Source organism: Dactylosporangium sp. CA-152071, assembly GCF_050936335.1.
Lineage (GTDB): Bacteria > Actinomycetota > Actinomycetes > Mycobacteriales > Micromonosporaceae > Dactylosporangium > Dactylosporangium maewongense.
The window spans coordinates 6361442-6417121 of the sequence record NZ_JBNJMZ010000001.1 but is presented as its reverse complement, the minus strand read 5'-3'; the positions used below and the strand labels follow the sequence as shown (position 1 = coordinate 6417121).

Sequence of the window (55680 nt, the reverse complement as noted above, 5' to 3'; positions counted from 1 at the left end):
TGTCCTACGGTCCTGGACCACACGGTGTTGATCGCGGCGGGCAACCGAGGGCCGCTACAGGCGGCCATCAGCACATCCTCGGCACCGCGGTTCTTCAGCTCGGTGCACACTCTGGCCGACCAGACTAGCGAGTGATCGGCACCCGCCAAAATATCACGGATACCAATCACTCGCTGTCATTCAATCAACCTTGAGCACCACTCGCGTGGGAGCGCAGCTGCAAGGGGAATTCATCGCACTTTGTGGTTTCTCCCTCGATGGAAAATCTGCAGGAGCGACCAGGCTACGACCGCTCCGAGTGGCACCGCGCTGATCACAATCGCGACCTTCCGCGACACGCCGACGATGCCGAGAACGCAGCCGAGAACGAATTCTACTACGAGGGTCACGGCGACAACGAGGTAAACCTTCGCAGGGATTGCGCCGGCTAATTGAGGCTTGCTCATCCGATCGCCTCCTAAATCAGGTCAGCACGAGAACCAGTCTCTGCAAGCGGGCCACCATCCGTTCCGTTTCCACAACCGACCGACACCGTAGCCTGTACCGGCCACGACACCGATCGTTACACCGATGGCTGCCCCGACCGCCCCTCCCGCGACACAGCCAGGGATGCCGGCCGGAATTCCTCCGACGATACAGCCGACGGCGGTACCGATCCCGAAGCCAGCAGTGGCAAAGACTGCAATCTCATTAAGGACATACTCGAGATCATCCTGAGAAGGAGGACTTTTCTTCTGAGTTGGTCCGTAGTAAAAGCAGCCGATGAAGCTGCAGCCGCTCGACGATCCGCCCGAACCGGCAAGGGCAGCAGTGTTCATGGCAGGGGGCTGCTGGTTCTGTGCGCGGAACTGGGCCTCTCTGTTCTCGTAGGCCTGACAGGCAGCAGCCGTCATACCGGCGCAGTTCTGTTCGTGGACGGTCTTGCCGGGCTTCGACTTAAGCGGTTTGCCGCGGTAGCAGTTGCCGTTGCCGCCGCAAATCTTCTTGTTCTGGGCTGAGTGTTTCTTGTCCACGCCGCTGCCCCAGAAGGGGTTGCCGTGCGAGTAGTCCTCTTTGGTGCCGCCGAGGCCCTGGCCGCAGTCTTCCGGGCCGGAACAGGTCCGTAGACCGGTCGGGTCGCTGTTGGTGACGGGGTTCGCCGCGGCATACGCGTATCCGTTGACCTGTAGCGGGTCGTTGTAGTCGGTGATCGGGTCGTCGGAGATGAATCGGCCGGTCAGCGGTTCGTACTCGCGGGCGCCCAGGTGAGTGAGGCCGGTCGCGTCCCGGGTGCCGCCGACGAAGCCCTTGGTGTTGGGCCAGGTCGGATCGGTGCCGCGCGGGTTGCCGAACGGGTCGGTCTTGCGCCGGGAGACGGTCTGGCTGACCGCGTCGATGGCGAGTTGTCCGCTGCCGTGGTGGTCCGCGGCGACCCAGGTCAGTCCGGCCGGGGTGCGGCTGGCGACGCCGTAGTAGCGGGTGCAGGTGACCGTGCTGCCGACCTTGCGCAGCTCGTACCCGGGCAGGTACACCGTCGCCCCAGCAGGGTCCTTCGCGACGAGGCGGGTGCCGTTGGAGTCGTAGATGTAGCTGCTGGCGCCGGTGCTGTCGGTGACGGTGGCGAGGTGGCCTTCGTTGTCCCAGGTCAGGGTCTGGCCGGGCTTGCCGGTGATGTTGCGGGTCTGCATGTTGCCGGCGGCATCGTAGGTGTAGCTGTCGGTGCCGGTGCTGCCGCCGGTGGCGGTCACGCTGGTGAGCGTGTGCCGCTTGCCCGACGTTGGGTAGGTGTAGGTGCGGGTGGTGTCGGTGCCGCCGCCGATGGCGTGGCGGAGCTCCTGGGTGCGGTTGCCGCTGTTGTAGTTGCTGGTGCCGGTGGCGTACTGGTAGCTGGTCCAGTACGCGTCGGGTCCGCCGATCACCGCTGCGGAGGGACTGGCCTGGCAGGTCACTGCGGTCGTGGTCCACGCTTCGGTCAGTTCGCGCAGCGCGTCGTAGCCGAAGCACTGGTTGGACACGACCGACCCAGCGAGGGTTTCGGTGATGTTCTTGACGTTGCCGACGGCGTCGTAGCCGTAGCCTTCGGCGAGGCGCTCTATCCACGTGTTCGGGCTCGCGGAATTCTCGGTCTCGGTCTTGGCGCTGGTGAGCCAGCCAGTCGCGTCGTCGATGACGGTGGTCTGCCGGACCCGCTTCGAACCTGAGCCGTAGATCTGCTGGTACGGGTCGCCGAAGGCGTAGTAGGTCGTGCCGGCGATGTACGTCTCCAGCCCGCTCAACGTCAACGTTTTGCCGGTGTCGTCGTAGGTGCTGGTCAACGTCTCAGCGGGCAGACTGCCGGCCGCCGGGTAGGTGATCGTGGCCGCGGACCCGTCGACCGTGTAGGTCATCGAGGTGGTGTACGAGCCGCTCGGCAGCCACGGCATGCTGAGGCTGGCTGGGATCACCGTGGTGATACCCAGCGGCCGGTAGCCGTCGTCGTAGCCGGTGACGGTGCTGGTGAAGCTGTCCGTGTCGACATACCGGGTGGACGAGGTCAGCTGCCCCTTGGCCACGGAGTCATACGTCCACGAAACCCGCTTGAACCCGGTCGTTCCGATGCCGTCATACAGCCCGGTGGTGCGGCCGAGGGCGTCGTAGGCAGTTGTGAGGCTGATGTTGCGGGCGTCGGTCGTGGTGACCGGGCGGCCGTCTAGGTCGAACGCGACCGTGTTGGTGGTGCCCCGGTCCGGGTCGGTGCTCTGGTCGACCCAGCCGCGCAGGTTGTAGCGGGTGGTCCAGGTGTTGCTCGACTGGTCCTGCACCTGGGTCAGCCGACTGAGCCGGTCGTAGGTGTACGTGGTCGCGTGATAGGTGCCGGTGGCCGTGCCGCTCAAGTACTGGCGCAGTTCTGTCGTCAATCCTCGCGCGTTCGAGAATGACGTGGTCGCGTTGCCACCGTCGGGCGGAAGGACGGTGGTGCGGTCACCGTCGTAGGTGGTGGCCGTCTGCCATTTGAACGTCGGGTTGGTGGTGCCGGCGCCATAGAGGGCGTCGATGGTTTTGCGGCCTGACGTGTCGTAGCTGTACTGATGCTGGCTGAGCGCTGTGTTGTCGGCAACCACCGCGAGCGCATCGGCGGGTCCGCTGGTGTTGTAGGCGACCGAGGACTTGGCGACCAGGCCGCGACCGTTGTATTTGGTGTCGGTGATGATGCGGCCGCCGTTGGCGGTCGGCGCCGGCGACTGGGCCTGGCGTGCTCGCAGCAGCCCGTCGTAGAACTCGTAGCTGCTGATGATGTTGCCGTTCGGGCCGAGCCGCTTGGTCTGCACGGAACTGGCGGGGTTCGGGTATTCCCGGACGTTGTAGATGTATTCGAGACTCGGCGCCAGGTTCGTCGCCCGACCCGGCATCCACACCTGGGTGAGCCGGCCCAGCGGGTCGTAGGCGAGAGTGGTGGTCTTGTTGTTGGCGTCGGTCGTGGTGAGCTGCTGGTTGCGGACACCGTCGACCGTCGTGGTGGACACGTGCCCGAGTGGGTTCGTCGTCGTGGTGCCGGTGACGGCCCCTCCGTACGCCGGGGTGAACCGGATCATCGTTTTGCCGTCGGACGCATCGAAGCTGTCCTGCAGGCGCCCATTGTCGTCGAACTCGGCCCGGCTGGTCTGCTTCCACACCGGTGTGCCGCCGGTGAACGAGTCCAACGCCAGGGTCTTGCTCGCCAGGCCGCGGGTGCCGATGACACCGACCGAAGTGTTGCCGTCGTACAGCGTCTGGTTACCGCCTAGATGGTTCGCAGGTGCCGGGTTGGCAGTACAGTCTGTTTTCAGTTCCTGCGCCTTGTAGTCGATCAGCCAGTTGGTGGTGTTGCGCGCGTAGGTGGTCAACGTGCATACGTTGTCGGTGGCAATGCCCGTGTCACCCAGGTTCTGCTCCGAGGTCGGCTGACCGTAGGTGGTGTCGAAGGTGGTCTGCACGTCGGTGCGCCGCCACGTCGAGGTGGCCGCGATCCAGGTGCGACTTTGCGTCCGTGAGGTCCGCAGGAACTTGGCGGTCTGGATGTTTGGTGCGGCCCACGCGGGGGTCATGGTGCGGGAGGCGGTCTGCTGCTGCCACGGGTCGTTCAATGTGGCTGACAGCAGCTGCGCGCCGACGGCCGGGCCGTCGTAGTGGCGTTCCTCGCGCAGGAATCCGGCCAGGCGGTCGTCGTCGGTGAGCGCTCCGCCTTCGGACGCGGTGATGGTCGCGGTCCGGGTGTAGAGGCCGGCGTCGGTGCGGTCCTTGTCCATGCCGCGCATGTACAGGTACTCGGTGTAGCCGCGGGTGGCAGTGGACGGGCCGTTGGTGACCTGGACGGTGGAGTAGCCGCGCCAGTTTGACCAGGTTCGGTTGGAGACCTTCGAGCCCCACACGCTGTCGTTGTGGTGCCACAACACCGGCGTCGACGAGCCTGCCGTGCTGTACGCGTAGTTGTACACGACGTCGGGGTTGCCGCCAACGAGATCCCTTTCCAGGATCTGTGACACGCGGTACTTGTTCCACCACGACCAACCGGGTTGTGCCAGCGGCGGCGCGTAGTACTGCGGGAAGCAACGCTTGTCGTTGTTGTCCGGGTCTGGCGGCGCGGCGATCGAGCAGTCCGTCTGGTCGTAGGCGATCACGATTTGGCCACCGGTGCCGTTGTTGACCAAGGTCACCCGGTACTTGTTCGTCTGCGGCACACCGGCGGAGACGTTGAAGTCCATTCGGTTCGCGTACGCGGTCCCGCCGAACGTGATCGTGGGCAGCGCCTTGGTACCGCCGACCTTCCCGGTACGCGTGACGCTAGCCAACCACAACGACGGGCTCGTGCCGTCTCCGGTCGACGGATACTGATGCGTCAGCGTCCACTCGTCGACGTCCTGGTAGGCGGTGCTGCCCCTGACCTTCGTCGTCACACCGGTCAGGCGCTTGGTGGTCCAGAACGACGGCGCGATGTTGTTGTTGCACGGCGCCGCGGAGCACTTCAGGTCCCACGGCGTGTCGGGCCAGTTCGCCGTCACCGGGTTCGATCCCGACCAGCACGAAGCCAGGCACCGATCCCCCACCGAGAACACCATCTGCATCGGCGCCGGCGTCGACAGCGACTGATTCTTCCGGGTGCCGTAGTCGATCCGGTTCAGGTACCCAGCCCGGTCATACGCCGCGGTCGCGCCGGGGTTGGCAAACAGGCCGGTGGCGTTGTCCTCCTTCGTGTACCAGTACGACATCGTGTTGCCGTGCGGGTCCTCCACGTAGTCCAGGTTCCACCGCCACGTCTGATAGCACCACGACGCACCGAACGAACCGCTGTTGAAACACGGCTCGTCGCCGCGGTTGGCGAACACCGGAACCCGCAACGCCGAGTTCGTCTCGGTGTTGCCCGCTACCCATCCTGGGATCCGGTTCAGGCCGAAGTAGTACTGGGTGCCGTCCGTCGTCGTGAGCTTCCAGTGCTCACCGTCGTTGTCGCCGTTCGTGGCCCCGGTCAGCAGCTCGAACTTCGAACCGTCGTCGCTGGCCAACCGCCACTTGCCGGTCGCGTCGTCGAGCACCAGTTCGCCGGAGTGGCCGCCAAACACGACGGTGGCGTTCTGCGACCGCCAGCACGAGTCCGACGTGGCGTTGGAGAAGAACGGCGCGTAGCTCGCCGCGGTCTTGCTCGTGTTCAGCCACGCCCGCAGCGTGTCCCCTTCACGGCCGATGATGTCCGTGACACCGTCACCGTCGAAGTCACCCGCCGTGAGCAGGTTGACGGAGTACCAGACGTTGCTGTTGAACACGCTCGCCGCCTTCGACGGCGCACCGGCCGTCGACGTGTTCTTGTGGAAGTACATGTCGGAGCCGTACACCGTCATGATGTCCGGCTTGCTGTCACCGTCGTAGTCCTTCAACGGCAGGAACGTGCCCCAGATCGCCCAGCCAGTCCCCCAGACCGTCGCCGCACCGAGGCTCAGCGTGCCCGTCGCGCCGTTGCCGGGCCACAGGTACAACGCGTCGCCGGACCGGCCGAGAATGTCACGCTTGCCGTTGCCGTCGAAGTCGCCCTCCATGAACGAGTTGACGGACCCCCACCCGGCGCTCAGCAGCGACGACGACACCGAGAAGCTCCCCGGCGTCGACGTGTTTTTGTGAAACCACATCTGCCCCGACGAGTTGACCGCCAGGATGTCGACCTTGCCGTCGTTGTCGTAGTCCGCCATCGGCAGGAACGTGCTGTACCCCGACCAACCCGACCACACCACCGGCGCCGCCGTCGAGAACGTCCCCGGCGTGCTCGTCCCCCGCCAGATGTACAGACTGCCACCAGCCCGACCGACCAGATCCACCTTGCCGTCGGCGTCGAAATCCCCAGCCATGAACGTGTCCACAGTGTTCCAGCCGTTGCTCACGAACTGCGCCGCCGCCGTCGCCGCACCCGCATGAGACGTGTTCCGCCAGAACCACATGTCCGTCCCGGCCACCGCCAACGCGTCGACCTTGCCGTCACCGTCATAGTCCAACGTCGGCAACATCTTGCCGTACCCCGACCAACCCGACGACACATCGATCCGGTTGTTGTAGTCATCCACACACGACCGGAACGACCGCTCAATGTACCCCGGCTCGTAACCCCAACCCTCACCGATCCACGACGTCTGCGCCCCATTCGCATTCGTCCGGCCGTCAACAGCACTCGACGAATACCCCAACGACACATCCGGCACCGGCCCGCCCAGCGCTGGCGGCGCTGCTAGCGGGTACGTCCAGGAGAACTCACCGGACTGCGTCCCCGACTGCCACGACGCCGACTCCGCCAACGGCGTGTGCGAAAAGTCCGGCCCGTCCGCCGACGACGACAACGCCGTCACCGCGAGCACCGTCGGCGACGACGCCACCAACGAGCCCGAACGCGACGCCTCCGCCAGATCCGCCTTCGACGCCGTCACCGCACCCACCGACACGTCCGCCGACAACCGGCCAGTCGCCTTGTCGTTGCGGGTCACCAACGCCGACGCGCGACGGCACGCATCCACCGTCGGGGTGCTCAACGCACACTCCGGAAGCTGCACCAAGCTCAGCCGAGACGACCAGTCGGCGCCGAACGCGTCCCGGAACCCCGAGTAGTCCACCTCCACCGACGCCGAACCGACCGCCGCCGCGTCATCCGCCCACGACATCCGCAGCAGCACGCCCTGCACACCAACCGCCGACGCCGCCGCCCGGTCGAACACCTCGACCTTCAACCGCGACGGCGTGGAACCAGTAGCTTTCGCCTGCGCCGACCGACCCGCCCACACCGGGGATCCACCCGCCCGCGCACGCGCACCCAACGGCGGTGCAGCAATGTCCACCACGGACGAGCCAGCCGCAGGCCACGTCACCGACCGCGGAGACCACGCCGCCGCCGTATCCGTCGGCGAAACCGTCTTCGCCTTCACACCCTGCGCCGACACCGTCGCCGACTTCTGCGCCGGCACGGCCGGCCCGGACGGCGCCGGCGCCGCACGCGCCGGCAACGCCACCAGCAACGCACCAACCAAGACGCCGGTCACCGCAGCAACAGTGACCCGCCGACCAGCAGCCGACGCCGACATGAAGCCTCCCCGTGCGCCGATCCCGCCAGCCGGGCATCGACGAACAGCAAACTACTTGCCGAGACGATCACTGCACAAGGGGTAACATCAACCAATCACTCTGCGCCACATTCACCGACGCGAGCGCACCCCGCACCCTCGACGCGACGTGCATCGCAACCTGATTGGGTCCGTCGCGTTGAGCGTTGCCCTGTCGGGCAGGCTTGGACAGTGAAGCTCTCGAACCGTCGGCGTCCGGTCCTGCCCACCGCGGCCGGCGTTCGCAGGGTTCCGGTTCGCACCCGACGTCATCATGGTCGCCGTCCGGCTGTACCTGCGGTACAACCTCTCCTACCGCGACGTCGAGGAACTCCTGCTCGAGCGGGGTGTCGAGGTCGACCACGTCACCGACGCGGCGCCGACGTACCCGACCGTCCTCGACGAGCTGGTCCCCTCGGCATGGCACCACGTCAAACGGCACGCCAACAACCGGGTAGAAGCAGATCAAGCGAGTAGCCGGGGGGAATCTCACCCCCCGGCCCTCTCAGCCCTGATCCACCGATGGGGTTTCGGTGCTCGGCTGGTCGGTAACGGTATACCCGCCGCCACAGGCTCAAACGTCGAGCAGACCACAAGTCGGCCGATGATCCGCTGCGGCAGTCCCGTGCACCGCACGTGGTGCGGGCGGATGGTAGGTGTCCTTTGCCAGTTGAGTTGAGGCAGCGGTGGGCTTCCGAACCGGGCTGCCTCATTGAAGTGGCAGGCGGCGCGATTCGGTTTGCCGTTGAAGATGCCGACCGAATCGGTGGTCGGTGGCGTGCGACCGGCGGGTGGGGATCAGGCCGGTGGCAGCAGCGCGAGGTCGGCGGCCATCCGTTCGGCAACCCCGACATCGACGTCCGGTCCGTGATCGAATGACCAGACACCGGCCTGCAGGTTCTGCACGGTCTGGGCCAGGCCACGACGGGCGCGGACCACGGCCTCGTCGCTGAGAAGCACCGAGACCCGGCCCTCGCCGACTTCGACGTGTTCCAGAGCGGCACCGATCAGCGTCAGCCCGTCGCCGGCGTTGTCGAGCACGCCGACCGCCTCCCACTTGCCCCGTTCACCGCCCGCGATGGTGTGATGGTTAAGGCTGACACACCGCACCGCTTGGCCGAGGGAAGCAACCAGCCGGCCCACACTGTCCAGATCCAAGATCGCTGGCGGGGTGTCGGCCAGCTCCCGTGCGCCCTGTTCGCCCGCCTGCCGCAACGCTGCCACGAATGCTGCGGGGTCGATGGTGGACAGATAGGACCGCACGACCGTGTCCTCGCGCACCCGCAGCGTGGCGGCCATGTCCCGAACCCGGCCGGCGACCATGTCCTCCACGGCGGCGCGGGACACGTCGATGCCGTGTGTGGCGCACTCGGCCAGGATCTGTTCGACGAGTTGCCGGAACGGTGCACGCTGCCGCACAGTGGCATTCCCCTTCACAGATGGCCGGCCACCGGGGTCGCACGGCGGGGTGGGCCGGGCGAGTGTATCGCTGGCCCGGACAGTCGGCGTGCCACGCACGTCGTGACGCGCCGCAGCCCGTCCGACCCGTACGCATCGTGCGCGCCGCGTGCCGCTGATCCCACCGATGAGCCGGTCGCCGAGGTGTCGGCCTGCGGCTTGGCGGACGTTGCCGTGCTGACGGATGGTGACGGGGTCAGCGTAGGCGCCGGGTGAGCGCACGTGGTAGCAAGGATGCACACCGCGTTCGCCCTGCGGCAACCCGTTACCCTGCTACCGGCCCGTTTGCCGTTGCATCGCCGGACAGCGACGCGACGGTCGCGGCGACCTGGGCGCGGCACACGACGCGTCGGCGCACCTGCCGGTGGTGATCGGCGGCAGGAGAGGCGTGGTGAGGTGCAGTGACGACGTATGCGTGCGACACCCGGTCCGGGTCGCTGCTGGCGGTGTGGGCGGCCGGCGTCGGGCCTTGACCCCTGATCTTGGACACGGGTTTATGCGGCTTGGGTCAGCGTAGCCGGTGCCGGTTGGGTGCTGTTCTCGTACTTGATCGGGGATTGTTGTCCGAGCCGGGAGTGGCGGCGGACGGTGTTGTAGCGGTGCAGCCAGCGGAACGCGGTGAGCCGGGCCTCGCGCTCGTCGGTGAAGGCGCGGCGGCCTTGCAGGGTTTCGCGTTTGAAGGTCGCGTTGAACGACTCGGCGAGGGCGTTGTCGGCGCTGCTGCCGACCTTGCTCATAGATTGGCGGACTCCGGCAGCAGCGCAGGCAGCAGCGAAGCCTTTCGATGTGTATTGGGCGCCGTGATCGGAGTGGAAGATCGCCCCGTCGAGGTCTCCGCGGGTGCGCTGCGCCGCTGCGAGGGCGTCGATGACCAGGTCGGTGCGCATATGGTCGGCGATCGCCCAGCCGGTCAGCCGGCGGGAGTGCAGGTCGATCACGGTGGCCAGGTAGAGGAAGCCGCGCTCGCCGACGGGCAGATACGTGATGTCACCGACGTAGCGCTGGTTGACCGCCGCAGCGGTGAAGTCGCGCCGGATCAGATCTGGGGCCTTCACCGCGGCCGGGTCCGCGATGGTGGTCTGCACCCGCAGGCGCAGCCGCAGGCCCCGGATGCGGTAGCGGCGCATAACCCGGGCGACCTTCTTGTGGTTGACCAGCACGCCGGCATCGTGCAGCTCGGCGGTGACCCTTGGCGCGCCGTAGGTGCCGTCGTGCGCGGCCCGCACCGCCCGGATCCGCACCGCCAGGGCCGCGTCCGCGGCGTCACGAGCGGCCCGATCCGCAGCCGTGGCCTTCCAGTAGTAGAAGCTCGAGCGGGCAACCCCGACGAGCCGGCACAACCGCTTCACGCCGTAGCGCTGCTGGTGGTCGGCGACGAACTGGAAGCGGTTCACCAGCGCGTCTCCCCGGCGAAATACCGGGCCGCCTTCCGCAGGATGTCGCGCTCTTCCTCCAGCTCACGGACCCGCCGCCGCAACGCGGCGTTCTCCTGCTCGACCGTGCCGGCGCTCTGCGGCCTCGCCGACGCCGCCGGACGGTCAGCGCCGCCGCGCCGCTGGTCATCGAGCCGAACCCAGCTACGCAGCGTCTCGCGGTTGACGCCCAGGTCATCGGCGATCTGCGCGATCGTCGCGCCCGGCCGGGATCGGTACAACGCCACCGCGTCAGCCTTGAACTCGACCGGATAGTGCTTGTTCACCATGGTGTTCCAGGACTCCTGATCTCCCCGGACCTCAAGGCCCGTGGTTCAAGTGTCCAAGATCAGGGGGTAACTCCCGTCTTGCCCTCGACCGCGGTCTGCGCAACCACCGCCCCGGTGTGGTGGTCGACCGCTGCGAGGAGGTGGATCTGTGACCCGGCCGGGCCGGACCCGCACAGGGTCTTGCCGTCCGCGGCGTAGGCACGCCGCCGCGACGGCTGGCCGGCGGGTGGGGTGTGCAGGCCCACCAGCCACCGGCTGACGGCAGTGTCGAACGCGTCACTGTCGAGACTGGCCAGCACCCGGCCGATCGTGGTGGCGTCCGGCACGCGGTGGATGCCGGTGAATGGGTCACGGACCAGGCCCAACGCGGCGAGGATCGCGGCTGGTACATCGGCGACCCACTCGCCGATCGCGGCGACCGAGCGGGCACTGGCCAGCACGGCGGCGACGGCGACCGCGAGCAGGCTCGGCAGCGGGTGTATCACACCGCGTGGATCGCGTGGTCGGGCACCCTGGCCAGCGCTTGCAGCAGCGCCCGTGTCTGCATGGGGTCGATCGACACGCCCTGGGTGCGTACGGTGAGGCGATCAATCAGCGATGATGCCGCCACGAGCGCGGTCCTTCTTCTGATCATCCAGCGTAGACAACTGCATGATCACCACGGGGCCGCGCTCGCCGCGTGAGGCCGCCGCAACGGGCGCGGCTATCCCCAACCCGGCGAACCAGTCAAATCCCTACCTTGCAAAGGCCCTGCGGTACAGCCTGACGCCGGATGCTTGAACAAGCGACATGCGTGGCTGCCGCCACACGACCCGCGGCATGTCCGGATGTTCGATGGCGGCCGGCCTCACAGGTCGAGGACGGCTCGGATCTTGGCAAGCTCCTGCTGGCTGTCCGTGGCCATGAAGGTGTACAGGGCGGTCTCGCCCCGGACCGCGATCATGATGCGGGCGGGGCCGGTGAACCGGTACACCGCGTCGCATGGTTGGTTGCCGGCCCAGGCATATGTCGTGGGAAGTTCGAGGTAGCGCTGTCGCAGCGTATCGAGTGCCTGTCTTGGCAAGCGATCGTCGTCCGTGAAGAAGGAGTCCTTGCCGAACGCCTGGGCCGTCCAGACTGACGTCAGAACATAGTTGGAAAAGTGGTCGGCGTACAGCTTCTCGAACGGATCATGACGGTCGGGGTCGATGATCCAGACTGGTGGGTCTTCGTCGACGGTGATCGGCGGTGCTTCTGGTAGGTCAAAGAGCGGTTCGCCGTCGTACCGTGGCGGTCGGAGCCGCACCACCCAGCGCCAGCAGCACTGCGAGTCGGTCTCGGTGACGAGCCGGCCGCCGTCAAGGTAGTCGAGGCCGTCGATCGGGTCACCGAGTCTGGCGGCGCTGACCAGGATGTTGTCGCTGTGGCGCGCGAGCCATTCCACTGCTCCCTGTATCGAGTACCACTCCCGCACAGCGAGCGGCACATGAAGACCCCACTCGCGTTCCAGCGCGTCGATCCAGCCCGACACGACAGGGTCCACCGACGGCCTGAGACCGTTTGTCCGGTATGCGTCAGCATGCCACCACACGGGCGGAGACCTCCTCGAAACAGGTCGCCATGCTTTCACATCGAATGCGCGCACATCGGCACGACAGGAAGCTTCGGTCACTACGATCCAATGACGGTCCGTGACGAGCGCTGGCCGACCCCACCGCGACTGCGCACCAACGGCGGCAGCGGGGTGCAGTGATGGTTGCGTGGGCCGCGGCGAGTCGACCTACTCGGTCGGAGTATGCAGTCGACCGTTTCCTCCACAATGGGTGGCGTGAAGCTGCGCCGGCGCAAGAAGCTGCAGCAGTACCTGATGGAGGCGGCGGGTTGGGCCGATGCCAAGCAGGTGGCTGCTCTGTTGCGGGCTGGCGCCGATCCGAACATGCCCGACCGCTGCGGGAGTACGCCGCTGTACCGGGCCAGCGTGCAGGACATGGCGGACAACGTCCGAGTGTTGCTGGCGGCCGGGGCGGATCCGAACCTGGAAAGCGGTACGGGCGAGGAAGGGCTACCGCTGTGCGGTGCTGCTTGCTGGGGGCACGCCGCCACGGTGCGGGAGCTGTTGGCCGGCGGCGCTGACCCGAACTTGCGGGAGGACGACGGGCGCGGGCACACCGCCGCTGAGTGGGCCGACATCGGCGGGCATCGCAGCACCGTCGAACTCCTGCGCGCCGGCGGCATGACACCCTCGCCGCGACCTACGGAGCACGCCGCAGGATAGGCGTACGGACGGTGACGGCCGCCGCTGGCCCGCTGTGCCGCGCCAGCGGCATGAGCGGACGCCCCCGAGGTTGTCTTCGGGCGTGGGCCTGGGCGACCGGCCCGCGCTGCGCGTGCCGGCGGCGGTCATGAAATCCATACCAGGATCGGCTCGTGGTCGGCTGTGGCGGCGCGGAGCAGCGCGACGAGTCTCGTGGAGGCGTCCTCCAGGTACGACAGAGCCCAGTCTTCGTCCCAGATCGCCGGATAGATGTCGGCTGCGATGAGGTCTGCGGGAGCGTAGTGCTGGGCGAGCGCTGTGAACGGGATGTTGGTGAGGAAGTGGGCTGCTTGCGCCACGTCATCAGCGGTGAACAGGCGGGACGAGTCGTAGGCCATGCATCATCGGTGATCGGTTCACCGCCGCCGATGATGTCGATGGGCGGGTCCAGCTTGGCCAGGAGGTACTGCAGACCGGCCCATGCTGTGTCGGTGTCCATGCCGCGGGACGATGTGTCCTCATCCTCGTTGCGCGTGCCGAGGTCGCTTGCGTACTCGTGGGCGTCGCTTGGCTCCTCGGTAAGCAGTCGACGGAGCTCGACGAGTTCACGCGGCCGCAACCGAGCGTACTGGGTGATCATGCTCATGAACGAGGATCCTGCATCTGTCCCAGGGCTTCGGTGGAACCAGCGCCTCCGCCGGCTTGTTCGAGCACGGGTGCCCCTCTGGTGAAGGGCTGCGCGTCAGCAGCACGATCAGTGGGCTGCCCTCGTCGAGACAGGAAACCTCAGTCACGGTCCGCCGTTGACGGTCTGTGATGAGCGCCGGCCGGTCCAGGGCGCGAACGGCGGCACGACCGGACACCTGATCGGGGCACGCCGCAGTGCCTCGGGCGAGCCGGGCGACCACGGAGTCAGGAGCCCATGGGCCGGAAAAGGAACGCCGAGCGGATCGCTACCGGCGGGGAGTCCAGGCCACCAATGTCGGTAAAGGCCGCAAGCCTGGCCAATGCGGCCTCTGCGGTGCTGACATCACTGACCGACACCCTGATGCCGTTGAAACGGAGCCACGCGTCGGCGGTAATCGGGTCGATCCCGAGACCGTCGAGGTCGCCGGTCAGTGTGGCTCGGACATAGATGTCTCGGTCGCGTTGTTCGAGGATTTCCAGGTCGATCAGGTCGTACTGATGATGTTCGAAGAAGTAGACGCTGGACTCGGCGGGTTCACCGAGGGTCTTGACTGTCTGGCCGGTCATGATGCGCCAACTGGCTGCGGGCAACGGCAGCCAATCGACGTCCAAGAAGATGTCACTGCTGTCGTGCTCTCGGTGCACCTCGGCGAACGGGAACCGGAAACTCCAGGTCAGTGCGGTCGGCAGACCGATGTTCGGGTTGTCGAAGAGCAGGCCGGCCCACGTTCCACCGGGCACCGGCACGAGATCTTGAGAGGTCAGGCCGTCGTCGGTCACCGCGGCACTATTACACGGACGCAGGGCGGCCAGTACCGGAGATGCTGGACCGTAGCTCGTGCTGATGTCCACGCCGACGGACAGTCGGCTATGGCACATTCAAGATCGGGTGCGCGCACATCGGCAGGACCGGAAACCCGACCTCGCCGCTCCAATCACAGACTGTGAGGCCGGTCGGCGACCGCTGCGCACCCGCAGCGCGGCAGATGTGCGCACCGGTTCGTCGGTTGTTCCGGCGCCGACTCCGTGGTCTGCGTTGCGTGGCATCATGGCGGAGTGTCGAGTCCAGTGGAGATCGTCGACTACGACCATGGCTGAGTGGCAGCCTTTGTTGACCTGGGCGCCACGCTTCGCGACGCTCTCGGCGACGTAGCGGTTCGTATCGACCATATTGGCTCGACCGCGGTACCCGGCCTGGCCGCCAAGCCGGTTATCGACGTCCAGGTGTCGGTGCGATCACTCGAACCGGTCGATACGTTCCGAGAAGCGTTGGAGCGGCTCGGGTACATCTACCGGGCCGACAACCCGGAGCGGACGAAGCGCTACTTCAGGGAACCGCCGGGACATCGCCGGACGCATATCCACGTACGTCAGCTCGGAAGCTTCTCCCAGCAGGTCCCGCTGCTCTTCCGCGACTATCTGCGGTCACATCTCCCGGTGGCCGCCGAGTACGCCGACGTGAAGCGCCGATGTGCAGCGCTGTTCCGCCACGACCGGCAGGGCTATGTCGAGGCGAAGGACTCGTTTGTGTGGGAGGTCATCCGTAATGCCGACGCCTGGGCCCAGCGCATCGGCTGGACACCCGGACCGAGCGACGCCTGACAGCGCGTTACCACGATGAGCAGCGCTCCTGGATGCGCGCTCATCGGCAAGAGCGACCGCAGACCACCGCCTGCCATCTCGTCACACGGCCTGACCGGGTCGGCAACCTTGCGCGCATGATCGGCGGCAGAAGCAGCGCAGGCGCGTCTCTGTCAGCCGTGCCAGTAACCTGCCGCCACGAGCATCGCCTGCACAGCGGCAGCGGCGTCGGGAGTGCACTGGACGATGAGGTGGCAGTCCGGATCGGCCGGCAGGCGCAGGGCGGTCTCCGGCGTCGTGACAACGTGTGCCCCGTCGCGGTCGAACCCTGCTGGAACCCGGTTCGGGCTCACCCAGAGCCACGCTTGCTCGCCCAGTCGGGCGCGCAGCTCCCGATAGCCGTGGTTCCAATCGCCCTGGTCCTCGATCTCGTGGCCGCTCACCTCGGCAAGGATCTGGCCGAACGTGTCGAGGCTGATGTCGGCCATCACCCGCATGGCCGTCGTTTCGACCTCGTCCACAAGTCCATCCAGGAACGCGTCGAACGAACCGGCAACCGCCACCTGCTCCTCGGCGTCGACGTCGACGTAGGTGACGGCTGGTTCGGCGCGCGGACCTGCCGTGCGGTAGTCCCAACACAAATCCCAGTGCCCCTCGCCGTCGAACGGCACCAGCAGGCCCGGCTCCGGCGGCACCCACATCTCATCATCCGCATCCGGCGCCTGCCACCACGCACGGCCGGCCGTCACGCCGGGGAAGTTCGGGCCGAGCCCATCCAGCCGCCGGTGCGGCAGCCCGGGCCAGGTCGCCCGCAGATAGCCCCCGTTCTGCGTCTCCAGCATCGCCAGATACGTAGCCGGCAACGTCACCCCAAGCTGCCGCTCCGCAGCACGCACCGCCGCCGACGTGAGCCGAGGCTGCACGTATGGGAGGAACGCCGGCACCTCCCACAACATCGCCGGCTGCCGCACCGTCAACCACTCCTCTGTCACAGCCCAGACACCACCGAAGACCGACACGATAGCCGCAGCTGTCGGCGAGAAACCAGAAACGCCCATGACGCCGGGTAGGCCAGACGCATTGCTGCGCCTGCCCGTTACCGCAAATGGTCGGCAAGACGTGGAACACCGACAGCCCAGCCGAGATCGAACGGCGCCTGCCGCGGCTCCACCAACTGTTCCCGCGCGAACGCTACCTGCGGCCCTAAGCGTGCGCGAGCACGACCGGCGACCCCTCACAGAACGCGAGACCTGCGGCAGATGCGGGCGCGATCCCGACCGGACTGCAAGCCGCGGGACGGATCGCTTCAGATCATGCGCTCGTCCACGATCTCTACGGTCAGATGGGGCCAAGCAGCGAGGGTCAGCCGAACCAGCTCCGGGGCTGACACCAGTCCTGCCGTACTGAGCGCTGCGTCGGCGAGGAAATGCACGGTCGTCCCTGTCGTGTCATTGACGGGAACGGGGAGCAGGTCGGTGACGGGCATGCCGTGTTCGTAGCGTTGGGTCCATGCCCCGTTGCGACAGTGATTGGTGTGGATGAGCCACGCACTGAGTGCCGCGACGACCGACATGCCCCGCCGGGGGCGGTCGTCGGGGAGCCGTTGGGCGTCGGGGAAGTCGAAGTACCGGAGATCCTTGGTCGCCATGACAGGCTTCTTGATCGGCCGGCCCTTCTCGTCGTAGCGGGTATCGGTTCCTCGCCCGTTGTCCGCAACGGACACCGAGCCGTCACTGTGCAGGGTGACAATGCACCGTCCTGCGGCCGTGGTCTCGGCTTCGTCAGCCGTATACGCGATCACCTCAAGGATCAGGTGCACCATGCCGCCGGGAGCAAACCTCGCTGGATGCTGGCGAACCTCGGCCAGGTGCTCGGCATCCACGGTGCTTTCCCAATCATGCGTTGTGTTGCGCCACGGCATCCTTGAGTCGTCCACTCACGAATTGTCCCGGCCAGTCGACCTCACCAACATCCCCGCCCGGGGGCGCACTGTCATCGGCAGATGAGTGCACCGGCTCCGCCGCAGGACACCGGGCGGCGTAGCCGGCGAGGCGGCGTAGCCGCCGGGCAACACCGGGCGGGCACCCGGCCCCCAGCCTGACGCAGGCCCGGCCACCGAGATCGAACCGCGTCTGCCACCCCACCCTGATGGGTCTTCAACAGCCCCGAAATCCACAACCGGTCAGATGCCGCCCACCGGCCGTCACCCGCCGGATCCCTTTTCGGAACGGTGGACCAGGCGGCACAGACCCGCGCCGACCAGCCCGGACCGGTCTGGACGCTTCCGAAACAGCCGATCACTTTCGGAACACTTTGAGTCCACAGTGGACGAATGACGAGAGGCGGTTGATCCACGTTTCCGCAGGTCAACCGCCTCTTGATGGTGCGCGCCCGAAGGGACTCGAACCCCTAACCTTCTGATCCGTAGTCCGCGCGCAGTCGAGTCCAGCTCACAGCCTTGATCAGAGTCGACACGACGGCCCGATTACGTCACAATCACGTAGATCGTCCATCCACTGTGGATCGACTCGCAGCCTGGCAGATCACGACGCGCCGATCACGGCAGACATCCCATGTTTCTGCCTCGTAGCGCCCTCAAAGCGGATGATCGTATGGCGGCATCCCGTCGGCGAACGTGCCGTAGGGAGCACCGCCGGAGGTGTAACCCGCAACGAAGAACGACCTGCCGTCCAGCACGATCCACCACTCGTCGTGGACCGGGAGGGTGGCGCGCCCGCCGGTACGGCAGGGGGTCGTTGGTGGGCGCTGAGCCCACTGCCGCGCCGAGTCAGGCAACGCGACCCCGAGCGCGGTCAGGTCGTCATAGGCCGTGTACTTGTCGACGCCGTACCGCTTGGCGTAGTGCTTCACCGTGACCGCCGCCCCGGAGCGGATCCACGCCTGTGCCGAGTCCCAGCGTTGCCGCTGGCGCATTCGGTGCCGACGCGATTGCATACCCAGATGCTACCGGCCACCGGTGTCCGCCCAACCACACGCTGGACAACGCCGGATCGCATGTCCTGCTCACCCCGACAGTCACCAGCCTGCCGAGCGCTATCGGCCAGATGCGCGCGTCGCCCAGTGTGGCGTCGGTACGTCGGGGCACCGCGAATTTTCGGCGGTCGGCGATCAGTCCGCAGGACCGCCGACGCCGAACATGTCCTCGAGCACCGCTGCGTGCTCGGCGTCGGTCGCGCCCCGCCACACACCAGTCGTCGGATCTTGGACCAGCCACGGCTGGTGCAAGGTGCCCTCCGCCCATTTCAAGAACCAGTCAACGACTGTCATGTGCTGCGGGAACGTGCATGACACGCCGTCCGGGGCCGGATTCGGGTCGCGGCCCCACACCTGGCCGTCGACGAGGTCCAGTTCACTGCTGATACCGCAGCCCCAGTAGCACAGGGTGAGGACACCGTCTCGGCGCCCGCTCCGCGCGTTGGTGCTGCCTGACTGGTGCAGGTCGCGGAGGCCGAGGAGACCGTAGCCAGGGCCGAAACCGCCGTTGCCGACTTCCACGTAGAGCCGGCGCAGCAGCGACGGCAGTGGCTGTCCGATCAGGTCCTCCGCCTCCGCGACCGCGGCAGGCGGTGCCGATCGCAGTGGCGCCAGCGGGCCAGCTGACAGGCCGTCGAAGTACGGACCAGCGGCGATCCGTCGGACTACCGCCTCGAAGGCAAGATCCTCCCTTGACGACACGCCCGCAGCGTAACCGCACGGCACAGCACCACCAAGAGGTGCTTGGTCATCGGCACGTCCACGAGCTGGCGTCCCTCTTGCCATGATCGGTGCGAGCACATCGCGGCTAAATGCGGGCGTCAGCAGGCGTATAGGTGGCGCTTCGGACGTGGGGTACGGCGCGACATGGGTTCTGTCGCTGGGTGCCGGATAATGCCGGTCATGTCGCCTTGGACGCTGACTGCGATCGAGCGCGCTTTCCGCGACGCGTGGGGCGCCGACACCTGCATGCCTGAGGAACTCAAGGCATGGAGCTCGCAGAATCCCGCTCGCGGCCAGTGCGGGCCGACCTCGCTCGTGCTGTGCGAGCTCATCGGCGGCGACTTGATGCGGGCCGACGTGCACCGCGACGGTGTCCGTATCGGGGGCCATTACTGGAACCGGTTGCCGAGCGGGATCGAGATCGATCTGACCCGCCAACAGTTCGGCGCGGACGAGGTGGTCGGCGCCGGTTGGGCGGTGCCACCACCCGCTGACATGCGCCCTGGCCGCTGCGTTGACCAGTGGGAGCTACTACGGGAGCGCGTGTTCGCGGCGCTCGGCGTCGTTCCGATCGATGCGACTACGCCTTCGTCCAGCTGACCGAACCAGTCGTTGAAGCGCCACGTCGCTGAACCCGGCGAAGCCTCGACAACGATGGCGCGAGCACCCTGGCCGAACTTCGCACCGCCACTTCCAGTAGGGCCCTCCGCGCTCGCTCGGCGGCAGATCCGGATGCCTCGCGAACCGCTCGAACGCCGTGTGATCATCGTTTGATGGTCATGGAGCCGATCCCCAGCTACGAGGAGCTGATCTGGCTATTCGAGGCTGAGCCGGTCTATCGGTACGCGGAGGACGAGCGTACGGCCGGCTATGAGTTCGGTTGGCGCGAGCTGTGGCCCTATACCGCCGTGACGTTCCAGACCGCGCGGGCCGGCTACGACATCGAGATGTACATCGAGCCCGGATACGAGGTCGTCCGGCTCCGGCTGCGTGTTGCGCCCGGCGGCGCTGAGCTGCTCGACCTGGATCTTCGGGGCGTCCGCAGCGTCGGGGTCGAGCGCATCCATGGTCGCGAACTGCTCCGTCTGGACTTTCCGGACGACTCGCCGGCATCAACCTTGTGGCTGCGCATGAAGCCGGACGTGGCGGTGCTTTGGTCGTACGACCTCACCAACTGACGCGCCCGCGCGTTATCCGCGGCTACTTGCGTGCGCGAATGCCAGCGCGGCGCTGGCTCAGTTGGCATCAGGTGGCAGCTGCGCACGGTCAGGCTTGTCGGCAGCCGTACTCGGCCGTGCCGCGAAGGCCTTCTCGCGCGCGGCCAGCCGATCGCCCGTCATCCATACCACGACCGCGGCGACGAAAAAGAACCCCATGGCGAACGATGCGAATACGGTCTGTCCCTCCTCGACGGCCCGAAGGTACGTCTCCCGCGGGACCGGCGTCAGGGAGCCGTGGTTGTTCAACACGTACTGCCCTTGCGCGATCTCCGGAGCGCCGGGCGGCAGGGCAGGAGCGCTTGGAGTTCGTGCGATCAGCACCAGGACCACCACAATGAGGGCAACCGCCCCGGCGAACATGACCCGTGTCACGAACGATCGGCGCCGCGCCGAGCCGGCGCCGGCTCCTACCGGTCGGCGTCTCCAGTAGCCTCTGTTGAAGATCATTGCTGTTGCTTGGAGCAGGAAACAAGCGAGAAAAGCGCTGAGCCACACCGGCGTCGGCACCGGATGGAAGCCAGGTCGCAGGATCCAGACCGCAACGCCGGCCGAATACATCGAACCGGCGAGCGCGACCCGCAGCAGCACGGTGTACGCACGCCAGGGCAGGAAGCTCTCGCTCACCCGACCATCATGACCATGGTCCGCTGCCCGGCACATCCACGCATCGGCACGAGCGAGCGCCGCGCTGCGGCTCGACGCACCGGACTCGCCGCTACGAGCCGGACGATCGCCGAGTCGACCGCCGCGCGAGACCTGCGGCAAAGTAGTGCACGTGATGTTGAGGCGAGCGACTTCCCTGAGGAGGACTACGAGCGGAAGTTGGCCCAACCGTTTCCAGCCCGGCGACCTCTGCACGACCGACCGTCGCGGCCTCGTGTACGCCGGTGCGGTTCAGCCGATGAACATGATCAGGCCGGTGCAGGTCGTCGTCCACCCTGGGCGATCTTCAAGCCGCAACGGCAGCTCGAAGACCCGGTTCCCGTCCGGGTCGGTCACGACGCCCCGTCCCCCATCGCTTGCGGGCCTAAGTTGGCCGTGGAAGTCGTCCGGCGGGATCATGCCGAAGCCGCCCGGCTTGGTCCGAAAGTCGAAGTCCGCCGGGATGCCGACGAACCGGAACACGTAGACGCCGGGGCCGGTCAGGTCGACCGGCTCGGAGGCGAGCGCCCAATCGGTACCGTTCGCCGGATTCTGGTAGTACGGCGACGCTCTGCGCGTCATCTCGGTCTTCTGGGTGATGATCTGCTGGACCTTCTGCAGCGGGTCGACGGTGGTGCAGGGCGCGACGGACGGCGCCTTGTCCAGCGGTACGACGTGCGCCCGTGGCCGGGCGTCCAGCTGTGTCACGGCGACGGCCACCGCCACGGTCATCACCGCCGTGGCTGCGGCCGCGCCGGCCAAGGCCGCGCGCCGCCGTCCCTGCAGCCGGCGGCCCGCGGCGACTGCGTCCTCGACGTCATACGGAGCCGGCGGCATGGTCGCCTTGGCGTCCCGGAGGAGCTCAGACAGGTCGGATCTCATGATGTACCTCCGCATCCTCATCGGCCACGAGCTCGACGCCCAGGATCTGGCGGAGCCCGTCGAGCCCGCGTGACGTGTACCCCTTGACCGTTCCCTCAGGGCATGCCAGCACCTCGGCGGTCTGCTGAACGCTCAGGCCCTCCAGATACCGCAGCACCAGCACCGCCCGATGCCGCGGCGGCAGCTTCAGCAGCGCCGCCCGGATCCGAAGCCGCTCGTCGACGACGCTGGTGCCGTCGTCCGGGCCGGGCGGATCGGGCATGGCGTGGCCGACCGACTCCTCCCGCCGCCACCACGGCCGCCGGGTCTCGTCGATCGCCGCGCGTACCACGGCGGTACGGGCATAGGCGAGCGGGTTGTCGATGTGCCGCCACCGCACGTAGAGCCGGGCGAGAACGGTGAGAACCGCGTCCTCGCCGGTCTGCCAGTCGCCGCACGCCAGGTACGCCAGCCCGCGCAGCGGCTCCATCTGCACCCTGACGAAGTCCCGAAACTCCGCCTCGTCGTCGCTCACACCAACTAGACGGACGCACCCGGGTCCGCGGTTACAACCTGCCGTTGATGCTCACGGTGATACGCATAGGACCAACCCGTCGTCCTGCAACATCGCCGCCGGCTCAAACAGACTGACATCGGCACGAGCGCGCGCCCGATCCCGTAGAGCGGCTCGCCGAAGCGACGCACGGAGGGTGACCGGCGCCGGCGAGCCACTGCGCACGCTCGGCGGCAAATGAGTGCGTCGTCGGACGGTCGACCGGATAGCCTGCGTGGCCGTGGACAACCAGCCGGCTCCGGCATCGCTACTGCGCGAAACCTGGCCGATCTTCACGGCCGAGCTCGCAATGGCCCTTGACGCACACGGCGACGACCGGCTGGCCTTACAGGTCGATCGGCTGCGCATCGTCGCCGTCTGCGCGTGCGGAGACAAACTTCTGCCAGAGCTTCTACACCGCTCCGAAGCCAGCCGGCGCCTACGGCCCGGGCCACCGCAACGTCTGCCTCGAACCGCCGTGGCCGGGCTACCTCATCCTCGACGTGCTGCACGACGACATCGTGCACATCGAGGTCCTCTACCGAACGCCACTGAACTGACCGGCGTCACCGACCGTGCGGTCGCTGGCGGATCATCGAGCACACGCGATGCGCAGCCTGCGGCAGATGTGCGCGCTTGATCTTGCAGCACGCGTATGTCTGGGTGACCATGGCAGCCATGAGCTGTGTCCAGGCCGAGCCCGTCGCCACGCCGGGCGTGGCATAAGGATGCGTCGCATCAGGCTGTCGTGGCTGAGTCGCCGACCCGCCGGAGCCAGGCAAGACCGTCGGTGGGCGGAGCTCGCGTGGACACTCGCGGACGTTGGTTTCTGGAGCGACCTGCCAGCCGCTGCGGCGGACGACCAGCGGCGCGAGGTGGCGGCAGGAGGCTATCCCTTCAACTGTGCCGTCCTGACGATGTGACCTTTCGTGCCGACGGCGAGGACCTTGCGGAGGGTGGCGTCGAGGACCTGCTCCGCGAGATGGCTCCGGCGCTGCGGCACTTCGGTGTCACACTACGGATCCGCACGGTATGCGGTAGTGGCGACGAGGAGAGTTACGTCCTGGGCATCAACGACCGTCGGTGCCCGGTCCTGGACGCCGACGATTGGCGTTACAACTCGCCGTGGCTCGAGGCGACCGTTCGCCCCCTCGCCGTCGTGAATGACCTGCTCGCAGCGGCGGGCACGCCGGTTCGTGTCTTCACGCTCTACGCGGGCGAAAACGACGGTCTGGCACTACTGCTGGACCCGGCGATCGTTGACGCCGTACGACGCAGCGGCCTGGTCGATGACCGCAACACTCCCGAACTTCCGACACCCAACCGCGACCACTGATACTCCACGCTCTCAGCGGGCCCTCCGCTATGGACTTTCAACGATGCCTCTACTCGCCACGCGGCCAGCGGCAGATGCGTGCGTTCCCGCGCTAGAGACCATTCGGGGTCAGGGTTTGGGTTGCTCCTTCTTTGTGGGTGATCGCTTTGGCCTGTGGCGGCGGTGTGCTGGGGGTATGCGGTACGGCGATGGCGGTGGTCTGAACTCGGCTGCGCGGGAGCGGCGGGAGTTGGTGCGTCGTCGGGCCGGGGAGCTGTTCGCGGAGGGTGTCACGGCGTTGGGTGTGGCTGCCGTGTTGGAGGTCTCGGCGAACAGCGCGTACCGGTGGCGGCGGGCGTGGGCGGCCGGTGGGGTCGAGGCGCTGGCGTCGAAGGGCCCGCCGGGGCCGGACCCGGTGCTGTCCGAGGCGCAGCTGGTCCGGTTACGGCAACAGCTGGAGCTGGGGCCGGCCGCTGCCGGGTACGGCGAGGATCAGCGGTGGACTTTGCAGCGGATCGCGGCGTTGATCGCCACGATGTTCCATCAGCGGGTCAGCATCGCCACGGCGTGGCAGGTGATGCGTCGCCTGGGCTACACCGCCCAGCTGCCGGTGCATCGTGCTGTGGAGCGTGACGAGCAGGCCATCACGCATTGGCGGCGGCGCCGGTGGCCGGCGCTAAAAGGGTCGCGCGGCGGCTGAGCGCCTGGATCTGTTTCGCCGACGAGTGCGGTCAGACGTTGCGGGCGAGGAAGGCCACGACCTGGGCACCGCGCGGGGGCACGCCGGTGGTGTCGGTGACCGCCGCCGGCAACGTCCGGGTCTCGGTGGCGGGTCTGGTCTGCTACCGGCCCGGTGACCGCTCGCGGCTGATCTACCGCACCATGCTGCACCGGGGCCGCAAAGGTGAACCGAAAGGCTTCCGGGAGAACGACCTCGCCCGGATGCTCGACGCCGCTCACCAGCAGCTTCACGGACCGATCATCCTGATCTGGGACGGCCTCAACACCCACAGATCCGCCCGGATGCGCACGCTGATCGCCGCCCGGCCATGGCTGCGCGCCTACCGGCTACCGGGCTACGCCCCCGAGCTCAACCCGACCGAGAAGGTCTGGTCGGCACTGAAACGCAGCCTGGCCAACCTCGCCACCCGGACCGCCACCGCCCTGGAACACACCGTCAAGAACCGCCTCAAACGCATGCAATACCGCCACGGCCTCTTCGACAGCTACCTCACCGCCACCGGCCTATCCCCACCCAAACCCTGACCCCGAAAGGTCTCTAGACCGTCGCAGATCCCTCAGGATCGACCCGAGTCGGCGTCGCGGTTGGAGGGTCCATAGCGTCTGCGGTGAGCAGGCCGCGCGCTGCCAAGAATGTTCGGAGTTCGGCATTCTGCCGCTCGGTCAGCACGGCTCGAGGCAGGTCGAAGATCCCGAAGTGTTCCACCCCGAAGATATATGCTTCCGGAACGACCCATACGCGTTGCACCAGTGGCCAGTGGTAGGTCACGGCGGACAGTTCAGTGGTAGCGTGCACCGCTTCGTCGTCAACCACGTAGTGGCGCGCGGCGAGCCAGAACGTGGGTACGGCCATCAGCGCCACATACTTGCGCCAGGCCCGCCACAGCGCGAAACCGACGGCGACGGTGAACAACACGCCGACCCAGACAGCAGTGACGCCATCGACGTCGTCTCCGAACGTGACGACCACGTATCCGAGCAGCGCAAGTCCGACCGCGACAGCCACCCGCGGAACAGCAGCACGCCTGGCACCCGGCACCAGATGCCTACGGAAGTACTCCTGCGGCCGGGCGAAGGTGAACTCGATGAGCACGCAGCGATGCTACGGCGTCCGACCACCTCGAAGATCACCGCACACGGTCATCGGCAGGACACAAAGGCCCCTTGGCCACGGCGAGTCGCTGACGGCCTGTTACGAGTGGCAGCCGGTCCCACCATGACCGCGCACTAACGGCGGCATGTGCGCGCAGTTGACCATGTCGTGAACAGAACCGCATATGATCATGAAACGCGTCGTCTCAACCAATCCCAAGGTGTCCGGCGCTGCGGGGGCACTCACGCTCGGGGTAGCTGCACCACTGCCAACCCGGCATGCTGCGCGACCTTCCTCGTGTCAGGATGGTGGTGGCGGGTGTCTTGGTCGCTGCCGTGGTAGTCGTGACGGTCGGGGTTATGTGGGGATGGTCATGGTGGCGCCTGGTGATGATCGGATGGTCACCGTCGAGTTGAACGTCGATGTAGGGCCGGCGCTGGCCGGTCCCGCGGTGTTCGGCTGGTTCGACGGTGCGGTCAACACCATCGCCCGTCCGCTGCTCGCCCGGCTTGCGGAGCGGGAGGTCGAGCCGGCTGCGGTGGAACGCGTAGGCCCGGCGGCCTACGGTGGTCCGGCCGGTGCGGTGTGGGCGCACATGCAGTCGCCGGAGCTCGGTTCGGTCGGCTACTCCGTCGAGTACCATCGCCGGTTCTTCGACGAGCTCCCTGACAGTGATGGCAGTTGCATTTTCTCGATCGGGGTCGCCGCACCCATTGCGGGCACGTTCAATCCGTCGCCGCCGTCGGTGCAGGTCAGCTTCATCCGGCATCCCTGGGGAAGGCGGCTCGGCCGCTTCGAGGTGATAACTCAGCTGCCGTTGCTGGACGCCGGACCCGACGGCGGTGAGACGGTGCTCCTCACCATGATCAACGATATGGCTGAGCGCTTCGCCGTGGTCGGCGATTCGGTGCGGATCAGGTTGCCTGACGGCTGGCGGGAGCGGATTTGGATCGGGTTCCTGGAGGATCGGCTGGGTGAACGGCTCGGAGGCATCGAGGGACTGCGCCAGACGGGTCATTTCGTCGATGTGCGCCGAGCGTCGGCTGGCGGCTACCTGGTGCAGACCACTGCCCATCTCGCCGACCTCACGCACGACACGGAAGCCCAGGCGCCCGATCATTGGTGGCGCGGGCTTCTGGAGGAACAGAGGAAGGCGGAGAAGAACTATATGACCGAACCTCCAGCCTGACTGGAACTCTTGCGTTCGCGGCCTTGAACGTAGCCGATGAGACCCGTGTTTTGGACGTCGGCAACTGATATCCACAACTTGCAGCGCATCGACGCTGCGGTCGGCCGAGCGCCGTCCGCACATCGGCAGGACAGGAAGCCTCTCCGTCTCGCCGAGTCGGTCACCGTCTGTGGCGAGCGCTGACTGGTCGCCGCGCACCAGCGGCGGCAGAAGCGCGCACCGACAGGTCGGGGATGTGGCGTCCGGCGCGATCATCGCCGAGTTCCAACGAGGCACTGCGGGGGCGCCCGAGCCTGATATCGCTGGCGTTGCGGACAGTCTCTGCCAGGATGGCGGTGTGATGGACACGGTAGGCGGCCAGGACGGCGCCGGCGAGTTCTGGCAGACGGAGCCCGGGTGGGTCCTGATGAACAGCGGTCACGGTACTCACCTGCCGGTGAACCAGATCACGTCCATGGCCATGCTAATCTGCGACGAGGACGAGTCTGCGCGCATTACTGCAGGCATGCGGTTGTTCGGCTGCCCCGTCCTTGACATGCCCCACGGCACCGACCTGCCGGTCATTGCCGACATCTACGTTGACCGAGTCCCGCAAGACGGTCTGCAGATCCTGGCCGAGCTTCGTCGCCTGCTGGGAATGGTGTGGCCATTCTCCGACCTTCGTGACCTGCTCGCCGCCCAGCCGATCCGCGCCCGGGCCAGCGACGTGGCCGAGACGCGAAGCGCACTGACGGCAATCCCGCACCTTCGGCCGTACCTGTTCCACGATGCCCACGGCAGCCTCACACCGGTCTGGCCCGACGCCTGAAGCACAGCCACGCCGACTCCCCCCAACCCGAGCGCAGATCAGCTCTGGCCCTGAATTGCACCCGTTCAGGAAGGAACCACGAGCGCGGCCTCGTCCCATCCGCGGCGCTCGATCGTCGGCAGCTGCGGGTGCCGAGCGTCGGCTCTGCTCGTCAGAGTGTGTTGCGCACTGATCGCGGCTATGAGCGGATGCCATTTCGTCCGAGGGCCGACATCGCCGGTACGGCCTCCTTGGGGATTGTCACGGGGTCCGGCGGGACGGCCGATCGTGATCATCAATGGTGAACGTGTACTGCTCGTCACCCACGGCGGCGCGGATCGTGTGGTCGTCAACGAAGCGGTACTCGGTGAGTGAGACGTCGTGATAGTCCCAGGAGTACACCAGCAATTGCCCCATATCTCTCGCGAGAAGTCCCGTGCCTACCCAGAGGTGCAAGAACCTTGGGCCGTCGGGTCCCAATTCGAAGCCGTCGGTTCGCTCTGCCAGGGCGTACCGCCCGTCCGGTGACTGCGTGAGCACCTGCCAGGTCGGCGCGTAGCCATGCACGCATGGCGCGCAGAACAGTCCCAACACGGCCGCAACAGCCAGACCGGTCACGGTGAAGCCTCCTGACCAGGTGGAGCCCTTTCGCCGCAGGAGCAGCGCGATAACGAGCACGCCCAAGCCGACAACGATCGCGGCGGTGACGAGCCCGGCCGTGGATCTGTCCAACCGCGCGTAGTGCCACGGATTCACGACGACCAGCACACTCACCGTCACGCCGACGCCCAACAACGATGCCAACCCTGGCAGGAGCAAGCGGGTATCGCGCACCGGTCGATATTGACTACACCCGTACCGACGAGCAAGTGCCTCCATGAGATCTTCACAGCAGTCCAGACGTGAACGAAGGCCACCGTAGCCGGGTGCGCGCTCATCGACAGATGAGTGCACCGGCTCCGCCGCAGGACACCGGGCGGCGTAGCCGGCGAGGCGGCGTAGCCGCCGGGCAACACCGGGCGGGCACCCGGCCCCCAGCCTGACGCAGGCCCGGCCACCGAGATCGAACCGCGTCTGCCACCCCACCCTGATGGGTCTTCAACAGCCCCGAAATCCACAACCGGTCAGATGCCGCCCACCGGCCGTCACCCGCCGGATCCCTTTTCGGAACGGTGGACCAGGCGGCACAGACCCGCGCCGACCAGCCCGGACCGGTCTGGACGCTTCCGAAACAGCCGATCACTTTCGGAACACTTTGAGTCCACAGTGGACGAATGACGAGAGGCGGTTGATCCACGTTTCCGCAGGTCAACCGCCTCTTGATGGTGCGCGCCCGAAGGGACTCGAACCCCTAACCTTCTGATCCGTAGTCCGCGCGCAGTCGGGTCCAGCTCACAGCCTTGATCAGAGTCGACGCGATGGCCCGATTACGTCACAATCGCGTAGATCGTCCATCCACTGTGGATCGGCTCGCAGCTTGGCAGATCACGACGCGCCGATCACGGCAGACATCCCATGTTTCTGCCTCGTAGCGCCCTCAAAGCGGATGATCGTATGGCGGCATCTCGTCGGCGAACGTGCCGTAGGCAGCGCCGCCGGAGGTGTAACCCGCGACGAAGAACGGCCTGCCGTCCAGCATGATCCACCACTCGTCGTGGACCGGGAGGGTGGCGCGCTCGACGGTACGACAGGGGGTCGCTGGTGGGCGCTGCGCCCACCGCTGCGCCGAGTCAGGCAACGCGAACCCGAGCGCGGTCAGGTCGTCATAGGCCGTGTACCTGTCGACGCCGTACCGCCTGGCATAGTGCTGCACCGTGACCGCCACCCCGGAGCGGATCCACGCCAGTGCCGAGTCCCGGCGTTGCCGCTGGCACATCCGGTGCCGACGCGGTTGCATGCCCGGATGCTACCGGCGGCCGGTGCCCGTCCCACCGCACGCTGGACGACGCCGGATCGCGGGTCCTGCTCGCCCCGATAGCCACCAGCCGGCCGAGCGCTATCGGCGGCAGATGAGGGCGTCACCGTAGAGGCGAGCCTCGGCCGGGACGGTTAGGTTCTGTCAGTAGCTCGGCCCACCCCGAGGCGGCGTGCAGCGTGACTCATGGTCTGAGCCATGCGAGAGGGCAGCGAATCCGGGGCTGGAATCTGCACCGGACGCACCCGTCCGTTATGCAGTGCGGTGAACCGCCAGCCATGATCGGTGCGTACGGCCACCAGTGTCTGCCGGGACAGGCGTCGCTTGGGCAGTGTCGAGCGCCAGGGCATCAGCACCGACGCGGTGCCGTGGACGATCGCCACCCCCGGCGCGACGTGCCGGATGGACTCGATGTCGCCGACGAGGGCGGAACCGGCAAGCACACCGCGGAAGAGCCGGTCATGAGCGTTCTGCATGTCGAGGCGCCCGATCGCGCGGGTGCCGTCGTAGGAGACGTAGTCGGAGTCCTCGGTGAAGCAGGCCCCGTAGGCAACGGCGTCGTTGTCGGTCCAAGCCTGCATGAGCCGGCCGAACAGATCCCCGATCTCACGGTCGTCAGTGGTCATCTTGTACTCCCCGAGCTGCTATCGTTTCGACTGTCTGACACTACGATAGCTGAAGGTTTCGAATGTCGAAAGATGGAATGATCCGTGACGTGGCCATGCAACTGCGCCTGCTCCAGCAGAGCTTCGACGCCTTCGACGAAGCTGCCGCCGCTCGGCTCGGACTCAACCGCACAGACCTTCGCGCGATGGATCTCGTCCTCGCCAACGGCGGTCCGCTGTCGGCGGGGGAACTCACCAGCGCCCTCAAACTCAGCCCAGCCGCGACCACCACGGTCATCGACCGCCTGGAACGCGCCGGCCTGGTCCGCCGGACCCGAGACGCCGAGAACCGACGGCGGGTCCTGGTCACCGCAACGGACGCCGCACACACCATCGAACAAGAGATCTACTTTGCGGTTGGCGCCGCCGGCGCACGGGCCCTCGGCAGGTACGACAAGGATCAACTTTCGACGATCATCGACTTCCTGCAGACCGCCCGTAAGGTACAAGAAGACCAGACGGCACGGGTCAGCATGAGCCCCGCACAGCCCCAGAGCCGCTGATCCGCTCATCGGCACCACCGGACGTTGACTTGATCAACCCACTGTGACGCTGCGTCACGCGCGGTCGGCGGCGTGAGAGTGCCCTGCGTCGGCCCCATCAACTCAGCGGAACGAAGCAGCCGGAGGCGGCGCCGTCTCGCGAGCAAGGGGGACTCAGCGGGCGGGAACCGCCTCGGACGACGGCCGCCACTCCCGCCTGATCAGCCCGTACACCCACGAGTCCGAGACCTCGCCGTTCACGACGCAGTCTTCGCGCAACGTCCCTTCACGCACGAATCCGAGCTTCTCCAGGACGCGGGCAGACGCCGCGTTGCGCGTATCGGTCTCGGCCTGGACTCGCTTCAGGTCCGACGTGTCGAATGCCCACTGCAGCAAGGCGTGCGCGGCCTCAGTCGCGTAGCCGTGGCCCCATGCTGCACCGTCGAGGCAGTAGCCCATCGACGCGCTGCGGTAGTCCGGGTTCCACCGGGTCAGACCGCACCAGCCGATGAACGCCCCGTCGGAAACACGGTCCATGACCAGCCGTGTCCCGGTGCCTTCCTCTGCCATCTGCCGGCAAGCCATGATGAACCGCTCGGCGCGCACCCGCTCGCTCCAGGGCGGCGCGTCCCAGTAGCGCAGCACGTAGGCGCTGCTGTGCAGCGCGAAGAGGGCGTTCGCGTCGGCCTCGTTGAACGGACGCAGTCGCAGGCGAGCAGTCTGCAGCGTGGGGTAGGTAGGGACATGGGTGCCATGTTGCCTGCCGATTGGATCAACCACAGGCATCACAAAGAAGATCGAGCACCCTGAGTGAAGGCGAATGACTCCGGAGATGGTGTAGCAACGCCTCCCCCGTCCGCGGACGCGTGCCAATTGCTACTCGCCTGATACACCAACTCCGGAATTGATAGACCTCGCGCGGAACCTACAGATCCATACCCGGCCCGGCACCTATGCCCGAACGCGCGGCGTTGACCTCGCGGACCAGGCCCAACTTCGTGAGCTGATCAGGCGTGACCTGAGTGGGTATGCTCTCCAGAGCGAGTTGGAAACGGTGGCGGAGGGATTCACCGAGGCCGAGCTATCACCGTCGGCGCGGCCGTTGGCACGGCTCATCCATCAGACGTTGATGAAAGCATTGGGACGGGCATGAGCATGCTGGTAGGCGATCCGCAGTGCTGGGCCTGCCGCCACTACCGTTCCTGGGTTGAGTCACCGGCCCACCTGCGCACCTCGACATGCGCGGCGTTCCCCGAGGGCATCCCGCAGACCATCTTCTTCGGCGGAGCCGATCACCGCGAGCCCTACCTGGGCGACAACGGTGTCCGGTGGGAGTCCAACGGCAAGCCGTACCCCGCGGAATAGCACCGCACCTATCCCGAGGCCCACCACACGCTGTGGTGGGCCTCGTCGTGTTCTCCGCCGGCAAGGACCGGCGGCAGTCCCGAATCCCGACACAGCCTCAAGGAGGCCACGTCATGTACCGCACCCGAAGCCGCCTGCTCCTCGCCCTCGACGGCCCGCACCGTGGCCCGGCCCGACGCGACGACGCCGGCGGCACCGGCACCTCCACCGGCAGCGGCTCCACCGAGGGCGGCGCCAGCGGCGACAGCCAGGGCGACACGGGCGCCCAGGACGACAGCACCAAGCCGAACATCGACGGCGACCTCGACAACGAGAAGAAGGCCAAAGCGGCAGCCAAGGCCGCCGACGAGCGCGTCGCCGCTGGGCGTCAGCGTCGGTCGGTGGCGGTCGCGCGGGAGGTGCCGACTCGTGTCATCGCGTGTGGAGGCCGTCGGCGAGGTCACCCGTCTGCGCAGCCGTGACCGTGAGTAACCAGCTCGGCCGGGCCCGGCGGCTTCTGTCCTGAACCTGAGCGCACCGGATGCGGCATGTCCGGACGTCGAACCTTTGCCGTCAGCGGGCCGGCTGAGGCCGCAAGCGGTGGAAGCGCGCCGGTGCGTGAGTCAGCTGCCCGTGTCGAGTGCGATGCCGAAGTTCTGCCCCTTCTTGCGCACGATCCAGGTGCCGGACACGACGCCGCGGCGCACGGTGACCAGGGGCAGCATCGTCGTGAGGTCTGAGATGAACATCGGATAGTGATGGCCGTCGGCGTCGCGCCAGACCAGGTACTTCGCGGATCGCCCGGCTCGCATGGAGTCCAGGGTCAGTGTCGCGGTGAACGCGACGTTGGGTCGCATGCTGTACGCCACCACGTACGAATCGTCATCGAGGTAGGAGTAGCCGCGCGAGCCTTCGACATAGAAGAGCAGGTTCCCGCGTTCGTCATAAGGCACCTCGGTGATGGAGGTCTTCCGGGTTGCCATGACCGTCTCCCTGACCTGGCGTCTTCCACTACTGCGCGAAGATCATGCCCGGCCATCGACGGCCGCGCCAACTCGGCTCGATCCACGCCCGGGCGAGCGCTCATCGGCGTCGAGCGAGCACAGTTCCTGTACGTCGTCGCACCCGGCTCGCGGCCACGAAGCGTGACGATCTCCGAGTCGCCCGCCGCGCGAGACCTGCGGCAAATGAGGATGCTGCCCCGTGCAGCCGGGCGCTGATCCAGCATGCGACATCTCGGATGAAATGGCTCGTGTGCATAGGGAAGACTGGCCGGCATGGCTGATCTCGGCGACCCGAAGGCTGCGCTCCACCACTACCTCCAGGCGACTCGCGACGACCTGATCTGGAAGCTCGACGGGCTGAGCGAACGCGAGGCCAGACTGCCCCGCACCGCGACCGGCAACAACCTGCTGGGGGTCATCAAGCACTGCCTCAATGTCGAGGCCGGCTACTTTGGGCCCACCTTCGGGCGCGAGTTCCCGACGCCTGAGGACCTGGTCCCCATGCAGGAGTTTGAGCAGGACCCGCAGGCGGACTGGTACGCGCGGGAGGACGAGACGAGGGATGGGCTGATCGACCTGTACCGCCGTGTGGGGAACTTCGCGGACCAGACGATCGAACAGCTGCCCCTCGACGCGCCGGGGCAGGTGCCATGGTGGCGGCCAGAGCGGCAGGACGTGACGCTGCACCGGATCATCATCCACGTGACCTGCGACCTCGCCCGTCACGCCGGTCACGTCGACATCATGCGCGAGCAGCATGACGGAGCGGTCGGCTGGCAGCAGGAGAACACCAACATCCCCGACGACTACGACTGGCCGGCGTACGTCACCAAGCTGACGAAGCTCGCCGACCGGTTCGGATAGTCCTCCGGTCCGTCGATACAGGTGACCAGGTCGGTATCCGCTCATCGGCTACTCCGGATACGATGCGAGCGCCGTCGTGGCCGCCCTCGTAACGCAGCGTTACCGACGTAGGTGCGGCTCTGGTTGCGGTGTCGGCGCGTCCGGGGGCGTCCAGTGCTCGCGAACCATCGCGGCAGGGCGCCCACGGCTCGTTGATTTCCGCGCCGGCTACTGGCGCGCGCCGGCAGCCGCAGGCGCTCGGGCGGCGCTGCCGTCGTTCGGCGCTGCCGAGGCGGTTGACGGTGCTGGCGTAGCGGCTGGCGGTTTCGAAGGATAGTCCGAACAGGTCGATGAGGCGGCGGATGTCGCCGCCGGTGGCGTGGGTCTACACGTGGTCTGCCGCGAGCGGCTCAGGCCGGGCCGTTCAGCAGGCGTGCCTTGAGGGTTGCGAACTCCTCGTCGGTGATCGCCCCGCTGTCCCGGAGGCTGACGAGTCGTTCCAGGGCCTGGATCGGGTCCGCCGTCGCCGCACCCGGGGCCGGTGTCGGCATCGGCTGGGCCTGCGTCCGGTGGTAGGTGTCCCACTTCAGCTGGGAGGTGCGGCGCTGCATGGCCTCCAGGTCGAACCGGGGATCGCCCTCGAGGTCGAAGATGGTCTTGAGCGTGTCCGGCTCGTACTTCACCGCCACCAGGTCCGCCTCGGTCGGCTTGCGTTCGACGATGTCGAACGTCTCGCTCAGCTGCGCCTGGAACGGCGGCCGGTCGTCCGGGCGGACCTCTAGGACGAAATGGTACTTCTGGCGGCTGCTGTTGCCGCTGAAGCTGGACCCGTCCCGGACGGACAGTACGAGTGCCTGAGCGGAGAGGCCGTGCTTGCGGATTCGGCGCTTGTCAAACATATCGGGTCCTCATGTCGCTCGGCCCCGGCGTGTCCGGGGCACCTTGATCTTCCCGGAAGTTCTCGTCCGTCGCGCTGTCGGTGAGTCGACTCGTGGGGCGTGCCCGGCAGCCGTGCCGGTGCGGGACATCGATGATCGGGGTCAACGGCGTGTGGCGGTACGTCTACCGGGCGGTCGACCAGCGCGGGCAGGTCATCGACGTGTAACAGCTCGGCTGAAGGCCGCCGAAGGGACCGTGCACGCGAAGCACCGTCGAGCACAGGCGGAGAGGCCGGTGATGTCAAGCGAGTCCCGCATCCGCACATCGGCCACGAAAGTACAGCGCCCCGTGGCGTCAGGCCGGTCTGAGCGGTACACGAAGCGTGACGATCGCTGGCGAGCCGCAGCGCCCCGGTCGCGGCATGTGCGGATGCCATAAGTTCGCCCGAGAGCGTGGTACCTGCCTCAGTTCCTGGAACGATCCCGGGCAACCTCGTAATGGGCCCAGATGGTCCCGTGAGCGCCCACCTTGACATTGATTGTCCGCAGTTGCATGGGAAGCGAGCCAGGTTCGAGCGGTAGTCCATCCATGATCGATGGTGTGCCGACCCCGCCTACCAGTGCGGGGATGGTGATGACGTGTAGTTCGTCGACGAGACCGGCCCTGAGGAGGGCGCCGTTGAGTCCTCCTCCTGCCTGTGATACGAGGCAGTCGGCACCAAGCTGCCTGTGGATCTTTGTCAGCACGGACTCCAAATCCACCCGATGAACGCCGGCTAGGAGGTAGGGAATTTGCTCGCGACGCAGGTGAGCGAGGTACGGCAAGGGTGTGCTCCGGCTGGCGATGACCAGCAGGCTTGTCTCCGCGTCCCCCTTGTGGGTCCAGTTCACCCTGCCGCGTCCGTCCACCACGGCGAACCATCTCGGACTGCGGTGAGGCAGGAAATCCGTCCACAGATCCTCGGCCGCCATGCTGGTATCTGGAAGATCCAGTGGGCCGTCGTCATCGGCCACGAACGTGCCGCTGCCTTCGAGGACAACCGTCGGATGATGGCGCTCGTCGATGGCGGCCGACCGCTGCGCCAGCAGGTCATCGACGTCCGGCGGCCAGGCGGTTCGCCACCGCAGGTTCGGCCCTTCATCGAGAAGCCGCTCCGCGCGGTTGAGCGTGACACGCCCATCGGCGGTCGCGGTAACCGAGACGACGACCCGAGGACGAATACTCCCGTCCCGGGGGAAGAGGTGGTCGGTTGTCATGGTGGGAACGGTAACGCCAGACCCTGATGCTTCGTCATGGCTAACTTGCCGACGCCTGCCTTTGACTATCGAACGCGCCCCGCCTCAGGCATCCTCATCTCGGCAAAGTCGTGAGCCGGTGGTTACGTGCCCGATGCCATGTAGGCGGCGAGGATGTAGTTCGGGTGCCGGTCGAGGTTGTTGCGGGCCCGGTCGTAGCGCATCGTCGTTCGCGGGTCGGCGTGGCGGGCGGCGATCTGCACGTCGCGGAGGCTGACGCCAGCGTCGAGCATGGTCGTGACGAACGTGTGCCTCAGCATGTGCGGGTGCATCCTCGGCATTCGCACGCCGGCGGTGGCGGCAAGGTGCTTGAGGCGGCGGGTCGCGGCGTGCCGGTCCATGCGGGTGCCGAGGGTGCTGCGCAGGATCGGCCCGTCGGTGCGGCCGTCGACGGCACGTTCGATCGCTCGGGCCACGGCCGGTGGCAGCGGGATGAGCACGACCTTGCCGCCTTGCCTCGCACCCGCAGGACTCGGTGGCCGTGTTCCTCGCCGAGGTCGCTGATGCTGGCTGCGCAGGTTTCGAAGATTCGTAACCCGAGCAGGCCGAGGAGCGCGATCAGGGCGAAGTCGTTCGGGTTGACCGACAGCCGCGCAGTCGTGATCAGCGCTTCGAACTGCAGATGTCCCAGGCCGAGGGTTGGTGACTCGGCGGGCACGGTTGGCCGGCGGACGTAGTCGGCGGGTGAGTGCGGCAGGATGCCGTCGATGACACAGGTCCGGTAGAAGCCGGTCACGACCGACAGCCGTCGCGACACCGTCGAGGGCTGGTATCGGCGCTCGTCCTGCACCAGCGCAGGTACCGCTCAATGTCCACTCTGACCGCGGCGAGCGGATCGAGATCCTGGTCGGTGCACCAGCGCAGGAAGACTCGCAGGTCCGACTCGCTGTGCAGCCGGGTCTGACCGCGGTAGCGGCCCAGGTATGCGGCGGTCGCCGCACGAAGTACGAGCTCGTTCGGGACCCGCCGCTTCTAACGGCTGGGACGGTGATGGCAGCCATACATCACCGTGCGTCACCTGCAGCGATGAACACCAGTACGCCCGCTGCGGCATGTGCGGACGGGGTGTGGTTGGTAGCGTTCGCGGATGTGGAGTCTCGGACAGTCGAGGTAGGAACTGCCGCATTGCACGTGGGGGTGACCGGCCGCGGGCCTGACGTCGTTGTCCTGACCGGTGGTCCTGGTTGTGTGCAGTATCTGGAGAGAGACGAGATCTCTCCGCTGGGCCACCGTGCCTGGCATCCAGAGCCGCGCGGGGTCGGCCGCTCAGGCGGTGGTCCGCACACCATGCAAGACGCAATCGAAGACCTTGAAAGCATCCGTATGGGGATCGGTGTCGCTACCTGGATCGTGGTCGGCCACTCCTGGGGTTGCGATCTCGCGGTGCGCTACGCGGTCGAGCATCCCGAGGTGGTGACCGCGGTGGTCGGCATCGCCGGTCGGGGTCCTCAGCGGGACCGGACGTGGTCCGAGGCGTACGAAGCCGGCAAGGCCTCGGAGCCCACCGTGGACATCGACTGGGTGCCAGAGGTTCATGCGGCTCTCGGCGCTTCGTTCACCGAGTGGATCCATCGACCCGATCTGTGGCGCGGACTGGCCGCCTGCGACGTGCCGATGCACTTCATCGCCGCCGGCGACGACATCCGCCCGTCATGGCCTCTGGTACAACTCGCCGAACTCGTTCCGCGCGGGCGGTTTTCCCTCGTACCCGGCGTACCGCATGACTTCTGGTTCACCCATCCCGAGACGTGGGCCAAGACCGTCACCGACGCCTGCAACGCTACGGGCGGCGTTGCGTTGTGGGATCGGCGGACGCGTTGAACCCGCCCGTGTCGGGTCCGCGGTCAGATCGCCCGGGCGAGTTCGGTGAACGCCGCGGCGACCCGCGTCGACGGCGAGGCGTCGACGGCGAGTTCGTAGTGGCCGCGGCGGAGGTTCTGCATGAAGGCGTGTCCGGTGATGATCGTCTTGGCTGTGCGATCGGTGCGTAGCCCGCGCATCGATCTCAGACGGTGTTTGAGCTGGCCGTGATCAGCCTCGATCGGATTATTGGCGTACCGCTCGACGTGGTGCCACGCCAACGGGATCAGCTCGTCAAGGACGGCGGGGTAGACCGCGGCGGCCTCGGTGACCACCTCGCTGGGCTTGACCTTCAACACCGACAACGCTCGTCGGAAGAACCTCCGCGCCGCATCAGCGTCCCGGCGGATCGAGACGAGTACGTCGATGACCTGTCCGTGTTGGTCGATGGCGCGGTAGACGTACCGCCACACGCCGTTGACCTTGACGGCTGGGTCGGCCGCACGGCGAGGTGCCTGCTGTGCAGGTCCTTTTCTGTGCGGCCTCCCGCCGAACCGGACTGGCCCGTTTCCGAGCATCCGGCTCTCCAGCGACCTATGCCGTGAGTGACGTTCACGGAGGACACCCAGCACCGTTTCGGCGTTCTGCATTACGCATACCTCCCGGCCATCGGTGTCCGATCACCTGTTCCCCTTCGCCCGTGCGGACGGCTTTCCCGTCCTCCCTGGCAGGACGTGACCCCTGCGACTACTACGGGAACTCCGTCACCATAGGGCTCGCGCCCATTAGGCGATCCCACGTTCGTCCCTGCCGTACGTAACAGCGTGACGTAGGCGGCCCACTCATCTCCTTGAATACCCTCACTGGGCATCGCTCCACACCCCAGAGGTTGTGTCAACCGACATACGAGGCCGACACAGGGCGTGGCACCGGTTTCAGACGTCTTTCCGGTGGACGGGACGTTGCATCGTCTGGAGATTAGGCTTCAGGCAATCCAGCTTTCGCCATATCACGCGGGTCCCCCAACGCACCGCCCCATACGCCTGGGCACAGCCGCTGGTTTCCTGGCATGCTCTTGTCCCCGCTAGCCTTTCGGCCTCAGGTAAGCCATCAGACCCAGGAACCTCCCTCCGAGTTCCTCCCAGCTGAACTGGGGATACAGCAAGGCGCCTCGTGGCGCACTACGTCTCGTCGACATACCACCTGTCAGCAGGGGCGTGACGCGTGAACCGGGCGGCGTCGGTCAGCAGCGGCGTGAAGCGCTGCACCCAGCGGAACACGGTGACGTGGTCGACCTCGACACCGCGCTCGACGAGCAGCTCCTCGACGTCGCGGTAGGACAGGTTGTAGCGCAGATACCACCGGACCGCGACCACGATCACCTCGGGCGGGAACCGGAACCCGGCGAACGCAGACTTCGGAGGCAGCCAAGGGCCAGGACGGGTCGGTGACTTCACTGCTCAAGCCTGCCACGATCCTGCCAACGCTCAATGCAACAGAGCCTCGTGTACGCACTTGCGGCTGTGGGCGCCGCTGCTGGCCGCGACGACCTGATCGAGCTGGCCCTGGCGGGCGCCGCCGACGTGGTGTCCCGTGACGAGGCGGGACCGGCGGGCTTTCTCGTCCCACATTCCGACCCGCAACACAGACCCGAGCTGATCGAGCGCTACAGCTACGGCTGGTGCAACGGCCCAGCGGGCGATGCTCAAGTCTTCCGGCTGCTCGGTGCGCTGACCGAGGACGCCGCCTGGACCGCTCTCGCCAACCGATGCTGGCAGACCGTTACCCACTGCGGCCTTCCACACCGCGTGCGCCCCGGCTTCTGGGACAACAACGGCCGCTGCTGCGGAACGGCCGGAGTTCTCGCGCTGGCCTGCGACCGGCACATTGAGCAGGCCCAGTCGCTCGACTTCGCCAACGTGCTGGTCGACGACCTCATCACCCGGGCGACAGTCGACGCGGACGGGGTGCGCTGGTCAAATCACGAGCACCGCGTGACGCCCAGCACGCTCGAGCCCAGAGTCGGATGGGCGATGGGCAATGCCGGCATCGTCCGTGAACTGTTGCGGTTCGCCCGCACCACCGGCGGAGCGGATTCGGCGTACGCCGTGCCGTGGCCCGACGACCATCCTCCCGCCGCGCCGCGGGGGGTGTCGTTCCAGCAGGACTAACCCCTTTCCGCACAACGCCTGCATCGCCGCTGACTCGGCGAGGGACCGCTGGCGACCTGGTGGGCGTGGGTGACCTGCGCGTGGAGTGCGTCGGCAACGAACACCACGTTGTTGAGGCTGCCCAGCCGGGCCGCGACTTGTTCCGGCAGCGGCGTGAACGCCGGGATTTCATTGGACTTCGCGGCGATTTGGACCTGGGCCAGGACCACGCCGTCGGTGTGTCGTAGGCCGACAGCTGGTGGACCTGCCGGCCGTCGGGCAGCCGGGCGCCGCGCTGGACCTTGCCGTCCCCGTCTCCGGGTCGCGCGGTCGGCTGGGCCGGCTGGGGTGCGGGCAGGCGGGAGCGCAGCCAGTCGGTCAGCACGGCCTGCAGCGTGGAGGCGTCGACGCGGACCAGCAGCCGCCAGAGTGTGCTCAACACCGGGACCCGGCCGGTGAACCCGAGCCGCCGGCCGGTGGCCGGGTCGAGGTCGTCGGCCCAGTCGGTCATCGCGGCGAACGTGACCGCCGGCCAGGACCGCGCACACGGCCACCGCGAGCAGGCTGGCCAGGGAGTAGCGGATCCCGCGTCGGTCGCGGGGATCCGGCACCCGGGCCAGGGCTGACAGCAGGCCATCCGGCTCGTCGACACGAGGCGGCGCTGTGAGGCCGGTCGGGGTGGGTGCGTGCTGGCGGATCACGTCGATCAGCGATGATGGCATCAGCGGGTGCGGTCCTTCGCTGGTGTCATGTTGTCTCAGCAACCCCATGATCACCGATGGATCGCACCCGTCCCGCAGCACCCCAACCCCGGCCACGGACGCCGACATCCGCCCAGGTCAAACGCCCGTCAATCGACTACGCAAAGACCCTGGCGCTCAACCCCCGGCCCTACCATCGCCTCGTCACCGAGCAGGTCGCGGAGTAGCCGCCACCGGCCGATGTTGTAGAGTGCGTCGGACTCGTACAACAGCGATAGAAGTCAGTGGTAACCTCGCACACGACGAGCCTTTTACATAGGAGCCTGGCTATGGTCGACCCGGATTCCGAGCTCGCCGCGCAGCTTCGTTTCGATGTGCCGCACGCGGCGCGGATCTGGAACTACTGGATGGGCGGCAAGGACAACTTCCAGGCCGACCGGGCCGCGGGGGACGCAGTGGTCCAGGTCTATCCGGAGATCGCCGTCATGGCGCGTGAGTCCCGGCAGTTCCTCATCCGGGTCGTGCGGTTCCTGGCCGCCGAGGCGGGCGTCCGGCAGTTCCTCGACATCGGGACGGGCCTGCCCACCATGCAGAACACCCATGAGGTCGCCCAGCAGGTCGCGCCCGAATCCCGGATCGCGTACGTCGACAACGACCCGATGGTGCTGGTGCACGCCCGTGCCCTGCTGACCAATTCCAGCGCCGAGGGCCGAACAGACTATGTCCACGCCGACTACCACGACCCGGAGCTGATTCTCGCCGAGGCGGCGAAGACGCTGGACTTCTCCGAGCCGGTCGCTGTGATGTTCATGGGCGTCATGGGCTACGAGCCCGACCTGGACGTGGTGCGTTCCATCGTCGGGCGGGTGATGGACAGCGCCGCACCCGGCAGCCACCTGGTCCTGTGGGACGGCACCGACACCACCCCGGCCGTGGTCGAGGGCGCCAACAAGCTGGCGGAGAGCGGCGGTGTCCCGTACATCCTGCGCAGCCCCGACCAACTGGCCGGATGCTTCGAGGGTCTTACGATGGTGGACCCCGGCCTCGCGCCGATCACGCAGTGGCACGCGGAGGACCCTGCGGCCGAGCACATCGACGCGTATGGCGCCGTGGCCCGCAAGCCGTGACACGTCCCTGATCGGACGGGGCCGCGTCCCGGGAGGTGTGCCGCAACAGCCGTCGAACAGGGCGTCAGTCGTGGTCGGCGGGGCGTAGTGCCGTTGCCGGCCGCAGTTCCTCGAAGTCCACGACATCATCGGCGACGAACTGGTCTGGAATGACCTCAGCATTGCGGTGCGGTTGACCCTCGATGCCGATCTCGTCGGTGTTGCGCCTCAGATGTGGTGGCGAGACGGTGTGGCGAGGCTTCGAGCCGTCTTCGCTACAGATCGCTTCCGACTGCCGCCGGACCAGCAGCTCACGGTCGCCGATGAAGCGGCCGGGACCGTTGCAACCATCGGCTGATACAACACCCGGTCACACGGCGTCCTCATCTCGCCTACGTCATGTCAGGCCAGCAGCGGCGGAAGCGCCGGTCACCCGCTGTGACGAACTCCAGCTGGCCTTCGCGCACCAGACGCGGCATGTTGGCTTCGTTGGTGAGTGTGGGACCCGTTTGTCGGTGAGCTTGGGTCCCACCAGCTGGGGGTCGGATCGTGTGTTGGTCAGTTCGGGACCCCTCGGCCAGGGACGCCGCCCTCGCCGAGGTGATGAAGCTGCGGCAGTCCTCGTACTGCCGATCGGGCCTGGACGCTCTCGAACGGCAGTGGCGCGATAAGGTACTCGACGACGTCGGCAATGGCGACACCGGACGCTTCCGGCAGATCATCGACCTGAACTGCCCCGAGAACGCGGAGAGCGCTGCGTGAACGCCCGGCTGCCCGTGGCGCTCGGTGCCGGCCTCGGCGTCGCCGCATACCTCCCCGATCTGCTGGACGACTCGGTGGCGCCCTACGCCACGCCGCTGTTCAGCTCAGGATTCGCCTGGGGGCTCGTCGCCCTCGTCGCCGGGTACACGACGCGGCGGCCGAGGTCCTCGATCGTGGCCGGTGCGGCAGCGCTCACGACCGCCGTGTTCGTCTACTACCTGCTCGTCGTCGCCGGTCAACGCTGGTATGTCGACGCGTCGAGCAGCGCGGACGGGATGGCGACCATGGCCGGGCTGCGATCAGTCGGCCGGTCGGTCGTGTTCTGGACCGCCGGTGCGCTCATCGGTGGCGGCATGCTGGGATGGTTGGGCCACGTCGTCCGCCACGCGCCGGCGTCACCGGGCTCGGCCGCGATCGGCGTGACCTTTGGCCTGCTGTCCGGGGAGGCGATCGGCATCCCGCTCGTCTACAGCTCGGTCTGGGACGCGCCGCTGGACCCGTTCAGCCTGGCCAAGCTCGTCCCGTCGCTGGCACAGCTGGTCCTCGGCGTCGCCACGGTCGCCGTCCTGACCCGCATACGCGACCGGCCGACGATGTGGCGCCTCACCGTGCTCGCCGCCGCCGCGTCCGTCGTCGTCAACGTGACCCTCTGGTATGTGCTCCTGACCGTGCGGTTGAGCCTCTGATCGTCAGCTCCGGGCGTCCACGATGAGCAGGCCGACTGCGTCGATCGGCAAACTGCTCACTGCCGATCGTGTACCTGACCAAGATCACCACCCGACCCGCCGTTCTGAACGCATCCGCAGCCGCAGCATGCTGCGGGCGGGTCCCAAACCCACAGATAATGATCAAGAAGTAGTGATCCGCCCGGGCCCAGGACTCACGCATATCTGGGCCCCGTTCTCGCCGATGAAGCCAGCATGTCCAGATTCGATGCCGAGCTCCGACGTAGCAGGTGTGAACGACACCTCGCGAAGAGCGGCCGCACGGCTCGCGGCCGCCGCCATTGTCACCTACCAGGTCCTGCTCCTCATCGCGGTCATAGTTCGGTCCGACATCGATGTCACCCACAAGCCGGTCAGCGAGTACGCCATCGGCCGGCACGGCTGGATTGCCGTTACCGCGTTCCTGACCTGCGCGTTGAGCTACGCCGCGCTGGCCGCTGCGATCCACGGGCGGACGGCCCGAGCCCTGCTCGCCATCTGCGCCCTCGGCACCGCCGGAGTCAGCGTCTTTGTCGCCGATCCGGTCACCACACCACTGGACCAGCTGTCAACCATCGGCACACTGCACGTAATCGCCGGCCTGACCGCGCTGGTCCTCCTGCCCTTCGCCGCCCTCTTCGCCGGTGGCCGCCTCAATTGGCTACCGCTGGCCGGGCTGATGGGCCACTACGCACTGTCCGTCGTCATCCCACCCAACGGCTGGCCTCCACGCCTGCTCTTCCTCACCTACGCGATCTGGGTCGTCCTCACGACCCAACGCACCATCCGGCAGTCCCGGCACCCGGCGCCGCCTCTCCACGAACCCGCCACTTGGCGCAGCGATCTCGATTGACCGCGCCGCGCACACGGCGGCATGAGCGGATACCGGCGAACGTATGGCGTCAGTACCCTGGCTGAGATGGCCGTGCAGGTTCTTGGGCGCAGACCTCACCGTCCCGCTGATGTGAGCGCTCGCGGGGTCCTCGACCGTGCGCCGGCAAAGATCAGCCGCGTGTTCATCGCAGAGCTTGACCAATCCGATGCGACACAGCTTGGTTCGTACGGCCTGCGGATGGTGGTACTGGCGATGCGGGAAGGTTCCCTGGATCGCCTCCAGCACGGCTTGCTGGCGATGGCTCTTGGCGCTGCGGTCGACGTCCCCGATGACCGGGATCTCATGATCGGTTTGGCATTGCCACACGTGGCCGCCAACCAGCTCGGCGCTGAGCCGATCCAGGTCTTCGAAACGACGGCGGCACGCTTCGATGAGGGCTGGTTGCCGGAGCTCCTGTGTGGGTTCGGCGCCCGCGTCGATGTCACGCTCGCCGCCTTCGGATGGCGTCAGATCCTGACGGACGACGGCCTCGACGTCATATCCAGCTGACTGCGCATGGCGACGCCGGAGGCACTTGCCGCAGTGCGGCAGGCGTTGCCTGGCTGGTTGCCGACATCGAGTCGCGTTGCGCGTCGCCAACTACACGAGCCGTCAAGATCTTGCCACCAAGGTCAGTGCACTGTATTCGGCATGTCAGTGCACCGGCTCCACCACAGGCACCAGGCTGCACAGCCGACGAGGTCCACCACCGCTGGCGGCACCACCGCCGGGCACCCGTACCCGAGCCTGGCGCAGACCCGCCCACCGAGATCAAATCGCGCCTGCCACCCAACCCGGATGGATCTTCAACACCCGCGAAATCCACAACCAGTCAGATGCCGCCCACCGGCCGTCACCCGCCGGATCCCTATTCGGAACGGTGGACCAGGCGGCACAGACCCGCGCCGACCAGCACGGACCGGTCTGGACGCTTCCGAAACAGCCGATCACTTTCGGAACACTTTGAGTCCACAGTGGACGAATGACGAGAGGCGGTTGATCTACGTTTCCGCAGGTCAACCGCCTCTTGATGTTGCGCGCCCGAAGGGACTCGAACCCCTAACCTTCTGATCCGTAGTCAGATGCTCTATCCGTTGAGCTACGGGCGCTTGGTGCCTGCCTAGTGTACACACCAGGTTTTACCGGTTTTGCGCGGAGGCTCCGGGATTCGAACCCGGGATGGGCTTTAAGACCCAAACCGCATTAGCAGTGCGGCGCCATAGACCGAACTAGGCGAAGCCTCCAACAACCCCTGTCGCCAGGAGCCGCCGTCCGAGGATACAGGGCCGGTGAAGGACCGGGCAAAGCGGGTGACCCTCCGGCGCGTCGGACCGGGCTGCGTGGTTTGCGTCACATCGTCCACCGGAGGACGTTTGCCTGGTCGCACGGCGGGTGCCATCGGCGTTGGCGCATTACGCTCTTGCGAATGGGAGAGGAACCGAAGTCCACCGAGCCTCCGACTTCCAACGAGCCACCCCGCCGCCCACAGGTTCTCGGCGACACCTCCCTGCGGTTCGAGCCGCCGCCGCAGGAGTCCGCCCCGGAGACCGCGCCGCCGGCGGCGGCATCCCCGCGTCCGGCGACCACGCCGTTCGGCGCCCCGCCGCCGCCCGTCGTGGAGGCGCCTCGACAGACGGCTCCGCAGCCCCGCGTGGCGCGCCCAGCGGCGAAGCCGGTGACCCCGTTCGCCCCGCCACCGGTGGCCGGACCTGCGCAGCAGCCGAGGCCGGCGGCCGCTCCCCCGCCGGTCAAGCAGGCGAGCCCTCCCGAGCCGCCGCCACCGGTGACGAAGGCCACACCGGCGAAGACCACGCCCGCGAAGGCCACCGCCAAGAAGGCGGCACCCGCGAAGGTCGCGGCGAAGACGGTGCCTGCGGCGCGGACGTCCGAGCAGCCGGTGCCCGCCGCCGAGCCTGCCCAGGCGACGCCCCCGGAGGCAGCGGCACCGGCGAAGAAGGCGGCCAAGAAGGCCGTGGCCAAGAAGGCGCCGGCGAAGAAGGCAGCGCCCAAAGTGGAGGTCGAGCCGACGCCGGAGACCACGCCCGCGATCAAGGCTCCCGTCAAGAAGGCTGCCGTGAAGAAGGCGGCGGTGAAGGCGACCTCGACCCAAGAGGTCCTCTTCCCGGCACCCAAAGCGCCCGAGGCGCCCGCAGCACCCGAGGCACCCGCTGCACCCGCTGCACCCGAGGCAACCGACGCACCCGACGTACCCAAGGCAGCCGAGGCACCCAGGGAAGCCGAAGCAGCCGAGCAAGCCGAAGCAGCCGAGCAAGCCGAAGCAGCCGAGGCGGCGCCGGTGGTGGACGAGGTGACGCTCGTCGAGGGGCGGGTGGAGGTGGTCGAGGCCGATCCGACCGACCTCGGAATTGCGGAGCAAGAGACAGAGAATGCACAGGAGCCTGCCGGGCGGGGGATCAATCCCGCGTACCTGCCGGAGCTGCTCGCCCTCGCCGCGGTCGCGCGGCTCGGGGAGGCGGCGCGGGAGCGGGCCGCCTGGTATGCGGCGAACTACCCCGGCGTCGACGGTGACGCGATCGGGCGGGCGGTGACGCGGGAGTTCGTGCGGCGGGCCAGGAGGCTGGGGATCGCGGCGGGGGCGGCCGGGCCGCTGGGGCTGGTGGTCGAGGCGGCCGGGGTCAACTGGCTGCACGCCAAGCTCGTCCTGCACCTGGCCGCCGCGCACGGGCACGATCCGCTCGACCGGGCGCGGGCGGCCGAGCTGCTCGTCCTGCAGCGGGTGTACGCGGAGGTCGCCACCGCCGAGGCCGCCATCATGGCCGCGGAGCAGGCGCAGCGGTCGCGGCGGGCCGGGCCCGGGGTGGGGGTCGCCAGGCTGGCGGGCCCGCTCGGCCGGACGCTCGGCGGCGGGCTGCTGCAGGCCGCCGGGGTCAGGATCGCCCGGCGCGCGGTGCCCGGGATCGGGCCGGTGATCGGGGCGGTCGCCGCGGTCAGGTCGACCGAGGCGATCGCCATGCGCGCCACCCGCTACTACCGGCGCAAGCCGGTCCCCACCCCCGACGGGCGGTAGGCGTCACCGCGGGGTGACCCGCGGCGACACCCCCGAAGCAGACCGCGACGCGGACGGCGGCCGAACAGGCCCGGAAACCGAAACGGACGGCGACGGCCGCGCCGGCCTGGAAACCGAAGCCGACGGCGACGGCCGGGCGGGCCTGGAACCCGACGGCGACACACCAGGCGACACACCAGGCGACACACCAGGCGACACACCAGGCGACACACCAGGCGGCACCGCAGGCGACGCGCCAGGCGCCGGAGCGGGCGGCAAGGCGTCCGGGCCGACCGCGATCGTGGTCCAGGCCCGGGCCGCGGTGCCGTCGCCGAACTCGACCATGCCCAGGTAGCGCTTCGCGGGGTCGAGGTCGTGCCAGGCGGCGGTGAAGGTCACCGGCCGGCCGGGCTGGACCGCAGCCACCGGCGGCGTGACCGTGAGGTTGCCGGCCGGGTCGCCACCGACGAGGAACGTGTGCGCCACGACCGGCCGGCTGTCGGCGTCGGGTGGCGCGGCGAAGCGCACGACGTACACCTCGAACACCCCCATGGACGTGAGCGGGATCTCCTCGTCGGCGGTGGTGCCGTCGCTGCGGTCCACGAGCTGCCCGTCCTGGTAGAGGTAGAGGTCGACGTCGGTGCCGGGGACGTGGTCGGCGGCGAACGTGGCCAGGCGGCCGAACTCGGCGCCGGGCGGCACGGTGACGGTGAACTTGAAGACGGCCGGGCCGGTGGCGGGCGCCGTGGGCACGAAGGCGGCCGTGCTGCCGACGAGGTTCTGCTGGTGGACGGCCGACGGGGTGAGGCCGAAGAGCTTGGTGGTGACGTTGCCGCTGTACCCGGCGGTGAGCTCGATCGCGGCGGTGCCGGCGGCGCCGGAGCCGGTGACCTCGCCCGGGCCGGCGAGCGCGACGGGCCGGGCGCCGATGGGGCTGCGCACGGTGTGGCCGCGCAGGTCGGTCCAGGTGAGGGAGCCGAAGGTCCAGACGCGGTACGCGGCGTCGGTGCGCCGGATGGTGACCTTGAAGGTGGCGGACTCGCCGGGTGCGACGGTCAGGGTGCTCGGCGTGACGGTGACGGCGAGCCCCTGCGGCGTGGTGACGGAGGCGACGTAGACGCTCGGCTGGGTGGAGACGTTGGTGACGGTGCGGACGACGGTCTGCGTCCCGGCCAGCGAGGCGACCGCGATCGACGGGTAGTTGAGGTCGCTGGGGTCGGCGCTGCCGACGGTCGGGCACCAGTCGCTGACGAGCTGCAGCTGGCCGATGGCGCACCCGTACCGGGCCCAGTCCTGCGGGCCCGACTCGTAGACCAGGCCGGGGTCGAAGGCCTGCGAAGGGCGGACGTGGCCGGAGCCGTAGTCGAGCGGGCTCGCGATCTTCCCGGCCCTCTGGATCATGCCGTCGGTGTTGTCGTGGACGCCGGCGGTGGTCATGAGCGCCGACTGGACGGCCGACGGCGACCAGTCGGGGTGCTCGGCGCGGATCAGGGCGGCGATGCCGGCGATGTGCGGGCTGGACATCGAGGTGCCGGACTCGCCGTCGAACAGGTTGCCGTGGTGGCCGGCCGGGGACACGCCGGCGACGATGTCGACGCCCGGGGCGGTGATGTCGGGCTTGATCAGGTCGCCGCCGGCGAGGGCCGGGCCGGCGGAGGAGAAGGCGGCCATGGCGGGCGCCCGCGGCACCACCATCGACACGGCCGAGAGGGAGGCGGTCGGATTCGGGGTCGCCAGGTACGCCTTGATCGCCGCCCCGGCGACATGATCGACGTGGACGGTGGGGATGACGTGGTAGTCGGCGTTGAGCGAGTTCTCGCTCGGGTTGTAGAGGACCATGCCGACCCCGCCGGCGTCGCGGACGGCGATGCTCTTGTCGGTGCGCGGGTTGACGCCCCGCTTGCAGAGCACGATCTTGCCCTTGACCAGTGCCGGGTCGAGGGTGCCGGGGTAGCAGAGCTCGACCTTCTCCGCGTCGGCGGTCTTGAGCCCGGCCTTCACGGAGTCGACGAGCGGCGCGGACGGCACGGCGGGGCCCTGGCCGGCGCCGGTGTAGGTCTTGCCGTTGCCGAGGGTCACGGACTTGTCGGCGCCGCGGTCGTGGGAGCTGGCGGCGACGGTGGTCACCCAGGGCGCGTTGTGCGCGACGGTGGACTCGTCGGGGCCGCTGTTGCCGGCGGACGTGGCGACGAAGACGCCGGCCGCGGCCGCGTTGTAGAAGGCGAGCTCGACCGGGTCGACGATGAGCGACTCGGAGCCGGAGACGGAGTAGTTGATGACGTCGACGCCGTCGCTGACCGCGTCGTCGACCGCGTCGAGCAGGTCGACGGTGCCGCCGGAGCCCTCGCCGTCGGACTGCCGCCACAGGGCCTTGTAGACGGCGATGCGGGCGGCGGGCGCCATGCCGGAGATGGTGCCGACGGGGTCGCCGTTGATGGTGGCGGGGACGTCGGGCAGGCCGGCGGCGGTGGTCGCGGTGTGGGTGCCGTGGCCGTCGTAGTCGCGCGGGGAGTGGAACTCCGACTCCCAGCCGCCGAAGCCGCCGCCGTCGTAGAAGCGGGCACCGATGACCTTGTTGTTGCAGGTGATCCTCTGCTGGGCGGTGCCGGTGCCCTCGTCGCACTTGTCGGTGCCGCCCCTGGCCCACTTCTTGTCGATGACGGCCTGATCGGGGCGGGGCTCGGGAAGCGGGGCGAGGCTGGGGCTCTCCGGCCAGAAGCCCGTGTCGATGACGCCGATGATCATGCCCTCGCCGGCGCGGGACGGGTCGCCGAAGTGCTTGGCCCACGCCCCGGCGGGGCCGTCCAGGCCGAGGAAGCCGGTGGTGGAGATCGTGTCGACGGTGCGCCGCTCGTTGGGCCAGACGTGGCGCACGCCGGGGGTCCGCTCCACGCGGGCCTTCTGCTCGGGGGTGAGCGCGGCGGCGAAACCGTTGAAGGCCGACTCGTACACCGTGACCGTCCTGCGGATCCCGGCGCGGCGCAGGACGTCCGCGCGGCCGGCCCGGATCGCGCCGCGGGCGCTCTCCTGGCGTCCGGCCGGGTCGCCCTCCAGCTGCACGATGTAGAGCGCCGAGCTCGCCGCCTTGCCGGAGACCGCCACCGGCAGCGCGAAGACGGATGACGCGACGAGGGTGATGACGAGAAGGATTCGGCCCACACAAGCCAGACTAATTGTGGCAATTTGCCCTATCTCAGGAACCGCAAATGATCCTTGAGCAGGGCGTACCCCACGAACGACACGATGTCGAGGATCGTGTGCGCCACGATGAGCGGCATGACCCGGTTCGTCCGCCGGTAGAACCAGCCGAAGACCAGCCCCATGACGAAGTTGCCGATGAACCCGCCGAAGCCCTGGTAGAGGTGGTACGACCCGCGGATCGCCGCGCTGGTCACGATCGCCACCCAGGGGTTCCACCCCAGGTCGCGCAGGCGGGTCAGCAGGTAGGCGATCATGACGATCTCTTCGAGGACGCCGTTCTGCAGGGCGGCCAGGATCAGCACCGGCACCGACCACCAGTGCGTGCCGAGCGCCTCGGGCACGATCTGCGCGCTGATCCCCAGCTCCCGCGCCGCCCACACGAGGGCGAGACCCGGCAGGCCGATCAGGGCGGCGAGACCCACGCCGTAGCCGAGGTCGGAGCCCGGCCGCACGCCGAGGCGCCAGTCCTCGTGGTCGCGGCGCAGCAGGTACACCGCGAGCAGCGGCGCGACGAAGCCCAGACCCGTGTAGACCAGCTGGTATGCCAGGTCGAGCCAGGGGCGGTCCGGGGTGATCGACGGGTTGAGCGTCGCGGTCTGCTCGGAGAGCGGCTTCACGTAGGTGAGCCGGTCGATGATCGCCAGGATCGAGAGGATCGCGGACCTGCCGAGCGACACGCCGAGCAGGAGGATCACCTCGACGCGGACGGCACGCTTGTCGATCACGCGCGAAACTCTAGTTCGGCAGGGGCGCCGCCCGCACGAACGGCGCCCCTGCCGATGTTACGAGTCCCCGAAGGCGTCGTATTTGATCCGGATTGCGGGGACCTGCATCTCCGCGAGGGTGCGCAGGGTCGAACGCACCATCTGCGGCGAGCCGGAGACGAAGAAGTCGTGGTCGTTCCACGGGCCGTAGCGGGCGACCACGTCGGAGATCCTGCCGTGCTCCCCGGGGAAGTCGGGGTCGTCGGTGGTCGCGGCCACCACCGACAGCCACGGGTAGCGGGCGGCGAGCCGGTTGAGGCAGGCCAGGTCGTACAGGTCGTCGCGGTTGCGGGCGCCGACGAACACGTGCACCCAGCGGGTCCGGTTGGCCCGGGTCATCTCCTCGATCAGCGCCTTGATCGGGGCGAAGCCGGTGCCGCCTGCGACGCAGACGATGTCGCGGGTCGAGCGGCGGTCCAGGACCATCGAGCCCATCGGGGCGCCGAGCCGGATCATGTCGCCCGGCTGGACCCTCCGGACCAGCGCGGAGGACACCCAGCCGGCGCCGACGGCCCGGACGTGGAAGTCGATGGAGCCGTCCTTGCGCGGTGCGTTCGCCGCGGAGTACACGCGCCACAGCCGCGGCTGGTATTTGCATTCGACGCTGATGTACTGGCCGGCGCGGTACTCCAGCGGCTGGAGCGGGCGGCACGTGATGACGGCGATGTCCTGGTTGCGCCGCTCGTGGTAGAGGACCTCGGCGTGCCAGTAGGGCGGGTTCGTGGAGTCGGCCTCGGCGCCGGCGATCATCTTCTCGGCGATCACCGCGTAGGCGTCCCGCCAGGCCTGGTCGAACTCGTGGGTCCACTGGTCACCGGCGAAGGTGCGCATGCCCTCCATCAGCGCCTCGCAGATGACGTCGTAGTGCTCGGGCCGCACGTGGAACTTGCGGTGGTCACGCCCGAGCGAGCGCAGGTACTCGTCGAACGTGTCGGGGTCGTCGACGGTCTGCACGGCGGTCACGATCGCGCCGAGGAGCCTGGAGCGCTGCACGTCCATCTGGACCGGGAAGAGGTCCCTCAGCTGCGGTTGGTTCAGGAACATACGCGCGTAGAAGTAGCTGGCGAGCTTGTCCTGCTGCTCCTCGACGAGGCTCCAACTCTCCTTCAGTAAACGCGACAGATCGCTCATCGGTGCCCTTCGCGGTCAAACGTAGGTGCCGTAGGACAGCCAGCGTCGCCACCAGGGAAGAACACGCATCGCACTGAGTGTGCGACGTCCCGTGTTCACCGATCCTTTTCCACTCGACGCGCCGGTACGGGGCACTGGACAGGTCGGCCATTCGGCTCAATCGCACTGACTGTCCGGCCGTCGCACACCACCGGTGTTTGGCTGGTGACAGAGCCAGCCGCCCATGGAGGTGCACCGTGCCGACCGTGTCCGATCTTTCGCGCGACGTGTCCAATGAGCTCGACGACCGGATGCAGCTCTTCATCCGCCGCCAGGAGATGCTGTTCGTGGCGACGGGCGAGCCGGAGGACGGCCACGACTGCACGTTCGTCACCGGCGGCGCCGGCTTCGTGCGGGTCCTTTCGGAGAACCGGATCGCGTGGCCCGAGTTCGGCGACGAGGGCCTGTCGGAGGCGATCACCGACATCGAGCGCGACCCGCGGGTCAGCCTGCTCTTCGTCGACTTCGCCCGCGGCGCGATCGGGCTGCACATCAACGGCAAGGCGAAGGTGCTGGACGACGACGCGATGCGGCGCGCGTACCGCTCGCTTCACCTGGATCCAGCGCTGGACCTGGTCGCCGACCGCCGTCCGGCGCGCTGGATCACGGTCTACGTCGAGTCGGCCTACATCTCCGCGGCGGGCGAGCTGTAGCGTCCCACCCTTCCGGACGCCCGGGCTCGGGCGTCCGGCCCTTCCGGGGCACTCAGGCGTAGTGCCAGGGCTTGCCCGTCTGGCGGTACTCCGTCGTCGGCACGAGCGGCGCGTCGTCCTCCATCCGGTCCACGTAGAGCCGCCCGTCCAGGTGGTCGATCTCGTGCGCGACCAGGCGGGCCAGCGCCTGGTCGTACACCGTCGTCACCGTCGAACCGTCGAGCAGCTCGCTCTCCACGGTGATCCGCAGCGGCCGCCGCACCAGCCCGCGGACGTCGAAGAACGACAGGCACCCCTCGAACTGCTCGTCGGCGTCGGACGACTCCGCCACGACCCTCGGGTTGATCAGCACGATCTGCTCCGTGTCAGGGTCGGCCGCGCGGATCACCGCCACCGCCAGCCCCGAACCGAGCTGCGGGGCGGCGAGCCCCACGCCCTTCACGAAAGGGTGCAGCGCCTCGATCCGGTCCAGCGCCGTGGCCAGCTGCTCGATGACGTCCTCGGCCCGCGCCGACTCACCGGGCAGGTCCAGCCGCCGCACCGGCCGGTCGAGGCCGGCGTCGCCGCGTTGGATCACACCGGCCGCGCGCATGGCGTCACTCGAGGCCGGCTGCACGAAAGGGGGCTCCTCCCAGTCGTCCGGCTGCTCGACCGCCCCTTCCGGCCGGGTGCCCCGGAAGCGCCACTCCAGCCGGTAGCGGTCGTGCAGGGTCGCCTGCTCGGTGTGCCACGAGAAGACCGCCCGCCCGTCGACGGACAGCTCCTGCGTGATGGGGGTGCGCAGCGGCACCTCCTCCGCCGACAGCGACGTCTGCACGCCCCAGACGACCGGCCGCATCCGCGCCGGGAACTCGACCTCGATGGTGAGCTGCCGGGTAGGCAGGCGGACGGTGCGCTGGAACCAGTGGCCCCACTTCTCGACGCTGATGTGCCACGAGTACGCGATGGTGGTCCGCTGCCCCGGGTACAGGGGGAAGCGGCCCTGCGCGTTCTCGAACAGCAGCCACGCCTCTTTGAGCGCGTCCCGGTCGGTCTTGGACCGCCAGTCCATGGGCTCGCCGGCGCACGACGCGACCATCGCCAGCTCGTCCCACGACATGGGGTGGTCACGGTGATGGCGGTTGGAGCGCGCCGGGTCGTCCGGGTAGCGGTCCACGGAGATCCGCACCAGGTAGCGCGTGACCGGCTCGGTGCCGGCGTTGTACAGCGCACGGCGGACCGTGCACCGGTATTTGCCGTCGACGTAGGACAGCCGGGCGGTCTCCCGCTCGACGACCAGTCCCGTGCCGGGCGGCAGCCACTGGTCGGGCACCGGCGGGTCGCGGCCTGGGAGGCCGACCCGGCTGCGGGCGGTCGCGCGCAGCTCGTCGTACTCCTTGTAGCGCTGCCAGATGGCGCCGCCGCTCTGCAGGATCGCCTCGGCGCGCCGGGCGAAGTCCTCGGTGGGGCGGTGGCGGCGGGCCTCGACGTGGCTCACGTAGGAGGCGTCGAACCCCATGGCGGCGGCCAGCTGCTTCTTGGACATGCCGCGGTCGATGCGCCACCGCGCGAACTCCGCGACGAACGCCTCTGACGCCCGCTGCACGGGAGAGTCGCTCGAAGTCATGTCCGTCCCAGCCCCGCAGGGAGACGGCCCCTGCCCGATTCAGTGTCCCCGCGGTCGGCTGTCGAACAGGTCAAGCGGACAATTTGCCGACAAAAGGGTTGACAACGCCTTCCCATCGGCGTTGATCAACGCTTGGGCATCAGCAGCCAGTCTGTGCAAAGTTACACAAAGTGACATCGGATAACGGACAATGTTGGAGTGGTTAGGCTTACCTAATCGCGGTATCGTGTGCGCTTGGCATGCACGTCTGGGGGTATCCGACGGTGGTGAGCACCGCACACACGCATAGGACGAGCGCCGCGCCGCGGCGTCCTCGCAGTGTGTCCCCCTGCCCGCCCGGCACCAGCGGCGACCCAACGTGACCGCCCTCATCAGCCGGACGGCCGTCGATCCCCTGGCCCCGGTGATCGCCGGGCTGGCGCGGATGGGCCTGCGGCACGGAAAAGAATCACTCCAAGGGCTGTCCACCGGGCTGGTCCCGCCGCACACGCCCGGCTGGCGCGCCGCCGGCGAGCTGCTCACCGCCGAGGGCGTCCGGGAGTGGCTCGACGCCGCCGCCCGGCGCTGGGACGCGCAGCCGCACGCCGCCGCGGCCCTCGCCTGGAAGTGCTACTCGTACTGGCTGGCCCTGCCGGCTGTGATCGGGTTCACCGGTTCGCGGCGGGTACCGCTGATGACGCCGGATCACGTCCTGGTCCGGTTCTCCGACCGGCAGCCCTTCCTCACCCTCGCGCTGCGCCGCCCCGTCACCGCGGTCCTCGCCACCGACCCCATCGTCGCCACCGACACGCCGGGGCTGCTCATCGTCGACGACGAGGACGAGCTGCTGGGCGTCATGCGGCGCTCGCTCGTCGACGCCCACCTCGACCCGATGCTCGACGAGGTGCGCAAGCAGGCCCGCCTGGGCCGTCGGACGCTGTGGGGCTCGGTCGCCTCCGGGGTCTCCTACGCGATCTCCCGCGGCCACGTCGCGCCCCCGGACGTCCTCCTCGACACCGCCCACCGCGTGCTGGCCGCGCTCGGCGCCGACGACCTCGTCGACCTCAGCGCCCGCGAGCAGGGCGGCCTCGACATCAAGCGGCGCACCTGCTGCCTCGCCTTCACCCTGCCCACCCCGAAGGTCTGCTCGAGCTGCTGCATCCGCGCCTGACATCAATTCCGGCGTCGATGGGTAAGTTGATGTCATCAACGACAGCGTCTCGACCAAACACACCAGGCACGTCCGCCTGGGCGACCACCTGTGCCTGCCGTTCGCGAGCGACCAGGAGCAGCGCGAGGTGGTGTCCGCCTACATCGCCGACGGCCTCGTCCGTGGTGAGCGCGTCCTGTACTACTCGGACCGGACCGCGCCGGGCGCCATCGACGCGTGGCTCGACCCGCGCGGCGTCGACGGGGCCCTCGCGATCGC

At 68.0% G+C, this 55680-nt stretch carries 57 protein-coding genes, 2 tRNA genes and 4 pseudogenes (2 of these 63 only partly in view); 28 read left to right on the top strand and 35 right to left on the bottom strand.

Going from position 1 to position 55680, the window contains the following annotated elements; genetic code table 11:
* Together ACQEVZ_RS28830 and ACQEVZ_RS28825 are read right to left on the bottom strand one after the other, a co-directional pair.
* Positions 1–170, bottom strand: partial view of a transposase gene (locus ACQEVZ_RS28830; RefSeq protein WP_433372134.1) — the 5' portion only. It extends 106 nt beyond the left edge of the window; the window shows 170 of its 276 coding nt (coding positions 1–170); its start codon is at positions 168–170; its stop codon lies off the left edge, out of view.
* A 297-nt stretch (positions 171–467) separates the two neighbouring features.
* On the bottom strand, positions 468–6488 hold the full coding sequence (locus ACQEVZ_RS28825) for an FG-GAP-like repeat-containing protein (protein WP_433372131.1): 6021 nt from the start codon (positions 6486–6488) through the stop codon (positions 468–470).
* 289 nt (positions 6489–6777) lie between these two features.
* Here ACQEVZ_RS28825 and ACQEVZ_RS28820 point away from each other — a divergent pair, with 289 nt between their 5' ends.
* The gene (locus ACQEVZ_RS28820; protein ID WP_433372128.1) at positions 6778–7080 is read left to right on the top strand and encodes a hypothetical protein; all 303 of its coding nucleotides are present in this window, start codon (positions 6778–6780) and stop codon (positions 7078–7080) included.
* Positions 7081–7842: 762 nt separating this feature from the next.
* Positions 7843–7938, top strand: a pseudogene (locus ACQEVZ_RS28815) (IS6 family transposase); the annotation flags it as partial.
* A gap of 428 nt (positions 7939–8366) precedes the next feature.
* On the opposite strand, the gene ACQEVZ_RS28810 reads toward ACQEVZ_RS28815, so the two are convergent.
* The 5 genes from ACQEVZ_RS28810 to ACQEVZ_RS28790 all read right to left on the bottom strand — a co-directional run bounded on the left by ACQEVZ_RS28810 (position 8367) and on the right by ACQEVZ_RS28790 (position 12238).
* On the bottom strand, positions 8367–8987 hold the full coding sequence (locus ACQEVZ_RS28810; RefSeq protein WP_433372125.1) for a hypothetical protein: 621 nt from the start codon (positions 8985–8987) through the stop codon (positions 8367–8369).
* A 533-nt stretch (positions 8988–9520) separates the two neighbouring features.
* Positions 9521–10728, bottom strand: a protein-coding gene (locus tag ACQEVZ_RS28805; protein WP_433372122.1) for an IS3 family transposase whose coding sequence is annotated in 2 segments (ribosomal slippage) — positions 9521–10431 and positions 10431–10728 — 1209 coding nt in all. Because the reading frame shifts where the segments join, the coding sequence is not laid out codon by codon here.
* Between the two features lie 59 nt (positions 10729–10787).
* Positions 10788–11213 (bottom strand): transposase family protein, encoded by a 426-nt coding sequence (locus ACQEVZ_RS28800; RefSeq protein WP_433372119.1) that lies wholly within the window; start codon positions 11211–11213, stop codon positions 10788–10790.
* Positions 11210–11338, bottom strand: coding sequence for a hypothetical protein (locus tag ACQEVZ_RS28795; protein WP_433372116.1), 129 nt, complete (start codon positions 11336–11338; stop codon positions 11210–11212). Before ACQEVZ_RS28795 ends, ACQEVZ_RS28800 begins: the two co-directional genes overlap by 4 nt.
* Before the next feature lie 237 nt (positions 11339–11575).
* Entirely contained in the window at positions 11576–12238 is a 663-nt protein-coding gene (locus tag ACQEVZ_RS28790; protein ID WP_433362549.1) for a hypothetical protein, read from the bottom strand.
* A 297-nt stretch (positions 12239–12535) separates the two neighbouring features.
* Between ACQEVZ_RS28790 and ACQEVZ_RS28785 the strand changes: the two genes are divergently transcribed.
* On the top strand, positions 12536–12982 hold the full coding sequence (locus tag ACQEVZ_RS28785) for an ankyrin repeat domain-containing protein (protein WP_433372113.1): 447 nt from the start codon (positions 12536–12538) through the stop codon (positions 12980–12982).
* Positions 12983–13107: 125 nt separating this feature from the next.
* Here the strand turns inward: ACQEVZ_RS28785 and ACQEVZ_RS28780 are convergent, their stop codons facing one another.
* The 3 genes and pseudogenes from ACQEVZ_RS28780 to ACQEVZ_RS28770 form a co-directional block, all read right to left on the bottom strand.
* The gene (locus ACQEVZ_RS28780) at positions 13108–13359 is read right to left on the bottom strand and encodes a DUF1877 family protein (protein ID WP_433372110.1); all 252 of its coding nucleotides are present in this window, start codon (positions 13357–13359) and stop codon (positions 13108–13110) included.
* 14 nt (positions 13360–13373) lie between these two features.
* Positions 13374–13601, bottom strand: a pseudogene (locus ACQEVZ_RS28775) (DUF1877 family protein); the annotation flags it as partial.
* Positions 13602–13873: 272 nt separating this feature from the next.
* Positions 13874–14428 carry a hypothetical protein gene (locus tag ACQEVZ_RS28770; protein WP_433372107.1) on the bottom strand — a complete coding sequence of 185 codons (555 nt, stop codon included), beginning with the start codon at positions 14426–14428 and terminating at the stop codon, positions 13874–13876.
* 318 nt (positions 14429–14746) lie between these two features.
* Between ACQEVZ_RS28770 and ACQEVZ_RS28765 the strand changes: the two genes are divergently transcribed.
* Entirely contained in the window at positions 14747–15250 is a 504-nt protein-coding gene (locus ACQEVZ_RS28765) for a GrpB family protein (protein WP_433372104.1), read from the top strand.
* A 152-nt stretch (positions 15251–15402) separates the two neighbouring features.
* On the opposite strand, the gene ACQEVZ_RS28760 is transcribed toward ACQEVZ_RS28765, so the two are convergent.
* From ACQEVZ_RS28760 to ACQEVZ_RS28745, 4 genes are all read right to left on the bottom strand, one after another.
* Complete coding sequence (locus ACQEVZ_RS28760; RefSeq protein WP_433372101.1) at positions 15403–16221, bottom strand: SMI1/KNR4 family protein; 819 nt, start codon at positions 16219–16221, stop codon at positions 15403–15405.
* 314 nt (positions 16222–16535) lie between these two features.
* Positions 16536–17165, bottom strand: coding sequence for a hypothetical protein (locus tag ACQEVZ_RS28755; RefSeq protein WP_433372098.1), 630 nt, complete (start codon positions 17163–17165; stop codon positions 16536–16538).
* A gap of 659 nt (positions 17166–17824) precedes the next feature.
* On the bottom strand, positions 17825–18184 hold the full coding sequence (locus tag ACQEVZ_RS28750) for a hypothetical protein (RefSeq protein WP_433372095.1): 360 nt from the start codon (positions 18182–18184) through the stop codon (positions 17825–17827).
* Between the two features lie 174 nt (positions 18185–18358).
* Positions 18359–18949, bottom strand: a complete 591-nt coding sequence (locus tag ACQEVZ_RS28745) for a hypothetical protein (RefSeq protein WP_433372092.1) — start codon at positions 18947–18949, stop codon at positions 18359–18361.
* A 177-nt stretch (positions 18950–19126) separates the two neighbouring features.
* Between ACQEVZ_RS28745 and ACQEVZ_RS28740 the strand changes: the two genes are divergently transcribed.
* Together ACQEVZ_RS28740 and ACQEVZ_RS28735 are read left to right on the top strand one after the other, a co-directional pair.
* Positions 19127–19546, top strand: a complete 420-nt coding sequence (locus ACQEVZ_RS28740; RefSeq protein ID WP_433372089.1) for a YunG family protein — start codon at positions 19127–19129, stop codon at positions 19544–19546.
* A gap of 173 nt (positions 19547–19719) precedes the next feature.
* Entirely contained in the window at positions 19720–20124 is a 405-nt protein-coding gene (locus ACQEVZ_RS28735) for a hypothetical protein (RefSeq protein ID WP_433372086.1), read from the top strand.
* Positions 20125–20181: 57 nt separating this feature from the next.
* Here the strand turns inward: ACQEVZ_RS28735 and ACQEVZ_RS28730 are convergent, their stop codons facing one another.
* The 3 genes from ACQEVZ_RS28730 to ACQEVZ_RS28720 all read right to left on the bottom strand — a co-directional run bounded on the left by ACQEVZ_RS28730 (position 20182) and on the right by ACQEVZ_RS28720 (position 22204).
* Complete coding sequence (locus ACQEVZ_RS28730; RefSeq protein WP_433372084.1) at positions 20182–20790, bottom strand: hypothetical protein; 609 nt, start codon at positions 20788–20790, stop codon at positions 20182–20184.
* Positions 20791–21060: 270 nt separating this feature from the next.
* Positions 21061–21690, bottom strand: a complete 630-nt coding sequence (locus ACQEVZ_RS28725; protein WP_433372081.1) for a hypothetical protein — start codon at positions 21688–21690, stop codon at positions 21061–21063.
* Positions 21671–22204, bottom strand: coding sequence for a SigE family RNA polymerase sigma factor (locus ACQEVZ_RS28720; protein ID WP_433372078.1), 534 nt, complete (start codon positions 22202–22204; stop codon positions 21671–21673). Before ACQEVZ_RS28720 ends, ACQEVZ_RS28725 begins: the two co-directional genes overlap by 20 nt.
* A gap of 335 nt (positions 22205–22539) precedes the next feature.
* Between ACQEVZ_RS28720 and ACQEVZ_RS28715 the strand changes: the two genes are divergently transcribed.
* The 4 genes from ACQEVZ_RS28715 (at position 22540) to ACQEVZ_RS28700 (ending at position 24803) form a co-directional block, all read left to right on the top strand.
* The gene (locus tag ACQEVZ_RS28715; RefSeq protein ID WP_433372075.1) at positions 22540–22782 is read left to right on the top strand and encodes a hypothetical protein; all 243 of its coding nucleotides are present in this window, start codon (positions 22540–22542) and stop codon (positions 22780–22782) included.
* A 359-nt stretch (positions 22783–23141) separates the two neighbouring features.
* Positions 23142–23558: a hypothetical protein gene (locus tag ACQEVZ_RS28710; RefSeq protein WP_433372072.1), complete on the top strand. Its 417-nt coding sequence runs from the start codon at positions 23142–23144 to the stop codon at positions 23556–23558.
* Complete coding sequence (locus tag ACQEVZ_RS28705) at positions 23512–24237, top strand: winged helix-turn-helix domain-containing protein (protein WP_433372069.1); 726 nt, start codon at positions 23512–23514, stop codon at positions 24235–24237. The genes ACQEVZ_RS28710 and ACQEVZ_RS28705 overlap by 47 nt, the downstream gene beginning before the upstream one ends.
* Complete coding sequence (locus tag ACQEVZ_RS28700; protein ID WP_433372066.1) at positions 24204–24803, top strand: transposase; 600 nt, start codon at positions 24204–24206, stop codon at positions 24801–24803. Before ACQEVZ_RS28705 ends, ACQEVZ_RS28700 begins: the two co-directional genes overlap by 34 nt.
* Positions 24804–24816: 13 nt before the next feature.
* On the opposite strand, the gene ACQEVZ_RS28695 is transcribed toward ACQEVZ_RS28700, so the two are convergent.
* On the bottom strand, positions 24817–25371 hold the full coding sequence (locus tag ACQEVZ_RS28695) for a YcxB family protein (RefSeq protein WP_433372063.1): 555 nt from the start codon (positions 25369–25371) through the stop codon (positions 24817–24819).
* Between the two features lie 397 nt (positions 25372–25768).
* On the opposite strand from ACQEVZ_RS28695, the gene ACQEVZ_RS28690 reads away from it, so the two are divergent.
* Together ACQEVZ_RS28690 and ACQEVZ_RS28685 are read left to right on the top strand one after the other, a co-directional pair.
* A complete protein-coding gene (locus ACQEVZ_RS28690; RefSeq protein WP_433372060.1) occupies positions 25769–26560 on the top strand; it encodes a hypothetical protein in 792 nt (263 codons plus the stop codon).
* A gap of 169 nt (positions 26561–26729) precedes the next feature.
* Positions 26730–27368: a hypothetical protein gene (locus ACQEVZ_RS28685; RefSeq protein ID WP_433372057.1), complete on the top strand. Its 639-nt coding sequence runs from the start codon at positions 26730–26732 to the stop codon at positions 27366–27368.
* Between the two features lie 240 nt (positions 27369–27608).
* Here ACQEVZ_RS28685 and ACQEVZ_RS28680 read toward each other — a convergent pair whose 3' ends face one another.
* The 3 genes from ACQEVZ_RS28680 to ACQEVZ_RS28670 all read right to left on the bottom strand — a co-directional run bounded on the left by ACQEVZ_RS28680 (position 27609) and on the right by ACQEVZ_RS28670 (position 29888).
* Positions 27609–28181, bottom strand: coding sequence for a hypothetical protein (locus ACQEVZ_RS28680; protein WP_433372054.1), 573 nt, complete (start codon positions 28179–28181; stop codon positions 27609–27611).
* 703 nt (positions 28182–28884) lie between these two features.
* A complete protein-coding gene (locus ACQEVZ_RS28675) occupies positions 28885–29244 on the bottom strand; it encodes a hypothetical protein (protein ID WP_433372051.1) in 360 nt (119 codons plus the stop codon).
* A gap of 152 nt (positions 29245–29396) precedes the next feature.
* Positions 29397–29888 carry an SgcJ/EcaC family oxidoreductase gene (locus ACQEVZ_RS28670; protein ID WP_433372048.1) on the bottom strand — a complete coding sequence of 164 codons (492 nt, stop codon included), beginning with the start codon at positions 29886–29888 and terminating at the stop codon, positions 29397–29399.
* Between the two features lie 95 nt (positions 29889–29983).
* Here ACQEVZ_RS28670 and ACQEVZ_RS28665 point away from each other — a divergent pair, with 95 nt between their 5' ends.
* On the top strand, positions 29984–30430 hold the full coding sequence (locus tag ACQEVZ_RS28665) for a MarR family transcriptional regulator (RefSeq protein WP_433377046.1): 447 nt from the start codon (positions 29984–29986) through the stop codon (positions 30428–30430).
* Positions 30431–30583: 153 nt separating this feature from the next.
* Here the strand turns inward: ACQEVZ_RS28665 and ACQEVZ_RS28660 are convergent, their stop codons facing one another.
* Positions 30584–31195 (bottom strand): GNAT family N-acetyltransferase, encoded by a 612-nt coding sequence (locus tag ACQEVZ_RS28660; RefSeq protein WP_433372045.1) that lies wholly within the window; start codon positions 31193–31195, stop codon positions 30584–30586.
* A 363-nt stretch (positions 31196–31558) separates the two neighbouring features.
* Here ACQEVZ_RS28660 and ACQEVZ_RS28655 point away from each other — a divergent pair, with 363 nt between their 5' ends.
* Together ACQEVZ_RS28655 and ACQEVZ_RS28650 are read left to right on the top strand one after the other, a co-directional pair.
* Entirely contained in the window at positions 31559–31774 is a 216-nt protein-coding gene (locus ACQEVZ_RS28655; RefSeq protein WP_433372042.1) for a hypothetical protein, read from the top strand.
* Positions 31775–31887: 113 nt separating this feature from the next.
* Positions 31888–32235 carry a hypothetical protein gene (locus ACQEVZ_RS28650; RefSeq protein ID WP_433372039.1) on the top strand — a complete coding sequence of 116 codons (348 nt, stop codon included), beginning with the start codon at positions 31888–31890 and terminating at the stop codon, positions 32233–32235.
* A gap of 141 nt (positions 32236–32376) precedes the next feature.
* On the opposite strand, the gene ACQEVZ_RS28645 is transcribed toward ACQEVZ_RS28650, so the two are convergent.
* Positions 32377–32736: a hypothetical protein gene (locus tag ACQEVZ_RS28645; RefSeq protein WP_433372036.1), complete on the bottom strand. Its 360-nt coding sequence runs from the start codon at positions 32734–32736 to the stop codon at positions 32377–32379.
* 294 nt (positions 32737–33030) lie between these two features.
* Between ACQEVZ_RS28645 and ACQEVZ_RS28640 the strand changes: the two genes are divergently transcribed.
* Positions 33031–33621, top strand: coding sequence for a DinB family protein (locus tag ACQEVZ_RS28640; RefSeq protein ID WP_433372033.1), 591 nt, complete (start codon positions 33031–33033; stop codon positions 33619–33621).
* Between the two features lie 389 nt (positions 33622–34010).
* On the opposite strand, the gene ACQEVZ_RS28635 is transcribed toward ACQEVZ_RS28640, so the two are convergent.
* Positions 34011–34499: an SHOCT domain-containing protein gene (locus tag ACQEVZ_RS28635; RefSeq protein ID WP_433372030.1), complete on the bottom strand. Its 489-nt coding sequence runs from the start codon at positions 34497–34499 to the stop codon at positions 34011–34013.
* Positions 34500–34579: 80 nt separating this feature from the next.
* Here ACQEVZ_RS28635 and ACQEVZ_RS28630 point away from each other — a divergent pair, with 80 nt between their 5' ends.
* A complete protein-coding gene (locus tag ACQEVZ_RS28630) occupies positions 34580–34705 on the top strand; it encodes a DDE-type integrase/transposase/recombinase (RefSeq protein WP_433372027.1) in 126 nt (41 codons plus the stop codon).
* A gap of 238 nt (positions 34706–34943) precedes the next feature.
* Here the strand turns inward: ACQEVZ_RS28630 and ACQEVZ_RS28625 are convergent, their stop codons facing one another.
* Together ACQEVZ_RS28625 and ACQEVZ_RS28620 are read right to left on the bottom strand one after the other, a co-directional pair.
* The gene (locus tag ACQEVZ_RS28625) at positions 34944–35735 is read right to left on the bottom strand and encodes a RibD family protein (protein ID WP_433372024.1); all 792 of its coding nucleotides are present in this window, start codon (positions 35733–35735) and stop codon (positions 34944–34946) included.
* Between the two features lie 122 nt (positions 35736–35857).
* Positions 35858–36214, bottom strand: a complete 357-nt coding sequence (locus tag ACQEVZ_RS28620) for a tyrosine-type recombinase/integrase (RefSeq protein ID WP_433372021.1) — start codon at positions 36212–36214, stop codon at positions 35858–35860.
* A gap of 550 nt (positions 36215–36764) precedes the next feature.
* Between ACQEVZ_RS28620 and ACQEVZ_RS28615 the strand changes: the two genes are divergently transcribed.
* Positions 36765–37595, top strand: coding sequence for an alpha/beta fold hydrolase (locus tag ACQEVZ_RS28615; RefSeq protein ID WP_433372018.1), 831 nt, complete (start codon positions 36765–36767; stop codon positions 37593–37595).
* A gap of 23 nt (positions 37596–37618) precedes the next feature.
* Here the strand turns inward: ACQEVZ_RS28615 and ACQEVZ_RS28610 are convergent.
* Together ACQEVZ_RS28610 and ACQEVZ_RS28605 are read right to left on the bottom strand one after the other, a co-directional pair.
* Positions 37619–38062: pseudogene (locus ACQEVZ_RS28610) on the bottom strand (IS6 family transposase); the annotation flags it as partial.
* Between the two features lie 696 nt (positions 38063–38758).
* Positions 38759–39001, bottom strand: a pseudogene (locus ACQEVZ_RS28605) (IS6 family transposase); the annotation flags it as partial.
* Between the two features lie 96 nt (positions 39002–39097).
* On the opposite strand from ACQEVZ_RS28605, the gene ACQEVZ_RS28600 reads away from it, so the two are divergent.
* Complete coding sequence (locus tag ACQEVZ_RS28600; protein WP_433372015.1) at positions 39098–39745, top strand: lanthionine synthetase LanC family protein; 648 nt, start codon at positions 39098–39100, stop codon at positions 39743–39745.
* On the opposite strand, the gene ACQEVZ_RS28595 is transcribed toward ACQEVZ_RS28600, so the two are convergent.
* Positions 39742–40446: a transposase family protein gene (locus ACQEVZ_RS28595; RefSeq protein WP_433377043.1), complete on the bottom strand. Its 705-nt coding sequence runs from the start codon at positions 40444–40446 to the stop codon at positions 39742–39744. The two genes, ACQEVZ_RS28600 and ACQEVZ_RS28595, sit on opposite strands and share 4 nt — an antisense overlap.
* A gap of 308 nt (positions 40447–40754) precedes the next feature.
* Between ACQEVZ_RS28595 and ACQEVZ_RS28590 the strand changes: the two genes are divergently transcribed.
* The 5 genes from ACQEVZ_RS28590 to ACQEVZ_RS28570 all read left to right on the top strand — a co-directional run bounded on the left by ACQEVZ_RS28590 (position 40755) and on the right by ACQEVZ_RS28570 (position 44381).
* On the top strand, positions 40755–41552 hold the full coding sequence (locus tag ACQEVZ_RS28590) for an SAM-dependent methyltransferase (RefSeq protein WP_433372012.1): 798 nt from the start codon (positions 40755–40757) through the stop codon (positions 41550–41552).
* Positions 41553–42134: 582 nt separating this feature from the next.
* Positions 42135–42293, top strand: a complete 159-nt coding sequence (locus ACQEVZ_RS28585; RefSeq protein WP_433372009.1) for a hypothetical protein — start codon at positions 42135–42137, stop codon at positions 42291–42293.
* The gene (locus ACQEVZ_RS28580; RefSeq protein ID WP_433372006.1) at positions 42290–42979 is read left to right on the top strand and encodes a DUF6518 family protein; all 690 of its coding nucleotides are present in this window, start codon (positions 42290–42292) and stop codon (positions 42977–42979) included. The genes ACQEVZ_RS28585 and ACQEVZ_RS28580 overlap by 4 nt, the downstream gene beginning before the upstream one ends.
* A 247-nt stretch (positions 42980–43226) precedes the next feature.
* Positions 43227–43850 carry a DUF998 domain-containing protein gene (locus ACQEVZ_RS28575; RefSeq protein WP_433371998.1) on the top strand — a complete coding sequence of 208 codons (624 nt, stop codon included), beginning with the start codon at positions 43227–43229 and terminating at the stop codon, positions 43848–43850.
* Positions 43851–43916: 66 nt separating this feature from the next.
* Positions 43917–44381 carry a hypothetical protein gene (locus ACQEVZ_RS28570; RefSeq protein WP_433371995.1) on the top strand — a complete coding sequence of 155 codons (465 nt, stop codon included), beginning with the start codon at positions 43917–43919 and terminating at the stop codon, positions 44379–44381.
* A 526-nt stretch (positions 44382–44907) separates the two neighbouring features.
* On the opposite strand, the gene ACQEVZ_RS28565 is transcribed toward ACQEVZ_RS28570, so the two are convergent.
* Both ACQEVZ_RS28565 and ACQEVZ_RS28560 read right to left on the bottom strand, forming a co-directional pair.
* Positions 44908–44980: transfer RNA gene (locus ACQEVZ_RS28565), tRNA-Arg, on the bottom strand.
* Positions 44981–45024: 44 nt separating this feature from the next.
* Positions 45025–45115 (bottom strand) — tRNA-Ser (locus ACQEVZ_RS28560).
* Positions 45116–45297: 182 nt separating this feature from the next.
* Between ACQEVZ_RS28560 and ACQEVZ_RS28555 the strand changes: the two genes are divergently transcribed.
* Complete coding sequence (locus tag ACQEVZ_RS28555; protein ID WP_433371992.1) at positions 45298–46899, top strand: hypothetical protein; 1602 nt, start codon at positions 45298–45300, stop codon at positions 46897–46899.
* 3 nt (positions 46900–46902) lie between these two features.
* On the opposite strand, the gene ACQEVZ_RS28550 is transcribed toward ACQEVZ_RS28555, so the two are convergent.
* From ACQEVZ_RS28550 to ACQEVZ_RS28540, 3 genes are read right to left on the bottom strand one after another with little or no spacing between them, the layout of a single operon-like run.
* Positions 46903–50037 (bottom strand): S8 family peptidase, encoded by a 3135-nt coding sequence (locus tag ACQEVZ_RS28550; protein ID WP_433371989.1) that lies wholly within the window; start codon positions 50035–50037, stop codon positions 46903–46905.
* Positions 50038–50066: 29 nt separating this feature from the next.
* Positions 50067–50804, bottom strand: coding sequence for a CPBP family intramembrane glutamic endopeptidase (locus ACQEVZ_RS28545; RefSeq protein ID WP_344501220.1), 738 nt, complete (start codon positions 50802–50804; stop codon positions 50067–50069).
* 57 nt (positions 50805–50861) lie between these two features.
* Entirely contained in the window at positions 50862–51974 is a 1113-nt protein-coding gene (locus ACQEVZ_RS28540; RefSeq protein ID WP_433371986.1) for a globin domain-containing protein, read from the bottom strand.
* Between the two features lie 245 nt (positions 51975–52219).
* Between ACQEVZ_RS28540 and ACQEVZ_RS28535 the strand changes: the two genes are divergently transcribed.
* Positions 52220–52666 carry a pyridoxamine 5'-phosphate oxidase family protein gene (locus tag ACQEVZ_RS28535; RefSeq protein WP_433371983.1) on the top strand — a complete coding sequence of 149 codons (447 nt, stop codon included), beginning with the start codon at positions 52220–52222 and terminating at the stop codon, positions 52664–52666.
* Positions 52667–52718: 52 nt separating this feature from the next.
* Here the strand turns inward: ACQEVZ_RS28535 and ACQEVZ_RS28530 are convergent, their stop codons facing one another.
* Positions 52719–54272: a peptide deformylase gene (locus ACQEVZ_RS28530; protein ID WP_433371980.1), complete on the bottom strand. Its 1554-nt coding sequence runs from the start codon at positions 54270–54272 to the stop codon at positions 52719–52721.
* 358 nt (positions 54273–54630) lie between these two features.
* On the opposite strand from ACQEVZ_RS28530, the gene ACQEVZ_RS28525 reads away from it, so the two are divergent.
* Both ACQEVZ_RS28525 and ACQEVZ_RS28520 read left to right on the top strand, forming a co-directional pair.
* Positions 54631–55422, top strand: coding sequence for a hypothetical protein (locus tag ACQEVZ_RS28525; RefSeq protein WP_433371977.1), 792 nt, complete (start codon positions 54631–54633; stop codon positions 55420–55422).
* A gap of 34 nt (positions 55423–55456) precedes the next feature.
* On the top strand, positions 55457–55680 hold the 5' portion of the coding sequence (locus tag ACQEVZ_RS28520) for an MEDS domain-containing protein (protein ID WP_433377040.1). 646 nt of this gene lie beyond the right edge of the window; 224 of the gene's 870 nt are visible here — the first part of the coding sequence; the start codon lies at positions 55457–55459; its stop codon lies off the right edge, out of view.

Bases quoted from the DNA above. Each gene is read 5' to 3' on its own strand.
- ACQEVZ_RS28570 (WP_433371995.1), top strand. From the start codon at position 43,917: ATGGCCGTGCAGGTTCTTGGGCGCAGACCTCACCGTCCCGCTGATGTG.
- ACQEVZ_RS28740 (WP_433372089.1), top strand. From the start codon at position 19,127: ATGTCGCCTTGGACGCTGACTGCGATCGAGCGCGCTTTCCGCGACGCG.
- ACQEVZ_RS28660 (WP_433372045.1), bottom strand. From the start codon at position 31,195: ATGCCTGTGGTTGATCCAATCGGCAGGCAACATGGCACCCATGTCCCT.
- ACQEVZ_RS28595 (WP_433377043.1), bottom strand. From the start codon at position 40,446: ATGCCATCATCGCTGATCGACGTGATCCGCCAGCACGCACCCACCCCG.
- ACQEVZ_RS28625 (WP_433372024.1), bottom strand. From the start codon at position 35,735: ATGACAACCGACCACCTCTTCCCCCGGGACGGGAGTATTCGTCCTCGG.
- ACQEVZ_RS28555 (WP_433371992.1), top strand. From the start codon at position 45,298: ATGGGAGAGGAACCGAAGTCCACCGAGCCTCCGACTTCCAACGAGCCA.
- ACQEVZ_RS28635 (WP_433372030.1), bottom strand. From the start codon at position 34,499: ATGTTTGACAAGCGCCGAATCCGCAAGCACGGCCTCTCCGCTCAGGCA.
- ACQEVZ_RS28650 (WP_433372039.1), top strand. From the start codon at position 31,888: ATGTACCGCACCCGAAGCCGCCTGCTCCTCGCCCTCGACGGCCCGCAC.
- ACQEVZ_RS28670 (WP_433372048.1), bottom strand. From the start codon at position 29,888: ATGACCACTGACGACCGTGAGATCGGGGATCTGTTCGGCCGGCTCATG.
- ACQEVZ_RS28705 (WP_433372069.1), top strand. From the start codon at position 23,512: ATGACCGCAACACTCCCGAACTTCCGACACCCAACCGCGACCACTGAT.
- ACQEVZ_RS28530 (WP_433371980.1), bottom strand. From the start codon at position 54,272: ATGACTTCGAGCGACTCTCCCGTGCAGCGGGCGTCAGAGGCGTTCGTC.
- ACQEVZ_RS28590 (WP_433372012.1), top strand. From the start codon at position 40,755: ATGGTCGACCCGGATTCCGAGCTCGCCGCGCAGCTTCGTTTCGATGTG.
- ACQEVZ_RS28825 (WP_433372131.1), bottom strand. From the start codon at position 6,488: ATGTTGCCGACGTTGGACTATGACGGTGACGGCAAGGTCGACGCGTTG.
- ACQEVZ_RS28540 (WP_433371986.1), bottom strand. From the start codon at position 51,974: ATGAGCGATCTGTCGCGTTTACTGAAGGAGAGTTGGAGCCTCGTCGAG.
- ACQEVZ_RS28655 (WP_433372042.1), top strand. From the start codon at position 31,559: ATGAGCATGCTGGTAGGCGATCCGCAGTGCTGGGCCTGCCGCCACTAC.
- ACQEVZ_RS28735 (WP_433372086.1), top strand. From the start codon at position 19,720: ATGGTCATGGAGCCGATCCCCAGCTACGAGGAGCTGATCTGGCTATTC.
- ACQEVZ_RS28725 (WP_433372081.1), bottom strand. From the start codon at position 21,690: ATGAGATCCGACCTGTCTGAGCTCCTCCGGGACGCCAAGGCGACCATG.
- ACQEVZ_RS28665 (WP_433377046.1), top strand. From the start codon at position 29,984: ATGCAACTGCGCCTGCTCCAGCAGAGCTTCGACGCCTTCGACGAAGCT.
- ACQEVZ_RS28750 (WP_433372095.1), bottom strand. From the start codon at position 18,184: ATGCAATCGCGTCGGCACCGAATGCGCCAGCGGCAACGCTGGGACTCG.
- ACQEVZ_RS28575 (WP_433371998.1), top strand. From the start codon at position 43,227: ATGCCGAGCTCCGACGTAGCAGGTGTGAACGACACCTCGCGAAGAGCG.
- ACQEVZ_RS28615 (WP_433372018.1), top strand. From the start codon at position 36,765: ATGGCAGCCATACATCACCGTGCGTCACCTGCAGCGATGAACACCAGT.
- ACQEVZ_RS28690 (WP_433372060.1), top strand. From the start codon at position 25,769: ATGGTCACCGTCGAGTTGAACGTCGATGTAGGGCCGGCGCTGGCCGGT.
- ACQEVZ_RS28645 (WP_433372036.1), bottom strand. From the start codon at position 32,736: ATGGCAACCCGGAAGACCTCCATCACCGAGGTGCCTTATGACGAACGC.
- ACQEVZ_RS28640 (WP_433372033.1), top strand. From the start codon at position 33,031: ATGGCTGATCTCGGCGACCCGAAGGCTGCGCTCCACCACTACCTCCAG.
- ACQEVZ_RS28780 (WP_433372110.1), bottom strand. From the start codon at position 13,359: ATGGCCTACGACTCGTCCCGCCTGTTCACCGCTGATGACGTGGCGCAA.
- ACQEVZ_RS28585 (WP_433372009.1), top strand. From the start codon at position 42,135: ATGAAGCTGCGGCAGTCCTCGTACTGCCGATCGGGCCTGGACGCTCTC.
- ACQEVZ_RS28675 (WP_433372051.1), bottom strand. From the start codon at position 29,244: ATGCAACCGCGTCGGCACCGGATGTGCCAGCGGCAACGCCGGGACTCG.